This is a genomic window from Micropruina sp. (assembly GCF_047607385.1).
Classification (GTDB): Bacteria; Actinomycetota; Actinomycetes; order Propionibacteriales; family Propionibacteriaceae; genus Micropruina.
This window is the reverse complement of the sequence record NZ_JASGDE010000137.1, coordinates 1-46,229: the sequence shown is the minus strand read 5'-3', so window position 1 is coordinate 46,229 and position 46,229 is coordinate 1. Positions and strand designations below refer to the sequence as shown.

46 protein-coding genes, 1 other RNA gene and 1 pseudogene are annotated in these 46,229 nt (G+C 70.7%); 12 read left to right on the top strand and 36 right to left on the bottom strand.

The window, feature by feature from the left end:
• Positions 1-290: hypothetical protein (locus tag QM582_RS12400; protein WP_415084825.1), on the bottom strand; the 290-nt coding region annotated here is incomplete at its 3' end.
• Positions 291-361: 71 nt separating this feature from the next.
• Here QM582_RS12400 and QM582_RS12395 point away from each other — a divergent pair.
• The gene (locus QM582_RS12395; protein ID WP_415084823.1) at positions 362-1,609 is read left to right on the top strand and encodes an MFS transporter; all 1,248 of its coding nucleotides are present in this window, start codon (positions 362-364) and stop codon (positions 1,607-1,609) included.
• 121 nt (positions 1,610-1,730) lie between these two features.
• Here the strand turns inward: QM582_RS12395 and QM582_RS12390 are convergent, their stop codons facing one another.
• From QM582_RS12390 to QM582_RS12325, 14 genes are all read right to left on the bottom strand, one after another.
• Positions 1,731-2,123, bottom strand: a complete 393-nt coding sequence (locus QM582_RS12390) for a Fur family transcriptional regulator (RefSeq protein WP_415084821.1) — start codon at positions 2,121-2,123, stop codon at positions 1,731-1,733.
• A 23-nt stretch (positions 2,124-2,146) separates the two neighbouring features.
• Complete coding sequence (locus tag QM582_RS12385; protein WP_415084819.1) at positions 2,147-3,046, bottom strand: metal ABC transporter permease; 900 nt, start codon at positions 3,044-3,046, stop codon at positions 2,147-2,149.
• The gene (locus QM582_RS12380) at positions 3,046-3,882 is read right to left on the bottom strand and encodes a metal ABC transporter ATP-binding protein (RefSeq protein WP_415084827.1); all 837 of its coding nucleotides are present in this window, start codon (positions 3,880-3,882) and stop codon (positions 3,046-3,048) included. The genes QM582_RS12385 and QM582_RS12380 overlap by 1 nt, the downstream gene beginning before the upstream one ends.
• A gap of 53 nt (positions 3,883-3,935) precedes the next feature.
• Positions 3,936-4,880, bottom strand: coding sequence for a metal ABC transporter solute-binding protein, Zn/Mn family (locus tag QM582_RS12375; RefSeq protein ID WP_415084817.1), 945 nt, complete (start codon positions 4,878-4,880; stop codon positions 3,936-3,938).
• A 157-nt stretch (positions 4,881-5,037) separates the two neighbouring features.
• A complete protein-coding gene (locus tag QM582_RS12370; RefSeq protein WP_415084815.1) occupies positions 5,038-6,000 on the bottom strand; it encodes an ABC transporter substrate-binding protein in 963 nt (320 codons plus the stop codon).
• Positions 5,997-6,839 (bottom strand): ABC transporter ATP-binding protein, encoded by an 843-nt coding sequence (locus QM582_RS12365; protein WP_415084813.1) that lies wholly within the window; start codon positions 6,837-6,839, stop codon positions 5,997-5,999. The genes QM582_RS12370 and QM582_RS12365 overlap by 4 nt, the downstream gene beginning before the upstream one ends.
• Entirely contained in the window at positions 6,836-7,930 is a 1,095-nt protein-coding gene (locus tag QM582_RS12360) for a FecCD family ABC transporter permease (RefSeq protein WP_415084811.1), read from the bottom strand. Before QM582_RS12360 ends, QM582_RS12365 begins: the two co-directional genes overlap by 4 nt.
• The gene (locus tag QM582_RS12355; protein ID WP_415084809.1) at positions 7,927-8,220 is read right to left on the bottom strand and encodes a hypothetical protein; all 294 of its coding nucleotides are present in this window, start codon (positions 8,218-8,220) and stop codon (positions 7,927-7,929) included. The genes QM582_RS12360 and QM582_RS12355 overlap by 4 nt, the downstream gene beginning before the upstream one ends.
• Positions 8,221-8,233: 13 nt before the next feature.
• Complete coding sequence (locus tag QM582_RS12350) at positions 8,234-9,121, bottom strand: fructose bisphosphate aldolase (RefSeq protein ID WP_415084807.1); 888 nt, start codon at positions 9,119-9,121, stop codon at positions 8,234-8,236.
• Between the two features lie 59 nt (positions 9,122-9,180).
• The gene (locus QM582_RS12345; RefSeq protein ID WP_415084805.1) at positions 9,181-9,804 is read right to left on the bottom strand and encodes a helix-turn-helix domain-containing protein; all 624 of its coding nucleotides are present in this window, start codon (positions 9,802-9,804) and stop codon (positions 9,181-9,183) included.
• A gap of 33 nt (positions 9,805-9,837) precedes the next feature.
• Complete coding sequence (locus tag QM582_RS12340) at positions 9,838-10,494, bottom strand: SAM-dependent methyltransferase (protein WP_415084803.1); 657 nt, start codon at positions 10,492-10,494, stop codon at positions 9,838-9,840.
• A gap of 19 nt (positions 10,495-10,513) precedes the next feature.
• Positions 10,514-11,491 carry an ABC transporter substrate-binding protein gene (locus QM582_RS12335; RefSeq protein WP_415084801.1) on the bottom strand — a complete coding sequence of 326 codons (978 nt, stop codon included), beginning with the start codon at positions 11,489-11,491 and terminating at the stop codon, positions 10,514-10,516.
• Positions 11,492-11,668: 177 nt separating this feature from the next.
• On the bottom strand, positions 11,669-12,721 hold the full coding sequence (locus QM582_RS12330) for a DMT family transporter (RefSeq protein ID WP_415084799.1): 1,053 nt from the start codon (positions 12,719-12,721) through the stop codon (positions 11,669-11,671).
• 109 nt (positions 12,722-12,830) lie between these two features.
• Complete coding sequence (locus tag QM582_RS12325; RefSeq protein WP_415084797.1) at positions 12,831-13,463, bottom strand: TetR/AcrR family transcriptional regulator; 633 nt, start codon at positions 13,461-13,463, stop codon at positions 12,831-12,833.
• Positions 13,464-13,565: 102 nt separating this feature from the next.
• On the opposite strand from QM582_RS12325, the gene QM582_RS12320 reads away from it, so the two are divergent.
• Entirely contained in the window at positions 13,566-13,841 is a 276-nt protein-coding gene (locus QM582_RS12320) for a hypothetical protein (RefSeq protein WP_415084795.1), read from the top strand.
• 442 nt (positions 13,842-14,283) lie between these two features.
• On the opposite strand, the gene QM582_RS12315 is transcribed toward QM582_RS12320, so the two are convergent.
• From QM582_RS12315 to QM582_RS12290, 6 genes are read right to left on the bottom strand one after another with little or no spacing between them, the layout of a single operon-like run.
• Entirely contained in the window at positions 14,284-15,714 is a 1,431-nt protein-coding gene (locus QM582_RS12315; protein WP_415084793.1) for an ATP-binding cassette domain-containing protein, read from the bottom strand.
• Positions 15,711-16,496, bottom strand: a complete 786-nt coding sequence (locus QM582_RS12310) for an energy-coupling factor transporter transmembrane component T (RefSeq protein ID WP_415084792.1) — start codon at positions 16,494-16,496, stop codon at positions 15,711-15,713. The genes QM582_RS12315 and QM582_RS12310 overlap by 4 nt, the downstream gene beginning before the upstream one ends.
• Positions 16,474-17,097, bottom strand: a complete 624-nt coding sequence (locus QM582_RS12305) for an MptD family putative ECF transporter S component (RefSeq protein ID WP_415084791.1) — start codon at positions 17,095-17,097, stop codon at positions 16,474-16,476. The genes QM582_RS12310 and QM582_RS12305 overlap by 23 nt, the downstream gene beginning before the upstream one ends.
• On the bottom strand, positions 17,094-17,729 hold the full coding sequence (locus tag QM582_RS12300; RefSeq protein WP_415084789.1) for an MptD family putative ECF transporter S component: 636 nt from the start codon (positions 17,727-17,729) through the stop codon (positions 17,094-17,096). Before QM582_RS12300 ends, QM582_RS12305 begins: the two co-directional genes overlap by 4 nt.
• 29 nt (positions 17,730-17,758) lie before the next feature.
• Positions 17,759-19,492: an ABC transporter ATP-binding protein gene (locus tag QM582_RS12295; RefSeq protein ID WP_415084787.1), complete on the bottom strand. Its 1,734-nt coding sequence runs from the start codon at positions 19,490-19,492 to the stop codon at positions 17,759-17,761.
• A complete protein-coding gene (locus tag QM582_RS12290) occupies positions 19,489-21,249 on the bottom strand; it encodes an ABC transporter ATP-binding protein (RefSeq protein ID WP_415084785.1) in 1,761 nt (586 codons plus the stop codon). The genes QM582_RS12295 and QM582_RS12290 overlap by 4 nt, the downstream gene beginning before the upstream one ends.
• A gap of 122 nt (positions 21,250-21,371) precedes the next feature.
• On the opposite strand from QM582_RS12290, the gene QM582_RS12285 reads away from it, so the two are divergent.
• From QM582_RS12285 to QM582_RS12275, 3 genes are read left to right on the top strand one after another with little or no spacing between them, the layout of a single operon-like run.
• Positions 21,372-22,073: a TetR/AcrR family transcriptional regulator gene (locus QM582_RS12285; RefSeq protein WP_415084784.1), complete on the top strand. Its 702-nt coding sequence runs from the start codon at positions 21,372-21,374 to the stop codon at positions 22,071-22,073.
• Positions 22,070-23,284, top strand: a complete 1,215-nt coding sequence (locus tag QM582_RS12280; protein ID WP_415084782.1) for an MFS transporter — start codon at positions 22,070-22,072, stop codon at positions 23,282-23,284. The genes QM582_RS12285 and QM582_RS12280 overlap by 4 nt, the downstream gene beginning before the upstream one ends.
• The gene (locus QM582_RS12275) at positions 23,284-24,909 is read left to right on the top strand and encodes a class I SAM-dependent methyltransferase (RefSeq protein ID WP_415084781.1); all 1,626 of its coding nucleotides are present in this window, start codon (positions 23,284-23,286) and stop codon (positions 24,907-24,909) included. Before QM582_RS12280 ends, QM582_RS12275 begins: the two co-directional genes overlap by 1 nt.
• A 108-nt stretch (positions 24,910-25,017) precedes the next feature.
• On the opposite strand, the gene QM582_RS12270 is transcribed toward QM582_RS12275, so the two are convergent.
• From QM582_RS12270 to QM582_RS12255, 4 genes are all read right to left on the bottom strand, one after another.
• Positions 25,018-25,272, bottom strand: coding sequence for a hypothetical protein (locus QM582_RS12270; protein ID WP_415084779.1), 255 nt, complete (start codon positions 25,270-25,272; stop codon positions 25,018-25,020).
• A complete protein-coding gene (locus tag QM582_RS12265; protein ID WP_415084778.1) occupies positions 25,265-25,537 on the bottom strand; it encodes a ribbon-helix-helix protein, CopG family in 273 nt (90 codons plus the stop codon). The genes QM582_RS12270 and QM582_RS12265 overlap by 8 nt, the downstream gene beginning before the upstream one ends.
• Before the next feature lie 194 nt (positions 25,538-25,731).
• Positions 25,732-26,028, bottom strand: a complete 297-nt coding sequence (locus QM582_RS12260) for a hypothetical protein (RefSeq protein WP_415084776.1) — start codon at positions 26,026-26,028, stop codon at positions 25,732-25,734.
• Positions 26,025-26,369: an ArsR/SmtB family transcription factor gene (locus QM582_RS12255; protein WP_415084775.1), complete on the bottom strand. Its 345-nt coding sequence runs from the start codon at positions 26,367-26,369 to the stop codon at positions 26,025-26,027. Before QM582_RS12255 ends, QM582_RS12260 begins: the two co-directional genes overlap by 4 nt.
• A 187-nt stretch (positions 26,370-26,556) precedes the next feature.
• On the opposite strand from QM582_RS12255, the gene argE reads away from it, so the two are divergent.
• Together argE and QM582_RS12245 are read left to right on the top strand one after the other, a co-directional pair.
• On the top strand, positions 26,557-27,729 hold the full coding sequence (argE, locus tag QM582_RS12250; protein ID WP_415084773.1) for an acetylornithine deacetylase: 1,173 nt from the start codon (positions 26,557-26,559) through the stop codon (positions 27,727-27,729).
• A 42-nt stretch (positions 27,730-27,771) separates the two neighbouring features.
• Positions 27,772-29,058 carry an MFS transporter gene (locus tag QM582_RS12245; RefSeq protein WP_415084771.1) on the top strand — a complete coding sequence of 429 codons (1,287 nt, stop codon included), beginning with the start codon at positions 27,772-27,774 and terminating at the stop codon, positions 29,056-29,058.
• A gap of 235 nt (positions 29,059-29,293) precedes the next feature.
• On the opposite strand, the gene QM582_RS12240 is transcribed toward QM582_RS12245, so the two are convergent.
• From QM582_RS12240 to rnpB, 3 genes are all read right to left on the bottom strand, one after another.
• Positions 29,294-31,495 (bottom strand): IPT/TIG domain-containing protein, encoded by a 2,202-nt coding sequence (locus tag QM582_RS12240; protein ID WP_415084769.1) that lies wholly within the window; start codon positions 31,493-31,495, stop codon positions 29,294-29,296.
• 12 nt (positions 31,496-31,507) lie between these two features.
• Positions 31,508-31,903 (bottom strand): helix-turn-helix domain-containing protein, encoded by a 396-nt coding sequence (locus QM582_RS12235; protein WP_415084767.1) that lies wholly within the window; start codon positions 31,901-31,903, stop codon positions 31,508-31,510.
• A 60-nt stretch (positions 31,904-31,963) separates the two neighbouring features.
• Positions 31,964-32,347, bottom strand: an RNA gene (gene rnpB / locus QM582_RS12230) — RNase P RNA component class A.
• Between the two features lie 162 nt (positions 32,348-32,509).
• Between rnpB and QM582_RS12225 the strand changes: the two genes are divergently transcribed.
• Positions 32,510-33,070: a calcium-binding protein gene (locus QM582_RS12225; RefSeq protein ID WP_415084765.1), complete on the top strand. Its 561-nt coding sequence runs from the start codon at positions 32,510-32,512 to the stop codon at positions 33,068-33,070.
• 23 nt (positions 33,071-33,093) lie between these two features.
• On the opposite strand, the gene QM582_RS12220 is transcribed toward QM582_RS12225, so the two are convergent.
• Both QM582_RS12220 and QM582_RS12215 read right to left on the bottom strand, forming a co-directional pair.
• Positions 33,094-33,999 (bottom strand): acyltransferase domain-containing protein, encoded by a 906-nt coding sequence (locus QM582_RS12220; protein ID WP_415084763.1) that lies wholly within the window; start codon positions 33,997-33,999, stop codon positions 33,094-33,096.
• 25 nt (positions 34,000-34,024) lie between these two features.
• On the bottom strand, positions 34,025-34,798 hold the full coding sequence (locus QM582_RS12215) for a VOC family protein (RefSeq protein WP_415084762.1): 774 nt from the start codon (positions 34,796-34,798) through the stop codon (positions 34,025-34,027).
• Positions 34,799-34,862: 64 nt separating this feature from the next.
• Here QM582_RS12215 and QM582_RS12210 point away from each other — a divergent pair, with 64 nt between their 5' ends.
• Positions 34,863-35,522 (top strand): winged helix-turn-helix transcriptional regulator, encoded by a 660-nt coding sequence (locus tag QM582_RS12210; protein ID WP_415084760.1) that lies wholly within the window; start codon positions 34,863-34,865, stop codon positions 35,520-35,522.
• A gap of 30 nt (positions 35,523-35,552) precedes the next feature.
• On the opposite strand, the gene QM582_RS12205 is transcribed toward QM582_RS12210, so the two are convergent.
• Both QM582_RS12205 and QM582_RS12200 read right to left on the bottom strand, forming a co-directional pair.
• Entirely contained in the window at positions 35,553-36,986 is a 1,434-nt protein-coding gene (locus QM582_RS12205) for an RNB domain-containing ribonuclease (protein WP_415084758.1), read from the bottom strand.
• A gap of 183 nt (positions 36,987-37,169) precedes the next feature.
• Positions 37,170-38,867: an alpha/beta hydrolase gene (locus QM582_RS12200; RefSeq protein WP_415084756.1), complete on the bottom strand. Its 1,698-nt coding sequence runs from the start codon at positions 38,865-38,867 to the stop codon at positions 37,170-37,172.
• Between the two features lie 185 nt (positions 38,868-39,052).
• Between QM582_RS12200 and QM582_RS12195 the strand changes: the two genes are divergently transcribed.
• A complete protein-coding gene (locus QM582_RS12195; protein ID WP_415084754.1) occupies positions 39,053-39,364 on the top strand; it encodes a hypothetical protein in 312 nt (103 codons plus the stop codon).
• Positions 39,365-39,400: 36 nt separating this feature from the next.
• Here the strand turns inward: QM582_RS12195 and QM582_RS12190 are convergent, their stop codons facing one another.
• Entirely contained in the window at positions 39,401-41,134 is a 1,734-nt protein-coding gene (locus QM582_RS12190) for a phospholipase D-like domain-containing protein (protein ID WP_415084753.1), read from the bottom strand.
• A gap of 409 nt (positions 41,135-41,543) precedes the next feature.
• Positions 41,544-42,284 (bottom strand): zinc ribbon domain-containing protein, encoded by a 741-nt coding sequence (locus tag QM582_RS12185; protein ID WP_415084751.1) that lies wholly within the window; start codon positions 42,282-42,284, stop codon positions 41,544-41,546.
• A 187-nt stretch (positions 42,285-42,471) separates the two neighbouring features.
• Between QM582_RS12185 and QM582_RS12180 the strand changes: the two genes are divergently transcribed.
• On the top strand, positions 42,472-43,035 hold the full coding sequence (locus QM582_RS12180; protein WP_415084750.1) for a histidine phosphatase family protein: 564 nt from the start codon (positions 42,472-42,474) through the stop codon (positions 43,033-43,035).
• Between the two features lie 3 nt (positions 43,036-43,038).
• Positions 43,039-44,526, top strand: a complete 1,488-nt coding sequence (locus QM582_RS12175) for an aminopeptidase P family protein (protein WP_415084749.1) — start codon at positions 43,039-43,041, stop codon at positions 44,524-44,526.
• A 22-nt stretch (positions 44,527-44,548) separates the two neighbouring features.
• Here QM582_RS12175 and QM582_RS12170 read toward each other — a convergent pair whose 3' ends face one another.
• Positions 44,549-46,009 (bottom strand): xylulokinase, encoded by a 1,461-nt coding sequence (locus QM582_RS12170; protein ID WP_415084747.1) that lies wholly within the window; start codon positions 46,007-46,009, stop codon positions 44,549-44,551.
• 8 nt (positions 46,010-46,017) lie between these two features.
• Positions 46,018-46,229 (bottom strand): annotated as a pseudogene (locus QM582_RS12165) (hypothetical protein); the annotation flags it as partial.

The window sequence follows — 46,229 nt, the reverse complement described above, 5'->3', positions numbered from 1 at the left end:
TCGGCGGCCCGCGCGGCGCCCGCGGCGTCGCCGGCCCCCACCGCGCGGGCGACCAGGATCTGGGTGGGGGTGCCGACCAGGCCGGTCAGCAGCAGCGTGCCGACCGTGACGATCGCCCCCGCGGCCGCGGCCGATCCCAGCACGGCGGCGCCGGAACTGCCGAGCAGGAAGGCGTCGTTCATCGTCACCACCACGGTCACCACGCCGTGACCGACCAGCGGCGTCGCGATCCGGACCACGGCGCGAATCGCTTGACCGACTCCGGTGGACGCCGTCGCGAGTTGGGACACGTCTCAACATAAACGATAACGACAATCATTTGCTAGTCTCCGTCGGAGCGCAGGGAGCACCGAGGAGGGCCATGACCGACGCGCCACTCAGGCTGAGCTCGATTCCCGGCTATTCCCGCTACCTCACCGCCCGGGTCGCGGCCTGGATCGGCAACGTGATGAGCGTGGTGGCACTGCCGGTGCTGATCTACCAGCTGACCGGTAGCGCGGCGCTGACCGGCCTGCTGGCGGCGGCCGGCGCGCTGCCGTACCTGATCCTCGGGCTGCCGGCCGGGGCGCTGGCCGATCGCTGGGACGCCCGCCGCACCATGGCGGCCTGGAGCACGGTGGCCGGGGTCGCCATGCTGTCGGTGTCGCTCGCGCACGGCCTGGGGGTGCTGACCGCGGGCCACGTGATCGTCACCGCGTTCGTGGTGGGGGTGGCCTTCGTCTTCGCCGACGCGGCCGGCTTCGGGGCGCTGCCCCGGCTGGTCGGACGCGACAACGTCGGACGCGCCACGGCGTCCCAATCCGCCGTCTACACGGTGATCAGCATCGCTGGCCCGGGCGTCGCGGGCATGTTGATCACCCTGGTCGGCCCGGCCTGGGTGGTCGGCCTGGACGGCGTCGGCTACCTGGTGGAGGCGGCCCTGATCGCCCGGCTGCCGCTGCCCCGCGTCCGAGCCGAGGCGTCCGGACGCCCCACGCTGCTGGCGGACGTGATGGAGGGCCTGCGATTCGTCTGGGAGCAGCACGTCATCCGGGTGCTGACCATGGTCGGCCTGGGGCTGGCGGTGACCGGCGGCGGCGCGGTCTCGGCCCTGCTGGTGGTGGTCGGTGTGGAGGCGTTCGGCTTCACCGACGACGACAGCCGGCTGGGTGTGCTGTACATGGCGGCCTCGGTGGGCAGCTTCCTGGGCAGCGTGCTGGTCACCCGGCTGCAGCGCCGACTGCGGGTGGGCACGATCACGCTGGCGGGACTGGCCGCCACCGTCGCCCTGGTCGCCACCCTCGCCCTGACCACCGACTGGATCGTCGGCGTCGGGCTGATCGCCCTGCTCAACGCGACGATGATCGCGGTGACCCTGAACGCCATCGTGGTGCGGCAGACGGTGACCCCGATCCGGTTGCAGTCCCGGGTGAACACCACGGCGCGGATGATCTCCTGGGGCGGCTCCCCGATCGGCGCGACCCTGGGCGGCCTGATCGCCGGCGCCGGCGGCATCCGGCTGGCGCTGCTGCTCTGCGCCGCCGGAGTGCTGGTGAGCCTGGCGGCCGGCTTCGCGATGGGGACGCGCCGGATCGACCGGCTGGACCGGCTCACCCCCGTCGAGGACTGAGAGGTTCGGCACGGCGGGACGGTTCTTTCGCGATCGACCACAGCTGTCGGGACCATGCGCTGCTTTCGGGAAATATGCCGAAAGCAGTGGTGATTCCTGCGAGCAGTGACGGATCGCGCGATCAGGCCGAGCAGTCCGGGCAGACCGCGGTGACGTCGACCGTGACGACCACGTCGGTGAAGCCGCGCGCGGTGGCGACGACCGCGGCCCGGCTCCGCGTCGACTCGGTGCTGATCGGGACGGCGACCCCGCACGAACGGCAGACCAGGTAGCCGCCGTCGACGCGATCTCGCAGGTGGTACAACGTCTCGCCGGTGGCGCTGTGGACGCGATCGACCGTGCGGGCTTCGGTGAGTTCGCGCAGCGTCCGGTACACGGTGGCCAGGCTGACCGGTCGGTCCGACCCGGCCAGCTCGTCCCGGATCATCCGCGCGGACAGGAAGTGATCGGCGGCGGCGAGCAGGGCGATCACGGCGTCCTGCTGAGGGGTGCCCCTCCTCGTCGGGGTGACCATGGCGCTGTGCCGACCAGCCGGCGCTAACGCACCGCGAGCAGCCGGCGGGTCCGGCCGGCCCGGCCCGAGCCCCGGCCTCGAACGGCCCGGATCAGCTGGCAGACCAGGTAGATGGTGAACGAGATCGTGGTCACGTAGGGGCTGATCGGGATCGAACCGCCGAGAGCGAGCAGGATGCCGCCGACGGTCGAGGTGACCGCGAAGCAGACGCTGAGCAGCGGCACCAGCAGCGGCGAGGACGACACCCGCAGCGCCGCCGCGGCCGGCGTCACCAGCAGCGACAGCACCAGCAACGCGCCGACGATCTGCACCGAGACGGCCACCGCAAGGCCCAGCAGCAGCATGAACACGATCGACAACAGCCGGGTCGGGACGCCGCGGGCGGCCGCCACGTCGGCGTCCGTGCTGGCGAACAGCAACGGCCGCCAGATCAGCAGCAGCCCGGCCACCACGATCGCCGAGATGGTGATCAGCGCCCCGATCTGCGGGTCGTCGATGGCCACGATCTGCCCGGTGAGCAGGCCGAATTTGTTCGCCGAACGGCCCGGATAGAGCGTCAGGCAGAGAATGCCGAGGCCGAGACCGAACGGCATGATCACCGCGGTGATCGAATTGCGGTCCCGGGCCCGGGCGCCCAGGACGCCGAGCAGCAGCGCGGCCAGGACCGAGCCGGCCAGCGCGCCGGCGACCACCCCGATGCCCAGCAGCAGCCCCGCCGAGGCCCCGGCGAAGGAGAGCTCACTGATCCCGTGCACGGCGAACGGCATGTCCCGGGCGATCACGAACACCCCGATCAGGCCGCCGACCACGCCGAGCACGGCACCGGCCAGGATCGAGTTGTGCAGCAACGCCACCAGCTCGCCGTAGTTGTCGAAGACGAACAGCTGCGACCACCAGTCCTGGCCGATCTCGGCGAAAGTCATCATTGGCGTCCGGCTTCCGTGGTGGCGGCCGCAGGGTCGCCGTCGGGCACCTCGCCGTGGCCGTGATGATGGGTGGGATGGCTGTCCGGGGCGCCGACGATCACGATCCGGCCGTGGGTGCGCAGCACGTCCACCGGGGCGCCGTAGAGCTCGCTGAGCACGTCGGTGCGCATCACCTGCTCGGGCGTGCCGAGCCGGACCTGGCCACCGGCGATGTAGAGCACCCGGTCGACGAAGCCGAGCACCGGATTGATGTCATGGGTGACGAACAGGACGCCGAGCGGGTGGCTGCGCCGGCTGGCGTCGACCAGTTCGCTGACCGTGGCCTGATAGGCCAGATCGAGGGACAGCAGCGGCTCGTCGCAGAGCAGCAGCCGGGGATTGCCGGCGAGCGCCTGCCCGATCCGCAGCCGCTGCTGCTCACCGCCGGACAGGGTGGACAGCGGCGAGCGCCGATAGCGTTCGGCGTGCACGTCCCGGATCAGTGCGTCGACGGCGGCCCGACGCCGACGGCTGGGCAGCGGAATGCCCCAGCGGTGCCCGTCCAGGCCCAGGCCGATGAGGTCCTGGGCGCGCAGCGGGACGCCGTCGTCGGCCAGCTTCTGCTGCGGCACGTAGCCGATCCGGCGATTGCCGCGCCGGATCGGCTGCCCGAGGAACTCGGCGGTTCCCTCCGACAGCCGCAGCTGGCCCAGGATCGCCTTGAGCAGGCTGGACTTTCCGGAGCCGTTGGCGCCGAGGACGGCGATGAACTCGCCGACGTGCACGTCCAGGTCCAGCCCGCTCCACAGCAGCCGCTCACCGAAGCTCAGGCCGGCGCCGCGCAAGCGCAGCACCGCCTCGTCGCCGGACACTGGCGACGAGGCGGACCGGGTTGCGATGTCGGTCGTCACTTCGCGAGAGCGGCACCGATGGCGTCGAGGTTCTTCGTCATCCAGGAGACGTAGTCCTCGCCCTTGGGCAGGGTCTCGGTGACGCCGACGACCGGGATGTTGTTGTCCCTGGCGGCTTTGAGCACCGCTTCGGTCTGGGCGCCGGTGGTCTGCTCGTTGTAGGCGAGCAGCTTCACCGCGTGTCCGCTGTACAGCTTGAGCGTGGCCTGCAGCACGGCCGGCGCGACGTCGGTGTCCTCTTCGATGGCTTCGGAGAAGGCGTCCGGCGTCTTGTTCTTCAGCCCGATCGCCTCGAGCATGTACAGCGGCACCGGCTCGGTGATCGACGCGGGCTGCCCGTTGTAGGTCGCCTTCAGGTCGCCTTCCTTCTTCACCAGGGCGTCGATCGAGCCCTTGAGCTGCTTGGCGTTGTTGGCGAAGGTGTCGGCGCTGGCCGGATCGATGGTCGCGTAGGACGACTGGATCTGGTCGATCACCTTCTCGACGGTCGGGAAGTCGTACCAGACGTGCTCGTTCAGTTCCTCGCCCGCCGCGGCCTTCTTGCCGGAGATGGTGACGGCGTTGAGCACCGTGGCCGAGGTGTTCTTGGCCGAGGACAGCATGGTGTCGACGAAGTCGTCGTAGCCGCCGCCGTTCTCGATCACGACCTTCGCCTTGGACAGCGCCAGCTGGTTCTGGGCGCTCGCCTCGTACTCGTGCGGATCTTTGTCGGGGTCGTCGATGATCGAGGTGACGTTCACCTTGTCACCGCCGACCTTCGCGGCGATGTCGCCCCACACGTTGGTGGACGCGACGACGTCGATCGGGGCGGTTGCCGTGCTCGCGCTGGGACTGCCGGACGCACCGGGCGAGGTCGTCGCCGCGGTGGGCGACGAGCAACTGGCCAGCGCGAGCGCCGCCAACGACGCGGTGAGCGGCAGTGCGAATCGGGTGAGCTTCATGGTTGTCCAATCTGGTCGGGGCCGGCGGTCACCACCCGAGGGGGGGACGGCGCGGCTGGTGCTCGTGATTCCATCGGTAATGATAACTACTCTCATAACTTTCTTGGGCGGCTGCCCACCCGCTGACCCTCCGGCGTTCGTCGGCCGGGCCGGCCCGCTACAGCGTCGCCAGTTGGGCCGCGACCTCCTCCAGCTGCCGGATGACGCTGACCCCGCCGGCTTCAAAGTCGCCGCCGTCGATGCTGAGGACGTGGCCCGCCGCGACCGCCTTGGTGCCGGCCAGGGTCTTGCTGATCTCGGCGACGGCCGCCTCGGATTTGCCGTCGGAGACGTTCACGATCAGCACGTCCGGCTTGCGGCGCAGGGCGTCCTCACGGCTGATCTCGGCCCAACTCTGCTTGAGATCGTCGAACTCGTTGACCTGGCCGAGTGCCTCGATGATGGTGGCCGCGGGGTAGCCGCTGTTGGCGTAGAGCTTGCCGTTGTACGACTGCACGTACGCGATGCGCAGCTGCTTGCCGTTCAGTGACGCCTTGGCCCGCGCCACCCGGGTCTCGATCTCCTGGTTGAGGGCACGGACCTTGTCCTCGACACCGAAGATCCGGCCCAGACTGGTGACGTCGGCCTCGATGGTGGCCAGGGTGCGTCCGGCCGGCGCCTTCGCGCAGTAGCCGCCCATGATGTACACACCGGCGCCGATCCCGGCCAGGTCCTCGTAGCTGACCGTGCCCTCGCCGGTCAGCTGGCCCTCGTCGTTGCCGAGGAACAGGTCGGGCCGGGCGCCGACCATCGACTCCCGCGACGGGGTGTAGTCGGGCGAGACCTGGACGATGCCGTCCGGCGCGCCCGCCGGCAGCTTGCCGAGCGAACCGAGCACGTAGCCGTGCACGCTGTTCTGGACGCCGAGCGCGGTCAACGTGTCCAGGGTGCCGGGGTACCCGAGCACCACCCGGGACGGCGGTTTGGCGTAGCTGAAGTCGCGTCCGCAGCTGGCCACCGTGACCGGATAGCCGGCCGGAGCAGCCGACGGGGACGGGCCGACCGGTGCGGCGGGACCGCTGCAGGCCACCGTGGCGAGCGCCAGGGCGGTCGCGACCAGGGACCGGGTGATGACCTTCATCTGTTCTCCTTACGAGTTGGGGCACTGTGAGTTGGGACGCTGTCGGTCGGGGTGGGCCCTGCTGGGGCCGGCCCGGTCGCGGGTGCGTAGCTGAGGGTGGGACGTCCGGTCAGCGGGTTGAGACCGCGGTGCACGGCGACGCCGTAGACGGAGCCGATCAGCTCCGGGGTGAGCACGTCGTCGGTGGGGCCGTCGGCGACGACGCGTCCGGCGGCCAGGACGACGACGCGGTCGCAGTAGGCCGCGGCCAGGTTCAGGTCGTGCAGGGCGGCGAGCACGGTGACCGGCAGGGAATGGAGCAGTTCGAGCAGCTCCACCTGGGCGCGGATGTCGAGATGGTTGGTGGGTTCGTCGAGGACGATGACCGGGGTGGCCTGGGCCAGCGCGCGGGCCACGAACACCCGCTGCCGCTCACCGCCGGACAAGGTGCCGACGCCGCGGTCGGCCAGCTGGGACACCCCGGCGGTGGCCAGCGCCGCATCGACCGCGTCGTGGTCGTCGTCGCGCAACCGTTCCAGGCGTCCCAGGTGCGGCACCCGTCCGAGCTCGACCACCTCGCGGACGGAGAACTCGAAGTCCGGGACGTCGTCCTGCAGCACCGCGGCGGTGCGCCGGGCCGCCTCGCGGGCGGGCAGCTGCCACACCTCGTCGCCGCCCACCGCCACCGCGCCGGAGCTCGGCCGCAGCGCCCGGTAGACGCTGCGCAGCAGGGTGGTCTTGCCGGACCCGTTCGGCCCGACCAGTCCGACGAACTCGCCGTCGGCCACCGCCAGCCGGGCCTCGTGCAGGATGCGGCGTCCGGCCAGTTCGACCCGCAGCCCGGTGACGTCGACCCTCATCGCGTCCGCCCCGGACGGCGTCCGCTCGCCAGCAGCCAGACGAAGAACGGCGCGCCGATGGCGGCGGTGACCACCCCGACCGGGAGCTCGGCCGGGGCCAGCACCAGGCGGGCGATCAGGTCGGCGACCAGCAGCACCGCGGCCCCGATCAGCAGGGCGCAGGGCAGCACCCGGCGGTGGTCGGCGCCGACCAGTTGCCGGGCGATGTGCGGCACCATCAGGCCGACGAAGCCGATGCCGCCGGAGACGGTGACCACGCAGCCGGTGACCAACGCGGCCAGCAGCATCAGCTGCAACTGGAACCGTCCCACGTCGACGCCGAGCGAGCGGGCCAGGTCGGCACCGGAGACCAGGGCGTTGAGGCGTCCACCGGCGATCACCAGCCAGCCCGCGCCCAGCCCGACGACGACCGTCAACAGCGTCAGGTCGCTCCACTGGGCGCCGGAGACGCTGCCCAGCGACCAGTACAGCACCCGCTGCACCTGGGTCGGGGTGGCCAGGATCTGCAGGAAATAGGTGGCGGACGAGAACACGTAGCCGACCGCGACCCCGGCCAGCACCAGCCGGGCCGGCGGCCACTCGCCGCCGCGGCGTCCGAGCAGGAAGACGACGGCGAAGGCCAGTAGCGCACCGCCGAACGCGGCGCCGGCCAGCGGCGCGCCGCCGACCGCGTCGCTGCCCAGCACGATCACCAGCACGGCGCCGAAACCGGCACCCGGGGTGACCCCGATCAGCTGCGGGTCGCCCAGCGGGTTGCGCACCACCGCCTGGATGACGGTGCCGGCCACACCCAGCCCGGCGCCGACCAAGACGGCCAACAGGGTGCGCGGGATGCGGACCGTCCAGACGATCTGGTCGAAGACGGAGTCGCCGGACGCCCCGGCCAGCCCCAGGTGCGCGGCGACGATCTGCCACACCTCGCCGATCGAGATCGGCACCGACCCGATCGACACCGACACCAGGGCCAGCACCAACACGCCCCCGGACAGCCCGGCGAGCAACAGCGCGAAGGGCGACAACCGCGGCAGCACCGGCGGCGGCGCCTCGGCGTCCGCCACTCCGGTGAAGATGCGCGACCGGGCGGGGGTCACTCCGCGCCCGGATTCGCGGACGTGTACTGCAGCCGCTCGACGGTGGCGCCGGTCCGGGTCAGCACCTCCTGTTCGGTGCGTCCGGTGGCGGCGGCCAGCTCCATGGCGAGCAGCCGGGCCACGGTGGCCAGGCCGACCACGACCTGGCCACCGTCGGGTTCGTAGCGCAGCGCCCGGCCGAGCGCGGCGTCCGGGTCGCGGGACGGCCGCGTCCATGCCGACAGAACCCGCAGCCCGGCCCGGATGCAGCGATACTGGGCGTCGCTCACCCAACCCTGATCGATGCTCACGGACCGGAACCGATCAGGCGACCGAGGCCGCGTAGATCGCCGCGCTGGTCTCGGCCAGCACGGCGTCGAACTCCTCGTCGCTCTGCTGCGCGGTGAGCCCGTCCAGCAGCGCCCGGCTGAAGCTGGCGATCAGGCCCGGGTTGCGGGCCAGCCGCTCGTTGGCCTCGTCTCGGCTGTAGCCGCCGGACAAGGCCACCACCCGGGCCACCTTGGGGTGCTCGATCAGGTCGGTGTAGTAGCCGTCGACGCTCGGGATGGACAGCTTGAGAGCCACCTTGCGCTCCCCCAGCCCGTCCAGCCGGGCCAGGATCGCGGCCTTCAGCAGGGTTTCCGCCTCGGCCTTGTCGGGAGCGCCGATGCTCACCTCGGGCTCCAGGATCGGCATCAGCCCGGCGTTCAGGACGCGCTCCCCCAGCTCGAACTGCTGGGCGACGATCGCCTCGATGCCGGTCGGGTTGGCGGCGTGGACCACCGAGCGCTCCTTGGTGCCGAAGACGCCCAGGTCGCGGGCCTTGGCGAGCAGCTCGTCCAGGCCGGGGATGTCCTTCATCAGCTGGACGTCGTCGGCCTGGTCGGCCAGGCCCTTGTCGATCTTGACGAACGGGATGATGCCCTTGCGCTGCCACAGGTAGTCGGCGACCCCGAGGCCGTCGATCCGCCGGTCGAGGGTGGCCTCGAACAGGATCGCGCCGAGGATCTTCTCGCTGGTGAAGGCGGGGCTGGTGATGATCCGGGCCCGGGCGGCCTGGATCAGGTCGTACATCTCGGCATCGGTGGAGTACGCGGACTCGTCGATGCCGTACGACTTCAGCGCCTTGGGCGTGCTGCCACCGCTCTGGTCCAGGGCGGCGATGAAGCCGTCGCCGGTCTCGAAGCGGGTCAGCATCTGCTGGTCGGACATGAAGGGCCTCCTTGGCCGGCTCTTGCCGGATCGGTTCGTGGGATCGGACCCAGCCTAACCTAATTGCGAGTGATTCTCATTCTCTTATGGATCTCGGGGACGACTCCTCCGGGCAGGTGGATCCGCTCGCCGCTGCGGTTGAAGATGGCGAGGATCTCCAGCGGCTCGCGACCCAGGGCGGCCACCCCGTGCGGCAGCCGGGTGTCGAACTCGGCCGCCTGGCCGGCCTCCAGCACGAGTTCCCGGTCGCCCAGGACGACGCGGGCCCGGCCGCGCAGCACGTAGCACCACTCGTAGCCGTCGTGGGAGCGGGTCCGAATAGGTTCATCGGACGGGACGAACGTCATCTTGAAGGTCTGGACCGGAGCGTTCTCCGGGGAGAGGTACTCCACGGACAGGTTGCCGAACCGCCTGATCCGGGCCCGGACGCGCGGGTCGGGCGCGGTCCACATCAGCAGGTCGTCGAGGCTGAGCCGCAGCGCTCGGGTGACCGGGAGGAGCAGTTCGAGGTTCGGAGCCCGCTTGCCGGCCTCGAGCCGGGACAGCGTGGAGGCGGAGATTCCAGTGGCCTCCGCGAGCGCCTCCAGGGTGAGGTCACGTTTCAGCCGGGCGGCACGCAGCCGCGGCCCGACCTCGCGCAGCACCGCGCGGGTCAGGTCGGGTCGATCCTCCGGGCCGGCCATGCCGCTACCGGGGCCGGCCGCGGACGGCCGTCGTCATCGTCCGGTCCGGCGGACGTGCAGGACGTGGTCCTCGCGAGTGCCCGGCTGTCCGTCGGGACCGGTCAGTTCGACCACGTCGAGCTCGTCGCGCACGGTCTGCCACCGCCCGTCCGCAAGCTGCAGCGCGGCCCGATTCTGCTCCGGCGACTGCAGAGTCAGGTTGACCGGGTGGTCGACCGGCGGCATGCCCTGGTGCCAGGGCGGCACGCCCCAGTGCGAGACCACCAAGAGGTGCCCACCCGGCGCGACGGCGGCGGCGGCGCGGTTCAGGATGCGCTCCCGTTCGCCGGGGGCGGCGACCGGTGAGTGCAGGAACTGGGCCGACACCAGGTCGAACTCCCCCGCCGGGAAGGACGTCGCCAGGTCGTGCTGCGCGAACGTCACCCGTCCGGCCAGCCCGAGTCGTTCGGCGTGCGCGCGGGCCCGGTCGAGGGCCGTGGCGGAGGCGTCGACGCCGAGCACCGTCCAGCCGCGCTCGGCCAGCCAGAGCACGTCCGCACCCTCACCGCAGCCGAGGTCGAGCGCGCCGCCCGGTTCCAGGCCGTCCACCTCGGCGATCAGGTTCCGGTTGACCGGTCCGCGCTCGGCGTGGGTGTGGTCGGCGTAGAAGCCGTCCCAGAACTCGGGGGCGCTGGGCATCGGGTTGCTCATGATGACGTCCTCCTTCGGGTCAGCGTCGGACGCTCTTGACGTCGGCGGCAAGTGCCTCGAGGGCGTCGACGACCCCGACGCCGCTGCCCTGGGCCAGGTTCTCGTCGGCGCCGCGGACGCGCCCCTCCTTCACGGCAGGCAGGTCGGGCAGCACCTTGCCAAGTGCGGCGATGGCGGCCCGTTCGTCGCCGACGTAGTTCACGAAGACGAGGTCAGGCTTCATCGCGAGGGCCTGCTCGGCGCTCAGCTCGGCGAAGGGCGTGGGCAGGTCGGCGAACTGGTTGGTCAGGCCGAGCGCACCGAGCATCGCCGAGGCCGGGTAGCCGCCGATCGCGTACACCTTGCCGCCGAGCACCTTGAGGAAGGCCACGGTGCCGGTGCTGCCAGCCAGCGACTGCTTCGCCGCAGCCACCCGGTCCTTCAGTTGCTTGTTCAGCCGTTCGGCGCGGTCGGGGACGCCGAACATCGTGCCCAGGTTGGCGATGTCGGCATAGACGGTGTCGATGGTGCGATTGTTGGGGGCGGTGGCGCAGTAGCCGCCCATCACGTAGGCGTTCGCACCGATGTCGGCGAGGTCGTCGTAGGAGAGGGTGCCGCGGCCGACGAGTTGGGCCTCGTTGAAGGACAGGAACAGATCCGGCTTGGCGGCGATCACCGGTTCGCGGGCGGGGATGGCGTCCGGGGAGACCAGTTCGAGGTTCGCCGGCAGCGTGGTCGGACGGATACCGCGGTCGTCCGGCCCGAGCAGGTAGCCGGTCACCGAGCCGGCGACGCCCAAGGCGTCCAGGGTCTTCAGGGTGCGATAGTTGCCGAGCACCACCCGGGACGGCGCCTGGGCGTAGCTGAAGTCACGCCCACAGGAGGCCATCGTCGCCGGATAGCCGGACGCCGGCGCGCCCGCCGACGGCGTGCTGGTCGAGGCCGGCGAGCAACCGGCGAAGACGAGGCCGGCCAGCACCAACGCCGGTATCCCGAGACGGGTTCGGAGAGTCTTCATGGTGCACCTTTCGAGCCTGGCCGGGCTTACCCCAGCCAGTGACAACGGTTCTCAATAGCTGTTGTCGACGGTACGAGACCGGAGCGGGTTGGTGAAAATCCTCATGCCGAATCGGCAAGGGCGTCCTGCCGGAGCGGGACGCCGGAGACACACCCGGCGCTGCGGCGCTCCGGCCGATCAGTGACCGTGCCGGTGATGCGAGTCCGGGAAGTGCGGATGCGTGTGGGTGACGGCCTCGTGGACGTGCTCGTGACGGTGCCAGGTTCCGCGCGCCACCGGCTCGGCATGCGGATGATCGTGGTGGCCGTCGTCATGGCGGTGCCAGTGGTCGTGCCGCACCGGCTGATGGGCGTGTTCGTGCTCGTGCCGTTCGCTCAGGTGGAGCCACACGCCGAGCGCCATCAACGCGGCGGCCACCAGGAGCGGCGCAGTCAGCGGTTCTCCGAGGGTGAGCGCCACGATTGCGCCGAAGAACGGGGCGACCGAGAAATGGGCGCCGGCGCGAGCCGTCCCCACCTGCCGCAGCGCCACGATGAACAACACCAGGCTGACGCCGTAGGCCAACAGACCGACACCCATGGCGGCGACCACGCTCGTCGCCTGCGGGACGGTGGCCCCGAGCAGGAAGGCCAGCACCAGGTTGACCGGACCGGCCACGGCACCCTTGACCGCCGCCAGCCAGGTCGCGTCGGTGAGTGCGACCTTGCGGGTCAGGTTGTTGTCGACACCCCAGCTCAGGCAGGCGCCGAGCACGGCCAGCGACGACCAGCCCGAACCGAACTCGACCCCGCCCGTAGGGACGGCGAGCACGACGGCGCCGCCGACAATGGCCACCATGCCGATCGCGATCCGCCGGTCGACGTTCTCCCGGAACACGAACCAGGCCAGCAGCGCGGTGAACACCCCTTCGGCGTTCAGCAGCAGCGAAGCACCCGAAGCGGGCATCCCGGACAGCCCGGCCATCAGCAGCACGGGCCCGAGCAGCCCGCCGAACAGCACGGCACCCGCGAGCGGCAGCCGCTCCTCCGGCGCGAGCCGGACTCGCGGCAACCGCCGAACCATCCGATAGAGGCCGAGACCGAGGCCCGATCCGACGTACAACAGCCCCGCCAGCAGCCAGGGCGACACCTCGCCCAGCAGCAGCTTCGCGGCCGGCGTCCCGGCGCCGAACAGGACGGCGGAGGCGATCCCCGCCTGGACGCCCGCGTTGCGAATGATGCCGGAACTCACTCCCCGATGCTCTCCCCCGTCCAGCCGCTTGGCAAGCGCGGGGAGCGCGGATCGTGCGATAACGGGTCCGGCCGACCATGGTTGTCGGCCCACAACCCCGGGTATTGCTCTAGGCGCCCGGTGCAGCGCGTTCGGCCGAGGGGGTCTCTGCCGGGAGCGCCGCTTTCGCGAGGCCTGCGACCTTCTCCAGATCCTGCCGTGTGGCACCGTCGCGCGCTTGCAGCACCATGCCGTTGAGTATCGCCAGGACGTAGCCGGCCAGCCCGGCGGCATCGGTGCCGTCCAGGAGGAGTCCTGCGGCGACGTCTGCTTCGATCTTGCGTCGGAGCTGGTGTGCGTTCTCCTGACGCATCCGGGACAACGACGCCCGCACCTGCGCGTCCTCGGTGCCGACGTCGCCGCAGCGGACCAGACATCCCCGCGGCAGCCCTCGCCGCGTGTACCTCGCCGGGGCTTCGGCGAGGATGCGGCGCATCGCCACGACGGCGGTGGCCTCCTGGTCGAGAGCAGCCCGGATGAAGCCGCCGTATCTGCGGTCGTACACCGCGACGGCCTCGTCGAACAGGGTGCGCTTGTCGCCGAAAGCGGCGTACAGGCTGGGCTGGCCGATCCCGAGTTCCTCGCTGAGATCGCGCACCGACGTCGCCTCGTAGCCTTTGCGCCAGAACAGCCGGATCGCGCGGTCGAGTGCCGCATCGCGGTCGAAGGAGCGCGGACGCCCTCGCGTCACAGTGGCGGCCATCCCATCATTTTATATCGATCGCTAGCTAATGCGCTACGGTGCATATATCTAGCGATCGCTACATAAGGAGCGAACCATGACGGCACCGGTCACCAGCTGGACGTGCTGCAGCTGATCCGCGAGCTGGCCGGTACCGGACTGTCGGTTGTCGTGGTGCTGCACGACCTGGCGACGGCCGCCCGGTTCGCCGACCGGATCGCCCTGATGGACGCTGGACGACTACGCGTCATCGGGCCACCGGAGGCGATTCTCGCCGGCGACGAACTCCCCCGCGCGTTCGGCGTCGATGTCCGGCTGCTGCCCAACCCCGGGTTGGGGTATCCGGCTCCGGTGTTCGACCGCGACGCTTCCGCCGGACGCCCGAAGAGCGAGCTGTGACGGGCGTCGCAATCGAACTGGGACGTGCCAGACTCGCCCGGTCAACCGAGGCAAAGACAGCACCACAGTCGGGCGAGATCCCGATCGCGTCCGGGATCGAGCCGCATTGATCCGCGCTTCCATCGAGGAAAAGGTCGCTACTGCCAGGTTTTGGTGGTTATCCGGGCGGTGTCGCCGCTCCACCGGAGCTCGAACCACTTTCTAGTGGATACGAATACCCCCAGGGGGTAACCCATACCCACCAAGAAGTGGTTCGAGCTCGCATCGGCCTGTTTCTCGGGCGTGATAACCACCAGGATCCGGTTCGAAGGGGTGGCCGGGTGTGGACACGCCACGATCCACCGATGAGGAAGCGCCGATGATCCGCTTCATCGCGGGCTACGACCCCACATCATCGGCGGGAGATCCGGATCACGTCAGGGATGACGAGGGAGCGGGTTGATCAGCGCTCGGTAGGACGTAGCGTGAGCTGGCGATCCGCGGCCAGCGCCAGCAGGTCGTCGTCGTGGCTGATCAGCAGCACCACCGCGCCGTCCGCGGCGACCTGGCGGATCTGGTCGGAGATCGATTGCAGATGCCGCCGGTCCACCCCGGAACTGGGTTCGTCGAAGACCACGATGCGCCGCCCGGAGACCCGGACCGAGGCGACCACCAGGCGCTGCTGCTGACCGCCGGACAGCGACAGCGGATGCCGATCGGCGAGCTGGGCGAGGTCGAGCGCGTCCAGGACGTCGCCCGTCGCGGGGACCCGGACGGCGTCCGAGGCAGCCAGCTCGATCTCGGCCTCGACGCTGTCGGTGAACAGCTGGCGCTGGACGTCCTGCATCACGATCGCACTGGCCCGTTGCCGCGCCCGGGTGCCGAGCGTCACGCCGCCGAGCCGGATCCGGCCGGTGCTGCGCTGCAGGCCGGTGACGACCCGGGCCAAGGTGGTCTTGCCGGCGCCGTTGACGCCACGGATCGCGGTCACCTCGCCGGCCGGGAAGACGGCCTGCTCCAGATCGAGGACTACCCGTCCGCCGAGCCGGCAGCGCACCCCGTCCAGTTCCAGCCCGCCGGTGTCCACCGCGAACTCGGCGCGGCCGGCGGCGACGCTGTCCCCGATGGCCGGCAGCGTGGGCAGCTCGACCGAACGGACCCGTCCGCGCAGCCCTTCGCGGGCCAGGTCGGCGTCGGTGACGGCGCGGAACTCGTCGGCCGTCCATTCGGCGTCGATGGTGCCGTCGCGCATCACGATCACCCGGTCGACGAGCTCGCTCAGGTAACTCAGCCGGTGTTCGGCGACCACGATCGTCACCCCTTGGGCCTTGAGTGCGGCGAGGGTGGCGGTGAGCCGATCGACGGCGTCCGCGGAGAGATTGGAGCTGGGTTCGTCGAGCAGCAGGACGCCGGGGCCGTGGGCGGACGCCGCGGCGATGGCGACCTGCTGCTGCTGGCCGCCGGAGAGCTCCCGCAGCCGCTGTTCGACCGGGACGTGGTCGGCCAGCTCGGCGAGCACCCCGGCCACCCGGTGCCGGATCAGGTCGGGCGGCAGCCCGAAGTTCTCCATCGCGAAGGCGGTCTCCTCGCGGGCGGTGTCGGTGAAGAACTGCCGGCGCGGGTGCTGCAGCACCGTGCCGGTGACCAGGCCGATCGCGTCCAGTTCGGCGTCGACGGTGACGATGCCGTCCACGGTGACGGTGCCGGTCAGCACGCCGTCGTTGTGGAAGTGCGGGATGAGGCCGTTCATCAGCCGTAGTGCGGTGGATTTGCCGGAGCCGGACGCGCCGCACAGGATGACGAACTCGCCCGGCTTGATCTGCAGGTCGAGCGTGCGCAGGCTGGGTTGTTCGGCGTGCGGGTAGCTCCAGCTGACCTGGTCGACGCCGATCATGCCAGCGGCCCCGGAAGGTTCAGGGCGGCGACCGTGAGCGCGGCGACGGCCAGGACGAGGAGGCCGTCGGCCGGCCCGAACCGTGGCGGCCGGATCGTGGTGGGCTTCCGGTGCGAGCCGAGGCCGCGCAGGATCGCGGATGCGGAGAGGTCCTCGCTGGCCCGCAGGCTGGCGGCGATCATCGGCACGGTGAACCGTTCCAGGGTGAGGACGGGGTGGCGCAGCACCCCGGCGGCTCCGGCCAGTCCCCGCAGCCGCAGGGCGTCCAGCACCGCGGCGGACTCGGCGCTGACCACCGGGAAGAAGCGGAGCATCACCGCGAGGGTGACCGAGATCGGACGCGGCAGCCGCCAGGCCCGCAGCGCCGCCGCCAGCTGGGTCGGCGAGGTGGTGGCGATCAGGTGCGTCCCGACCCCGACCGCGGCGACGAAGCGGATCAGGTAGCCGCAGGCGATCGCCAGGATCGCGGTGACCGGGTTCGGCCAGCACACCGGCAGCACCCAGCCCAACCACCACATGGCGACCGTGGTGGCCACGATCCCGACGGCGCGGGCCCAGGCGCGTTCGGTGACGGCCAGTAGGACGGCCAGCGCCAGCACCGCGGGCACGAACCGCAACCCGCCGGCGCTCATCACCGCGATGCTGCAGGCCAGCACCAACAGCACCTTGGACCGCGGATCCAGGCCTCGCTCCGGCCCGGCCGCGACCTCAGCGGGCAGGCCGTCGGTGGTGCGAGGGGTCTGTCCCCACGTCCCGCGATCAGGCGAGGCCGGCGCGGACAAAGTGCTTCCGGAGCAGTGCCGAACCGAGCAGGGCGCCGAGGAATCCGGCCACGGCGATGGCCGCCGCGAGCGATCCGATCACCTCCGGGCTGAGCAGGGCATCGGCCGCCTGCACGTATTCGGTGCCCATCTCGGTCCAGCTGAGGCTGGCGAAGTACGCCTGCCGGTCGGTGAGCAGCGGCAGCAGCGGGGTGAAGAAGCTCAGCGCGAAGACGGTATACGCCCAGATCGCCGCCCACTTCGAGCGATACCCGCCGGCCCGGAGCAGCACCTCGGCGGCCAGGCCGAGCCCGACGATGGCCAGCGAACTGAGCGGCGTGTTCCCGCTGATCAGGTAGAACAGGGCGACGACGGTGGCGAACAGGGCCACCATGCCGGCGTGCCGGACCCGGGTGAAGAACAGCATCACCACGATGCCGCCGGCGACCACCTGCAGCGGCACCGCGGCCAGCCAGACCACCGGGGAGACGACGCCGAGCATGCCGATGGCGTAGACGACCACGATGAAGATCACCGCGAAGACGGCGGTGTTGAGCAGGTCGCGGGCGCTGAACCGCAGCGCCGGGCTCGGCCGGGTGGGCGCCGGCGTGGGTGCGCTCATGCCAGGCCCGCCTTCCGGAAGTGCTTGCGGAGCAGCACGGTGCCGAGCAGCGCGCCGAGGAAGCCGCAGGCCAACGTCGCAGCGAACATGATCAGCAGGGCCGGGACGGAGACGACCTGGTTGAACGCCGCGACATAGTCCGCACCCATCGCGGTCAGGCCCTGGGAGCGCAGGTAGGCCTCGCGGTCCAGGAACAGCGGGATCCACGGACCGATGAACCACGCCGAGAACAGCGTGTAGGTCCCGACCGCGGCCCAGGTCGAGCGATACCCGCCGGCGCGCAGCACCAGCTCGGCCAGCACCCCGAGCAGGATGGTCAGCGCCGTGCTCTGCCAGGGATGCCCGATCATCAGGTAGAGCAGGGCGAGCACGACGTCGAACAGGGCGACCATGCCGGCGTGCCGGACCCGGGTCAGGAACAGCAGGTACGGCACGCCGGCGGCGACCGCGGACAGCGGCAGGGTGATCAGCATCACCAGCGGGCCGATGATGCCGAGCATCGCGATGGCGAACACGATGACGAAATAGATCACCGCGAAGATCGCCACGTTGAGCAGGTCGCGGGCGCTGAACCGCACGGCGGACGGCGACCGGGACGCCGCGGCAGCCGCCGACGGGGTCAGTTCGGTCATGGGCGCTTCCTTCCAGCGGACGGGCGGGTTCAGTGCTGCGGGGCGAGCTGCCAGCCGGCGGCGTCGACGCGTTCGCGCCAGTAGCGCGCGTAGGCGCCATCCGCGGCGAGCAGTTCTGCGTGGGTTCCGGACTCCCGGATGCCGCCGACGCCGTCCAGCATCACGATCCGGTCGGCGGTCATGATCGTCTGCAGCCGGTGCGCGACCACGATCAGCGTCCGGTCCGAGCGGATCGCGTCGATGGCCTCGCCGATGGCGATCTCGTTGCCGATGTCGAGGGCCGCGGTGGCCTCGTCGAGCAGCACCACCGGGGCGTCCTTGAGCAGTGCCCGGGCGATCGAGACCCGCTGCCGTTCGCCGCCGGACAGGTTGGAGCCGCCTTCGCCGACCCGGGCGTCCCAGCCGCCGGGGAGGCGTCCGGCGATCTCGTCCACCCGGGCCCGGGTGGCGGCGGCGATCACCTCGTCCCGGGACAGGTCGGGGTTGCCGATCCAGACGTTGTTCAGGATGGTGTCGTCGAACAGGTAGACGTCCTGGAACACCGGGGCGACCGCGGCCTCGACGACGTCGGTGCCGAGTTTCGGCAATGGCACTCCGCCGAGCCGGACGGTGCCGTCCTCGGGATCGTAGAACCGGGCGATCAGCTTGGTGATGGTCGTCTTGCCGGAGCCGGACGGTCCGACGATGGCGGTCATCCGGCCCGAGGGGGCGGCGAAGGAGAGGTTCCGCAGCACCGGGTCGCCGCCGTAGCCGAAGCTGACCTCGTCGAACTCGATGCCCCAGCCGTCCGGCTTCCCGGGTGTCGCCGGTTCGGGCAGCGCCGCCACCGCGGCGAGTTCGTCCAGCTGGTCGATGGTGGTGCGGGCCACTGCGACACCGCCGCCGAGATCGCCGGCCTGCACGATCGGCTCGTTGAACCGGACGCCCAGCACCAGCAGCCCGATCAGGGTGGCGACGTCGATGCCGCCGCCGAGGGCGAGGAAGGCGCCGAGGATCAGCACCACGGTGAGCGAGAGCTGGACGATGCCGGCGAAGGTGGCGATGCCGGCGCCGCCACTGACCAGCATCCCGTGGTAGGCGCGGTGCTGGCGTTGCAGCGCCTGCTCCACCAGGTGGTCGGCGACCGAGGCGTCCCCGGCGGTGCGCAGCGCCGGCTGCGCCCGGGCGAACTCGATCACCCGGCTGGACGCGTCCGCGACGGCCTCGGCGTGCGCGGCGTCGCCCTGGCCGATCCGGTGGCTCAGCCAGCGGTAGGCGACGACCAGCACCGGCACCATCAGCGTCATCGCGAGGGCGAGGCGCCAGTCGAAGAACCACATGCCGACCAGCACCACCCCCGGGGTGATGAAGCCGGCCAGGATCTGCCGCAGGATCGCGTAGGGCATGGTCGAGACGAACATCGCGCCCTGGGTCGCGATGCCGGTGACCAGGCCGGTGCGGTCGGGGCCGAACCAGGCCACCGGCAGCTCGACCAGGCGGTCGCCGAGCCGGTTGATCAGCGAGTCGAGCACGGCACCGCTGGCCTTCATGCCGAGTTGGCTGGCGCACCAGGCGGCGAGCGCGTAGAGGACGGCGACGACCGCGGTGCCGATCAGCCAGCGTCCGGCCGCGTCGTGGTCGCCGGCGAAGAAGGCGCGCAGCAGTGGCACCAGGATCAGGAAGGCGACGCCCTGCAGCACGGCGGTGGCGACCACGAAGGCGAGCTCGGCGACGACCAGGCGGCGCGCCTCGGGCGTGCAGTAGCGCAGCATCCGGCCGATCACGATGCGGCTCCTTCCGGGAGGGAACGGGCGTGGTTGCGCTGGTAGTCGGCCCACATCCCGGCATACCGGCCGCCGGCGGCGACCAGTTCGTCATGGCTGCCGCGCTCGACGAGGCGTCCGTGGTCGAGGACGAGGATCTGGTCGGCCCCGGTGATGGTGTGCAGCCGGTGCGCGATGACCAGCACGGTGCGGTCCGCGGCCAGGGTGGACAGCGCCCGCTGGATCGCCGCCTCGGAATCCGGATCGGCGAAGGCGGTGGCCTCGTCCAGCACCAGGATCGGGGTGTCGGCGAGCAGGGCGCGGGCGATGGTGACCCGCTGCGCCTCGCCGCCGGAGAGGTTGGCGTCCTCGCCGACGACGGCGTCGTAGCCGCGCGGGAAGCGCAGGATCCGGTCGTGGATCTGGGCTGCCTTGGCTGCCGCTTCGACCTCGGCGTCGGTGGCGTCCGGACGGGTCAGCCGGATGTTGTCGCGCAGGCTGGTCCGCAGCAGCTGGACGTCCTGGAAGACGAAACCGACCGTCCGGTACAGCTCCGACCCGGCGATCTGCCGGACGTCGGCCGCACCGATGGCGACCCGCCCGGCGTCCACGTCGTAGAACCGCGGCAACAGCCTGGCCAGCGTCGACTTGCCCGAGCCGGAGGCACCGACCAGCGCGGTCACCGTGCCCGGCGCGCAGGCCGCGGCGATCTCGTGCAGCACGCGGTGGTCTGGGTCGTAGCCGAAGGACACCTCCGCCAAGGAGATGTCGTGCCCGGCCGGGCTGATCGGCCGGTCCGGCTGCGACACCGGCGGCAGGGCGAAGAAGGCCGCCAGCGACTGCTGCGCCTTGGTCGCGTTGCGCAGGAACTGGCCCGACGACCCGAGTTTCATCAGCGGCGCGGTCAGCCCGAGACCAAGCAGCAGCCCGGGCAGCACGTCGATCGGGGTCGCGGCGCCGGAGGACACCAGCCAGTAGCCGGCGGCGAGCAGCCACACCAGCACCACCACCGGCGAGGTGAGCACCTCGATGATCGTGAAGGCGACGGCGGTCTCGGCCGTCCACTCGCCGACGAAGCGGACGTAGCGGGTGGTGGCGTCCCGGTAGCGGCGATGGCTGCGGCCGAGCTGCCCGAACCGCTTGACCACCGCGATGCCCTGGACGAACTCGACGGTGGCCCCGGCCAGCGCCGCGGTCGCCGCGTCGTACTGCCGGTACTTCTCCTCACTGCCCCGCATCAGCACCGGGAACAGGATCATCGCGACCACCAGCGGCAGCAGTGCCGCCAGGGCCATCTGCCACTGCACGGCGAACAGGTAGGCCAGGCCGATCACCGGCACGGCGAGGGCCGTCAGCAGCTCCTGGATGGTGTGCGCGACCAGCTGGTGCAGAGCGGTCACGTCGCTCTCGACCAGCTTGCGGACGGTGCCCGACGAGCGCTGGTCGAACCATCCCAGCGGCAGCCGCTGCAGGTGCCGGACGATCCGCTGCCGCAGCGACAGCTGGAGCCGGGCGTCCGCGAAGTGCCCCACCGCACCGGCCCCGAAGGCGGTTCCGGCGCTGACGAACAGGGCGATCACCGCCACCAGCACGATCACCCAGACCCGACCCGCGTCCACGGACGCCCCGGACAGCGCCGGCAGCAGCGTCCGGGCCAACTCGACGATGGCGACGAACGGCACCACGCTGCTCACCGCGCCGATCAGGCTCAGCACGACGATCGCGGCGAGGCTGCCGCGCACCGGCGCGAAGAACGACTCGCGCGCTTCTTGGCTCATCCCGTCCGCCCCTCCCACGACTGAATTGAGAACCATTATCTTCGCGTAGTGTGAACACTGTTCTAATCTGTCCGCGAGACGAGACGACCCGGTGGTCGAGCTACCAACGAAAGGAAACGCCGATGAGCGAAACCGTCGCCACGCCGTTCCACGTCGGCCTGACCCCGGACCGGGTGATCGACGCGGCCGTGGAACTGACCGCGGAGTCGCATCTGATGAGCTGGTCGATCCGCGACCTGGCCGCCCGGCTGGGCGTGGCGCCGTCGGTGATCTACCACCACGTCGGCGGCAAGGACCTGCTCTGCCGGCGGGTCGTCGAGCGCGTCCTGGCCGGGATCGAGCTGCCCCCGGCGACGCCGGCCTGGCAGGACTGGTTCCGGACCCTGCTGCACGCCGCCGGCCCGCTGGCGGTCGGCTATCCGGGCGTGGCGAAGTGGATGCTGATGCACGGCCCGACCATCCCGGCGATGCTTCCCGTGCTGGAAGCCGGGATCGCGATCCTGCGCGCCGCCGGGTTCGGCGAGCGCACCGATTTCGCCTACGCGGCGCTGCTCAACAACGCCATGCTGACCATCTCGATGGGTGACGACCGGCTGCAGCACGAGGAGGACGGGCCGCGCGACCACGCCACGATGATGGCCGAGTTCCGCCAGCTGCCCACCGCATCGGACGACGTCCGGACCATGGGCCGCTTCATCCGCCCGTTCGCCGAAGGCGGGGAGACGGCGGCCCGGATGCGCACCGACTACTACCGGTTCGTCGTCGACGTCACCATCGCCGGGCTGGCCTCGACCCTCGACCGGACGGAGGATTCCGCGCCATGAGCACCCCGCACCCGGACGCCGGCCCGCGGCCGCAGATCGGCCTGCTGCTCGGCTCCGTCTTCCTGGCCTACCTCGGCCAGATGACCCTCAACCCGATCATCGCGCCGCTGTCCCGCGAGGTCGGCCTCGCGGAGTGGCAGATCGGCGTCACGATCAGCGCCGCCGCGGTCATGCTCGTGGTGACCAGCCAGTTCTGGGGACGCCGATCGCAGTCCTGGGGCCGCAAGCCGGTGCTGGTGGCGGCGTTCGGGCTCGCCACCGCGACGATGGCGGCGTTCGCGCTGGTGGCCTGGCTGGGCATGGCCGGGGTGCTCACCGGCACCGCCCTGTTCGTGCTGTTCGTGCTGCTCCGCGGCATCGGCTTCGGGTCGGCGATCGCCGCCGTCCCACCGACCGCGCAGGCCTACATCGCCGACGTCACCGACGACGAACCGACCCGGGTGAAGGGCATGGCCGGCATCGGCGCGGTGCAGGGCGTTGCGATGGTCGGCGGTTCGGTGCTCGGCGGGCTGCTGGCGGCCGTCGGGCTGCTCGTCCCGCTGATCGCCGTCCCGGCGCTGCTGGCCGCCGGGCTGTTGCTGATCGCCGTCCGGCTGCGTCGCGAAACGCACACCGAACTCGTCGAGCAGCCACCCCGGATCAGCCCGCTCGACACCCGGGTCTGGCCGTTCCTGGTCGCCGGCTTCGGCATGTTCACCGCGCTCGGCTTCATCCAGGTGATCACCGGTTTCGTGGTGCAGGACCGGCTCGGCCTGGACGCCCGGGCCACCGGCCTGGTCACCGGCGGAGCGCTGCTGGCGGCCGGGGTGGGCATGGTGCTGGCGCAGGGCGTGATCGTGCCGCGCAGCGGCTGGGCGCCGCCGAGGCTGCTGCGGGTCGGCGGCATGATCGCGCTGGCCGGCTTCGTCGCCCTCATCCCGGACGCCGGCGCCACCCTGCTGTTCGTGGCCATCCTGCTGATCGGACTGGGGCTGGGCATCGCCACCCCGGGCTATACCGCGGGCCCCTCACTGCTGATGCGGCGCGAGGAGCAGGGCGGCCTGGCCGGCCTGATCGGCGCCACCAACGGACTCACCTTCGTGATCGCACCCACCCTGGGTACCGCGCTGTACGGGGCCTGGCCGCCGCTGCCGATCGTCCTGGGAACGATCATCATGGCGATCGTGGTGGCGTTCGTGCTGCTGCACCCACGGCTGCGGGAGGCTCGCTGATGACCGACCACTACCACGAGCTCGGCGAGCTCCACGACCTGTTCATGCCCGGCGCCTGGGACGCCCTGGTCGGCCCGTTGGCGACCACCTTCGGCCACCTCGGCGCGGACGCCACGATCGTCGATCTGGGCGCCGGCAGCGGACTCGGCACCGTTCGGCTGGCCCGGGCCACCCGGGCCCGGATCGTGGCGATCGAGCCGTCGCTGACCATGCGGTCGATGCTGCTGGCCCGGGTCAGCGACGACCCTGAGTTGTCCGAGCGGGTCAGCGTCTACGCCGGCGCCGCGCCGGCGATCCTCGACCAGATCGACGGGCCGGTGGACGGCTTCCTCTGCGCGCACATGCTGGGCCACCTCAGCGTCGGCGAACGCCGGGCCACCTTCCAGCGGCTGTCCGCCCTGCTCGCCACGAACGGGGTCGGCCTGATCACGGTCTCTCCGCAGTCCGCGCCCGAAACCGAAGTCGTCGAGGAACGCCGGATCGGCCGGCACCGCTACATCGAGCGCCAACTGCCGACAGACCTCGCTGGCACCTCGGTCTCCGAGTACCAGGTGTTCGACGGCAATCGGCTGCTCCGCTCGGCAACGTTCACCTCGTCCTGGGCGATGCCGTCACCGGACGAGCTGCGCGACGAACTGCACGCCGCGGGACTGACATTGGGGCCGTCGGACCGAGGCCTGGCGCCGGTGCGGCACGCGTCGGTGCGGCACGCGTCGGTGGCGGTGGCGTCCGCGGTTCCCGGTCTCGACCAGCTCAGGGCCGCGCTGCCCTTCGTCCCGCGGGACGAGGTGCTCGCCCACGCCGGCTCGGCGCGGCACAACGGGCCGGCTGCCGAGGAGGCCACCCGCAGCGCCACCTACCCGACCCGGCTGGCGCTGCACACCCTGGCCTGCGTCGAGCCGCTGCGGGCCTGCGCGGTCCGCGCCGGCGTGGACGGCGCCCGGGTGCTCGATCTGGGCTGCGGCCCGGCGATGGTGAGTCGGGTGCTGCTGGCCGCCGGCGCCCGGCGGGTGGACGCCGTCGACGCGTCCCCGGCGATGATCGCGGCGGCGCTCGCCCTGCCCACACATCCAGGGCTCACCCTGACGGCCACCGATGCGACTGGTCCGCTGCCCTTCCCCGACGCGGCCTTCGACGTGGTGTGGGTCGGCGACTTCTGGCGGGACGAGATCCTGCCAGAGATCCGTCGCGTGCTGCGACCGGACGGACGCCTGGTGTTACGCGCCACCACCGGAGTGGACTGGCTACCGCCCGACGTCGATCCCGGATTCGCGGAGCGGGTGCGGGTCGCGACACTCGCCGGACTGGACGGCTGGGTCGCCTCGCGCGGCGGCCCCGGGTTCGTCGCTCCACCCACCGGGGACGTCCCGGGCTGGTCGGACCAGGACGCCTGGCAGGAGACCGTCGAGTTCCACTGCCCCGTCCCAGAGGTGGTCGAGGAGTACCTGCTGCAAGACTTCGCCAGCTTCCACGGCAACCTGGCCGCGCCCGAACTGTCGGTACAGGACTGGCACCGACTCTGCACGCTCGTCGATCCGACCTCGCCGCAACGGGCTCTCGCCCAACCCGGCGGGCGGCTGGTCTGGACGTCGTCCTACCGGGTGCTCCGTCCGGCGATCCGATAGCTATACATACATCGCACGTAGGATGCATAGGATGAGCGATCCATCGGCTCCCGAGCCCGCCCGAGTAGATCGCTCCTGAACCGGCCACCGCGACCGGCGACGATGGGGTCAGATCTCGTCGAGATACTTCGAGCGGGCCTTCATGGCATGAATGACCAGTTCGTAGCCGTCATCGAAGACCAGGGCAACGAGTTCGAGCAGCCGGCCCGCGCGGTCGGTCCCAACCATGAGCCAACGGCGAGGATCATCCTCGTCGTCCAGCGGGCGGGAATGCAGAACGTGCGCGGCCGCATAGAGGACGACGTCGTCATCGAGCCGGTCGCGTCCGTAGTGCTTGCGCGCGGACTGGTGCAGCTCAGGCAACGTGGGCTGCCCACTCGCGCACCGCGGCCCGGATCGCGTCCGAGCGGGTGGCGATACCTTCCGCCTCGGCCCGCGCGGTCAGCGCCGCGAGGGTAGCCGCGTCGAGCCTCACCGGCACGACCACGCCGGGGCCCTCACCCACCGGCGGACGCCCGCGACGCGGCTTGGGAAGCTTCGCCAGGTCATAGCCGGCCTCGGCCTCATCAGCCCACGCCCGAATCTGCTCGTCGGTCACGGGCTTGCCGCGCAGAAGATGCTCACTCATAGCTTTATCGTATACGAAACAGCTCGCTCTGATATAGGTCCGGCGTCAGCCTCGACCCACACCCATGGGCCCATGGGCGGGGCCCGCGACCCGTCGGGGCACGTCCGGCATTACTGAAGGACGACCACCTCATCGCCGGGGGAGCTTGCCGCCCCCTCATCGGGTTCGACAAGCTCGACCGACGATGGCGAGACTCAGTGCTCGTCGTAGTGATCGCCGTGGACGGCGTGGCGGTGGCCGTCGTGCACGTAGTCGACGTGGTCGCCGTGCCGCACCGCCTCGGGCCCGCAGTCGTCGCCATGGGCGTGCTCGGCCGCGGTGTGCTCGGCCTTGGCCTCGTGCTCGTCGTAGTGGTCGCCGTGCGCGGCGTGCCGGTGGCCGTCGTGCAGGTAGTCGACGTGATCGCCGTGCTGCACGGCCTGGTGGCCGCAGTCCTGGCCGTGGGCATGCTCGGCCGTGGTGTGCTCGGCGGCGATGTGATCGGTGGTCATGATGGGGTCCCTCCCTGGGTCGAATCGTCCACATCCGGGTCGGATGCGGGCTCCTGGACGTGGGCGAGGGCGTCCGCGATGACGTGGGTGACGTGCCGGTCGGCAAGCCGGTAGGTGACCTCCTTGCCGGAACGGCTGGCGGTCACCAGCCCGCCCTGGCGCAGCGTCCGCAGATGCTGGGAGACCAGCGGCTGCGACAGCCCGGTTGCGGCGGTCAACGCCCCCACGGTTCGCGGCTCCTCTCCGATCAACCTGAGCAACGCCAACCGGGACTCGTTGCCGAGCACCTTGAACAGTTGCGCTGCCGCGGCCAGACCGGATTCCGCGTCCATGGGTTCCATGTCACCACACTTATTAGTAGATTGCAATATGTTTATATTTGACAACGGTTCTCATCGTCAACGCCGATGTCATCGCCCATCATCGCCGAGCCGCCCGGTCGGGTCACGGACCGAACCGGCCCATATTCGTAGCACCAATGTGGGATGATCGCGCCGACCCAACAACCCCCCGCTAGGAGCATGCCCCGTGTCCCGCCTGCCTACCGACGCCGCGCTGAACGAGGTCGTCCGGTTGATCTCGATGGATACCACCAGCCGCAACAGCAACCTGCCGCTGATCGATCATGTCGTCGCGTTGCTGAAGGGCGTCGGGATCGAGTCGGCGCTGGTGCCGAACGCGGACGGCACCAAGACGAACCTGTTGGCCAGCTTTCCGGCCGCGGACGGCAGCGTCACCGGTGGCATCGTGCTCTCGGCGCACACCGACGTGGTCCCGGTGGACGGCCAGCCGTGGAGCAGCGACCCGTTCACCGCAGAGGTGCGCGACCAGCGGCTCTACGGACGCGGCAGCACCGACATGAAGTCGTTCCTGGCAGTCATCCTCAGCAAGCTGAGCGACTTCGTCGCCCAGCCGCTCGCCGAGCCGATCCACCTCGCGCTGTCCTACGACGAGGAGGTCGGCTGCGTCGGCGCGGTCTCGCTGGTCGACCGGATCATCGAACTCGGCCTGAAGCCGCGCGGCTGCATCGTGGGCGAACCCACCAGCATGCAGATCATCCGCGGGCACAAGTCGATGAACACCATGTCGGCGCACTTCCGCGGCGTCGCGGCCCACTCGTCCCTGACCCCACAGGGCGTCAACGCGATCGCCTACGCCGCCCGATTCGTCGACTTCGTCGAAGAGGTCGCCGCGGACTTCCGCACCAACGGCCCGTTCGACGACGCCTTCCCGGTGCCGTTCACCACCACCACCGCCAACATGATCAGCGGCGGCATCGCGATCAACACGATCCCAGCCGACTGCACCGTCGACTTCGAGTTCCGCGGCCTGGTCGCGGTCGACCCGGACGAGCTGATCGCCCGCTACCGGGCCGAAGCCGACCGTCTCGACGGACTGATGAAACAGGCCAACCCGGCCGCCGGCGTCGACTTCCAGGTGAACTCGTCGTCCCCGGGACTGGACGGCGAACTCGACTCCGAGATCGTCCGGCTGGCCACCGCCTGGGGCGGCGAGCCGAGCGAGGGCAAGGTCACCTACGGGACGGAGGCCGGCCTGTTCTTCCGGGCCGGCATTCCCACCGTGGTCTGCGGACCGGGTGACATCGCCCAGGCCCACACGCCGGACGAGTTCATCGACCTGGAGCAGATCGCCCGCTGCGAGGACTTCATCGACCAGGTGATCGCCCACGCCCGCGGCTGACGCCCCGTCCGATCCAAACGCACAACCCAGTTGAGGAAACCTGTGACCGCAACGACCACCCCCGACGTCACCCCCGAACGCCTGCTGGCGGCCAAGAAGGCGGTGATCAGCAGTTCGATCGGTGCCGCGCTGGAGTGGTTCGACGTGATCGTCTACGCGTCCTTCGCGACGGTGATCGCCAAGAACTTCTTCACCTTCGCGGACGCCCCGCCGGCCATCGGCCTGATCCTGACCTTCGCGACCTTCGCGGTCACCTACCTGATCCGGCCCATCGGCGGCATGGTGCTGGGCAGCTACGCCGACCGCAGCGGACGCAAGAAGGCGTTGACCCTGACCCTGACGCTGATGATGGTCGGCACCCTGATCATGGCGCTCGCCCCGACCTACGCCGCGGTGGGCTTCGCCGCGCCGGTGATCATCCTGATCTCGCGGCTGATCCAGGGCTTCAGCGCCGGCGGCGAGTTCGGCACCGCCACCACCTTCCTGGTCGAGACCGCGCCGCACAAGAAGAACTTCTACGCCTCGTGGCAGATCGTCAGCCAGGGCGCTTCGATGTTCCTGGCGTCCGCCTTCGGATTCGGGCTGAACACCTGGCTGACGCCTGAGGCGCTGAACGCCTGGGGCTGGCGGATCCCGTTCTTCGTCGGCCTGCTGGTCGGCCCGGTCGGCCTGTACATCCGCGCCCGGCTCGAGGAGACCGAGGAGTTCGTCTCGTCGGCCAAGGAGCACTCGCCGCTGAAGACCCTGCTGGCCCAGCACTACGGACGGGTGCTGGCCGGCAGCGCGGTGATCGGGGTCGCCACCATCACCACCTACATGATCCTGTACATGCCCACCTTCGCCGTGACCAACCTGCACATCCCGCCGACGGCCGCCTACCTGGGCGGCGTGGTCGCGGGCGTGATCAACATGGTCGCCGTGCCGTTCATCGGCAATCTGGCCGACCGGGTGGGCCCGGCCAAGGTGATGACCTGGGCGGCCGTCGCCGCGCTGGTGCTGGCCTGGCCGCTGTTCCAGCTGATGGTGACGAACCCGTCCGTGCCGGTGCTGGTGCTGGTCATCGCCGTGCTGGGCACCCTGATGGCGTTCTACTTCGGCCCGCTGCCCGGCATGATGTCGTCGCTGTTCCCGGCCGCGGTGCGCGGCTCCGGACTGTCGGTCGCCTACAACGTCGGGGTCACCCTGCTGGGCGGCATCGCGCCCCTGGTGCTCACCTGGCTGCTGGACGCCACCGGCTGGCTGCAGGTGCCCAGCCTCTACTACATGGCGATCTGCGTGATCTCACTGGTCGGCCTGTACGCGGCGCGGGTGCGGTACCGGCAGGCCTGAGCCGGCCGCCCGACAAGCCCTTCCCTCCGCCGGTGGGAGCTCACGGCAATCGCCACACTCTCACCGACGCCGAAATGGCTCAACTGCGAGACGAGTGGCCAGCGTGGCCACCGTCATCGACACCAGCATCCTGCGTCGAGTCCTGCGATGGACCGGGGTGACCGTTGTGCAACGCATCGATGTCCGCGCCAGGTGCATGACGCGGACATCGATGGGGTGGTTGGCCGATCCGCTACTACCAGCGGATGCCGTAGCGGATGACCAGGCCGTCGGTGTTGAGGGTTCCATTGGGGCCAGTAGCGAGGTACCAGGTGGGACTTGCCGGGGTGTCCGAACCCGGGAGGGTCGCGTCGCCGTCGCCGTTGGTGTCCCCGCCGACCTCATCGTCGTAGACGCTGGTGAAGATGACCGGGTTGGCGGCGGTTCCCGTGGTGACCAGGGTCCCGTCGACCGTGAGGATGCCGCGGATCTTGAAAATGCCTCCGGCAGGAACGGTGAGGGTGGCACCCTCGGCGACCTCGAGGTTGTCCTCATCCGGCCCATCCGGCGTCCACACCACGTAGGGGAGTCCGGTCGTGGGCATCGTCCAGTCCTCCACGATCCTTCCGGAGATATCGATCGCGTTGAACCGGTTGTTGCTGCCCGTGTTGCCGGTCAGGTCCGAGGGCCGGAGCCGGGGATCGTGGATCGCGTACGCCGGTGCCTCGCTCACGCTGCCGGTGACCGTGTTCCCCGAAACCCGGATCGGGACGTCCGGGATCTCCTCCGCAGAGCCACGGGACTGGACGGAGATGGTGCCGGACGAGGTGAGCGTATTGCCGGTGATGACGATCTCGCTGGGGCCCTGGTGGTCCCACCAGACGCCCCGCCCAGCGCCGATCCCGCCGAGCGGGGCGCCGGTGTGGTGCAGGAGCGTGGAGTCGATCACGTGGAACACCGCTGCGCCGTACCCGGTGATGGACGTGCCGTAGCGGAGGTTGAGCCGGTGCGCTTTGAGTGTGGCGCCGGGTTCGGCGTGGACGAGTCCCCACTGGCCCGCAGCCGGGGTGGTCTGGCTGCCGTCCTTGTTGGTGTCGCCGCCCACGGTGTCGTCAGTGATGCTGGTGAATGAGACCGGGTTGGACGCGGTGCCGTCGACGAGCAGTGAGCCGCCGTCGCGCACATGCAGTCCCGCTGCCGGGTCGAATTTGACGATGGCACCCGCCGGCACCCGTAGCGTGGCGCCCGCGCCGATGATGACGACGCCCTTGACGTGGTAGACGGTCCCGCAGTCGGCGCGCCAGGTGACATCGCCGTCGATGGTCGGGGGCAGCAACGGATCGATCGGCCGCAGCAGATCGGAGGGGATGTCGATGCCGTTCACCACGACCACCGAGGAGGTGCAGGGGGTGGTGCCGGTGTAGGTGTAGCGAGCGTTCTTCCCAGGCGTGCTGGTGCCGTAGTGGCCGGCGACCACGACGCCGATGGTGCCCGGCTTGCCGGCGGGCGTGTTCACGGTGAGTCGGGTGCTGGAGTGAACCTTCAGGTCGCTGCCGGGCACCCCACCGAAGCGGACGTGGACGAGGTCGGTGAATCCGGTTCCGATGATGGTGACCTTGGTGCCGCCGGTCGCCGGGCCGCTCTTCGGCCAGATGCCGTGGACCTTCGGGGGAGCGATGTAGCTGAAGCGCCCCTTCGTGGTGGAGATCCCGTGAGCGGTGATGACCCGTACGTTGACGGTGCCGGCGGTGTGGGCAGGGGCGGTGACGACGAGCTTGTTCTCCGAGATGACCTCCAGGCGGGTGCCGGGTTTGTTGCCGAAGAGGACCTTGGCCACGTCGACCAAGTTCTTACCGTGGATGGTCACCGTGGTGCCGCCGCCGGCTCCCCCGGCGGTGGGCGTCACCTTGGTGATGATGGGTGCGGCCACATAGCGGTATCTGGTTTGGTTGGTGGTGGGTGAGGCGGTGCCGTCTTTGGTGGCGACGCGGACGGGGACGGTTCCCCATCCGGCGGGTGTGGTGACGGTGAGTTTCGTGTTGGAGATGATCTTGAGGTTGGTTCCCCTGTTGCCGCCGAACCATATCTTGTTGGCGCGGGCGAAGCCGGTGCCGGTGAGGGTTATCGTGGTGTTGCCGGCGACTGGTCCGCGGTTGGGTGTGACGGCGGTGAGGGTCGGGACGACGGCGGGTGGTGGGGTCGGCGCGGCGGTCGGTGGATACCGTGCCGGTGTAGGTGCGGCCGACGCCGCTGGGATGCTGGATATCGTGGTGAGCGACATGGTTGCGGCGACGATTCCGCAAATCCACGTGCGTATTCTTGGTGACTGCATTGCTGTTCCCCCGGGGTAGCGTGACGGTCCAGAAATTCTCCGGACCAGGAATTCCACGTCTGTGTGGTGTCCTTGGCTCGCAAGCTTAGTGGCTCTTCCCAGATCAAAACTACAGAATAGGAGCACTCGAGTGTGGGGTCATCGCTCTTCGTCACCATCGGGCCGCACGACCTTGACGTCGCCGAAAACCGTAGCCCCGGCGATGTTCACCGACTGATCATCCGCGCTGGCGTCGCCGACCGTGCTCGACAGGCCGGTCACCTGGTTGTTCCCCTCCCCCAGGATCGCCTGCGTCACCGGACCGCGCGTCCAACCCATGATCTGCTCCTGCCGACCGATCAAGTAGCCGACCGTGCAGTTGAGCGCGGTGGCGAAGACCCGCAGCCTCCCCAGTGATGGCTCGACCTCGCCGCGGAGGTACTTGCCCAGGCTGTCGGCGGACACACCCATCACGTCGGCCAACTCCTTGCGTGTCAACCCATTGGCGACCATCTCGGACTCGATTGCTCGTCCAAGCGCTTCTGCGTCGTTCATCACGATCTCCTATCGACGACGGCTGATTCTTCCATGACGCTCCGACAACCATCTTCAGAAGGGACGAGTCGGCCTGTAAGCCGGATTCTGTGGCCCGAAGGCCGGTGATCATCCATCTGCGACCGCCGTTGCCGGCGGCCTTCGCCCGAAGGCGTGCAACCTACCCGGACGCCTCGCGCGGGCAGCGCTCGAACGGCGTCCGCGAGCCCGTCCGAAGATGGGCCCTTCTTGGTCTTGCTCCAGGTGGGGTTTGCCGAGCCACCCCAGTCACCTGGGGTGCTGGTGGTCTCTTACACCGCCGTTTCACCCTTACCGCCGTCGCCGGCGGCGGTCTGTTCTCTGTGGCACTTTCCCGCGGGTCACCCCGGGTGGGCGTTACCCACCACCCTGCCCTGTGGAGTCCGGACTTTCCTCAGCTTGCGCCGCGATCACCCGGCCGACTCGTCCGGAGCCATCGTAGTACCGCGCATCGATCGGACGCCGCCGCGCACCACGCCATTGGATGAGCCGATCCTCATCGAAGCGTCACGCCGGTCTCATCGGCGCTCGATTCACTGGCGTCAACAGGCGGGCAGCCGGCCCGCCGTCCGACCAGAGGAGCACCTGATGTCCGACGCCACCACCCCCCAGCGCATCGGTCGCTGGGCCGTCCTGCCCATCGCGATCGGGATGGGCCTCAGCCTGAGTGCGTTCACCGCCCCCACCGCCCAGGCGGCCACCTACTACTGCAACGGCTACCAGGCCACCATCGTCGGCACCAACGGCGATGACGACATCGAGGGCACCAGCGGCCGGGACGTCATCGTCGGCTTGGCCGGCGACGACGAGATCGACGGCAACGGCGGCGACGACATCATCTGCGCCGGATCGGGCAACGACGAGGTGGACGGTGGCTCCGGCAACGACTACATCGACGGCGGCTCCGGGCACGACGAACTCGAGGGCGGTCGCGGCAACGACGAGATCCACGGTCGTTCCGGCAACGACCACCTCGAAGGCGAGAGCGGAAACGACAAGCTCTACGGCAACTCCGGCCACGATCTGGTCGAGGGTGGACCGGGCTCCGACAAGGTCAGCGGCGGTTCCGGCAACGACACCGTCAAGCAGCGCTACGCCAGCGAGCGCGAGGAGGACCGCTGGGAGGACCGCTACGGCCACGACGACTGATCGGACCTCGTCCTCTCGGGCGGTCAGCGCAGCGGCTGATCGCCCGAGAAGTCTGCCCGAGGGATCCGGCCGCGCCGCAGCGTCCAGTGAAGCCCTCGTCCCAGGCGGGCCACTACCGCCCGCTCCAGGCTGGTCGTCTGCGGCAGTCGGTCCACCTGGTAGGGCGCCTGACGGGCGAAGGTGAAGTAGACCGCGTCGTCGTCACCGTCCTGGACGTGCTCGTCGAGCGCCCAGCGTTGCTGGAACGCCGCGATGTTGGAGCCGGGCAGCGCGGCGGCGAGTTCGGGCGCCAACAGCCAGCTGTGGCACCAGAAGTCCGTCGTGGGCAGGTCGGAGAAGTGGTCGGCATAGAAGCGGGCGGCCCAGGCGAAGGAGTCGTCCACCGCCGCCGGGGTCAGCGCACCCGACCCCTCGGGACTGCGGCGCGGAATGTGCGTCGACAGCACCCATTCGTCGCCGGGCAGCCACTGCAGGTTGAACTGCAGGCGCCCCAGCCAGGCGAATCCCCCGGCCCAGACGATCCGCAGCCAGTCCTGGTTGTGCAGCCCGAACCGTCCGTAGACCAGCCGGTGCACCCAGACCTGCTGCCCCAGATCGGACAGGTTGCGCCAGGCCTCACCCTCCGGGACGCCGCGCCCGACCTGGAAGGCGACGGCCTCGGGAGCCACGACGAGCAACGCCAGCACGGACAGCCGCCCGTCGTCGCGGGCGTCGCTGCGATCCGCCCACGGGTCCGGGCCGTCCACCGCGAGCCGACCGATCCCGGCCCGCAACCGGTCCAGATATCCGGCCAGTTCGGTTCGCCACCCGCCGCCGGCCGGGAGTTCGTCCAGGAAGACCCGGAGATCGTCCAGGTCTCGCTCGTGAAACCCGAGCCGACCCGCCCGCTCCACGATCACGGCCGGATCGATTGAGCCCTCGGTACGCACCCCGTCACCCTAGGGTCTGTTGCGATCAGCCCAGCAGCTGGCTGACCGAGAAGACCGCACCGCCCGGATCGGCCAGCGTCGCCGACCGGAACGGCAGCCCCGGCACCTCGGACGGCCCGGCCAGCACCGAGCCGCCGGCGTCCGTCGCCTCGGCGACCGCAGCCTCGACGTCCGCGATCCAGAAGTCGACGTCCCAGCGGGCCGGACCGGGTCCTTCGACGCCGACGGCGACCACGTCGCGAGGCACCGGCTGGGTCGGCTCCCCGCCCACATAGCCGGGCAGCCGCCACAGGCTGCTGGTGCCGTACGACTCGCGCTGCCAGCCGAACAACTCGCCGTAGAAGCCCTCCACCGCGCCCAGATCGGGGACGACCAGCGTGCTCATCGACCAGGCGCTCGGCTCGTTGACCAGCTCGGCACCCTGCCGTCCGACCGGCTGGGTGGCGCACAGCACCGCCCCGGACGGGTCGGCCAGCACCACCAGCAAGGACGCCGGGGACAGGTCCATCGGACCGGCCAGCACGCGGCCGCCGGCACGCTCCGCGCGGCGTGCCGTCTCGGCCGCGTCGTCCACCCGGACCTCGGTGATCCAGGACGGGTGCGCGCCGTCGGACGCCTCGGCGACGGGTCCGATGCCGGCCACCTCGCGGTCGCGCAGCCGCGCCAGGGTGTAGCCGCCGCCATCCTCGAAGGTCCAGCCGAAGACGCGGCGGTAGAAGTCGGTCGCCTGCGCGACGTCCGTCGCCAGGCAGGTCACCCAGTTGGGCACGCCGTGGGGATAGCTCGATCGTTCGCTCATAGCCCCACGCTAGACCCTGTTGCTAGGTTTTTCCAAGTACTAGCTAGGATTGTACGATCAAACCGTGGCGAGACGGACCTACGACGACTCCTGCGGCATCGCCCGCGCCCTCGACCTGATCGGCGACCGGTGGACGCTGCTGGTGGTGCGCGAACTGCTGCTCGGGCCGAAGCGCTACACCGACCTGCAGACCGCACTGCGCCGGATCGCGCCGGACGTGCTGGCGCAACGGCTGCGCGACCTGGAGGCCGGCGGCCTGGCCGAGCGCACCGAACTCACCGGACCCGGCCGGGCCCGGGTCTACCGGCTCACCGACCGGGGCCGCGAGCTGCAGCCGGTGCTCGTCGCGCTGGGCCGGTTCGGCAGCCGGCTGCCGCTGCCCGAGCATCCCGAGGAGCTCACCCCGGACGCCTTCGCCGTCGCCCTGCTCACCGTGTTCCGGCCCGAGCGGGCGGCCAGGGTGTCGATCCGAGTCGGGCTGGCGCTGGGCGTGGAGCGGTTCATGGTGTCGTTGGACGACGGACGCCTGGCGATCGGACGCGAGACCGGCGACCAGCCGTCCGCCCTGATCGAGACCACCCCAGGGGTGCTCACCCGGCTGCTCTGGCACGGTCTGCCGCTGCCGGACGCCGAGGCGTCCGGAACCCTGCGGATCACCGGCGACCGTTCCGCGGCCGAGACCTTCCTGCGGGTCTTCACCACCCGGCTCGAACCGACCGCATAGCACCGCCGCCGGCAAGGAGCTGCGACCGGGTCAGACGAAGGCCCGGAAGTCGACCTTTCCGGCCACCAGGTCGGCCGCCACCAGGGTCGCGGTGATCTCGGTGCCGAGCTGCAGCCGGCGTCCACCCTTGACCCGGGCCTCGACCGCCGGATCACGCAACTGCAGCCGTCCGGCCTCGCGGTCGGGGTCGACATCGATCAGCAGGCCGGTGAACTCCTGCCCGATCCGCGGCGCCAGCACCATGGCCTCGACCAGGTCGACGATGCCGCGCTCGTACCTGCTCGACCGCCGTCCGGAGACCTCCATCTCGGTGGGCAGGTTCTCCAGCGCGGCCAGCACCCAGGCGGGCACCGGCTCGCCGGCGCAGAGTGCGACGCAGATCTCACCGGCATAGCGGTCGACGAGCCGGCGCAGCGGCGCGGTGACATGGGCGTACGGGGCAGCGATCGCAGCGTGCTCGGCGTTGGCCGGCGCACCGTCGGTGAACGCGTCGTAGCCGGCGCCGCGGAACAGCGTGGTGCAGGCGTTCAGCATCGCGGCCTGCCGGGGCACCGCGGCGTCCAGGCCCCGGACGAAGTCCGGATAGCCGACCCGGCGCGGCCAGGAGATGCCCAACCCCTGCGCGGTCCGGCGCAGCCGTTCGATGGCGTGGTCCTCGGCCGGCGGCAGGGTGCGCAGAATGCCGACGCCCGCGTCCAGCATCAGCCGCGCCGCCGCCATCCCGGTGAGCAGCGAGATCTGGGCGTTCCAGCCCTCACATGGCAAGGTGGTGCGGTAGTACAGCGTCCAGGCGCTGCCCTGCACCCGGATCTCCTGTTCGGGCACCCCGAGGTTGATCCCGCCGCGCTCGCGTTCCGACGCCTCGCGCAGCGGCCCCACCTCGGCGAGCAGGGTCAGCACCTCGTCGGCCGCGCCGGCGTCCAGCAGCCGTTGCGCCTCGTCGTAGGAGTACTTGCGCCGGCTCCGGATCCGGGCCCGGGCCACCGAGGTCGCGGTGAGCGCGCCGGCGGCGTCCAGGCTCAACTCCCAGACCAGTGCGGGACGGACCACGTCGGGCAGCAGGCTGGCGGCGTTCTCGCTGAGCAGTTCGGGGTGCAGCGGCGTCCGCCGGTTCGGGGCGTAGAGGGTCTCCACCCGCTGGTGGCATTCGGCGTCGATGGCGCCGCCGGGCGTGACGAAGGCGGCCACGTCGGCGATGGCGTAGCGAATCAGGTAGCCGGCGCCGTCCCGGGCGATGTGCAGGGCCTGGTCCAGGTCCATCGAGCCCTCCGGATCGATGGTGACGAACGGCACGTCGGTCAGGTCGCGATCGGGCATCCGGACGCCGGCCGCGGCCCGTTCGGCCTCCGCCAGCACCCGCTCGTCGAACCCGTTGGGCACCCCGAGCGCTTCGCGCAGCTGGGCGAGTCCCTGCCGCAGCGGCGCGGGCACCCGTTCCCGAAGAGCAACATGGCGGCTGGGCATCGGCGACCTCCGTTCGACGTCGGGCTCACCCTAGACGACCTCCGCACCCACCGCGTCCGGCCCAGCCCCCACTCAGCGCTCGCCTAACTATTTGGGGCTCGCTGAATTCAGCGAGCCCCAAATAGTTAGGCGAGCGCTGGATGGGACGGGAGCGCGGGATGGGTGGGGCCCAGAAACCGCGAGTCAGGACCCCGAGTTGCCCGAGCCGGACAGCGACAGCGGGCGCTTCAACACGTCCACCGAGGACCGGATGGCGGCGGTGATCGCGGTCACCGGGGCGTCGGTGCGGCCCAGCACGGCGGCCCACAGCGGCACCAGCTCGTCCTCGTAGATGTGGCCGTGACCGGCCGGGGTGTCCATGCTGGTCAGCATGTCGGTGGAGATCTGGAACCAGGTCACCAGCGGCCACCAGCGCAGCGACCCGTTGACGTCGCTGCCGGCCCGCTCGCGCATCCAGTCCGGCTCCCGCCAGGCCAGGTCGCCGGTGAACCGGCACATCGGGTCGGAGGCGTGCTGGATGTAGACCACCCGCGGCGCCTCCCACTCCCCCAGCGGACGCCCGAACGCGTCGGCGACCAGCTCGGTCGGCGTGGTGACGAACCGGATGTGCCGTCCGTTGTCGATCACCGGGGTGATCTCGGGCGAGCCGCGCATCCGGGACCGGGTCAGGTCGCGGCAGATCTCGGTGAACCCGGGGGTGCCGATCCACAGCGCCCCGTCCACCTGGGCGAGCATGTCGTCGGCGTCCACGAAGGCGCCGTGCCCGCCGTAGGAGCCCAGCGACTCGCCGCTGGTGTACACCTTGGGACGCCGCTCGGGCGGCAGGTCGGCGATGGCCTCATCGAGTGCCGCGAAGAGCGCCCGGGCACAGGCCCGCGGGGTCTCCGGATCGGCCAGGAAGACGAACGCGCTGGCCAGCTTCGAGTACTGCACCGAGACCGTCGCGCAGTCGCCGGCGGTCAGGTATTCGACGGCCTGGACGGAGAACTCGTCCACCCAGCCGCGGCCGGCGGGGGTGTCCAACACCAGGGTGCCGCGCTCCAGCGCCCCGGTGCGGCGCACCTCGGCCATCGCCAGTTCGACGGCCTCCTCGACGCCGCCGTCGCCGAGCGAGGCGTAGATCCGGATCGGTTCGACGGCCGGCCACCCGATCACCGCCGTGATGTCGTCGGCGCCCGGCCCGCAGGAGGTGAAGATCTGGCCGCGCCGGCCCAACTCGTCCCAGGACTGGACGGCGCCCGGCGAGCCGCTGCGGGTGGACAGCTGCGGCGCCCGCAGGCCGCGCGGACGCCGCCGGTCCAGCTTGTCGGCCTGCCGGGACACCCGCTCCAGGGCCTGGTTGAAGACCATCTTGTTGACCATCCGGACGACGATGATCGCCACCACCAGCGCGCCGACGATCGACAGCACCGAGGGCAGGAACAGATCCAGACCCTGAGTGACCCAGGTGGTGAACAGCGCGATGCCCCGGATCAGCAGCATCAGCACCACCATGGTGGCCAGGGCGACGGCGGTGGCGGCGATGTCGTGCCAGGCCGGCCGCTGCGGCATGCCGACCAGCCGGGCGGTCTCGCGGTGCTCGCGCACCGACCACCACCAGCCGATGGCCAGCGCGGCGGCGCCCAGCACGACCAGGATCCAGAAGCCGCCGGTCTGGTGCCAACTGACCTGCACCTCGATGCCGAGCAGCCGCATGATGGCGTCCGCGGTCATCTCCAGCAGGTAGCCGACCAGGTAGCCGGTGGCTGCGCTGAAACCGCCCACCAGCCCCTGCCACAACCACTGCCGGGGCAGCAGGCTGGGCGCGAAGGAGACCAGGAACATCGCCAGCCCCAAGACCAGGCCGACCCCTGACCAGGCGCCCACACGGACTCCTCTCACCGGTTGCGCTCACCTTAACGCCGTCCCTCGGACGCCGCTCGCAGATCGCCTGCGTACGGGCACATCGCCTGCGGTAGAACGCAGGCGATGTGCCTTTGGGCAGGCGATGTGGGGCACGGACGCCGACGCGACAGGCCCGGCTTCCCGGTTCGGAGGCCTCCGTCCGCACAACCTAGGCTGGGGCCATGAAGCCCGCCAAGGACGTGAACACCGCAGCAGTCACCACCGTCGGCCTGATCGGCGGCTGGCTGACCGCCCGGGAGACCGGGATCCGCCCGCTCGGCGGCGTCCTGCTCGGTCTCGCCGGCGGTTGGGCCTTCCGGACCTGGCAGGCCCGGCACGGCGTCGCGGCCGCCGCCGGGCTGTCGGCCCTGTACGTCGCCGCCTTCGGCGCCTCCCATCCCCTGGCCAAGAAGATCGGCGCCTGGCCGTCGGTGCTCGCGGTCACCGCCGTCGTGGCCGGCACCGCCCACCTGGTCTCGGACGCCGAGAAGTAGTCGCCCTCGCCCGGTCGAGGAACTCGACCGGAGGGCTCAGCCGGGCTGCGCGTCCGCCATCTCGGCCAGCTTCGCCACCCGCTTGGCGCGCAGCGTCCCGGGTGCGTATTTGGCCGTCCAGGAGTCGTCCTCGACCATGTCGAGCGCGTGCTGATCGGACGCCGCGGCGTCCGGCCCGGCGGACACCCGCTGCACCACCGAGCGGAAGTAGTAGTGGAAGAACAGCCGGTTGAACTCGGTGAAGTAGATGTCGGCGGTCCGCCGGTCGCCGCGGACGATGACCATGTTCTCGTCGTTCTCGGTGGTGGACGCCCGGGAGAAGTTCGCCGAGCCGGTGACCACCACCGGGTCGGGGCCGAGCGGGTCGCAGAGCAGGAATTTGTCGTGGATGAATGCCACATGGCGGTTCAGCCCGAGCTCACGGGTGGTGGTCTCGGCCACCCACCGACCCAGCGGATGGTTCAGCTCCGAGCCCCAGGCCTGGTACACGTTGCGGCTGGCGTCCAACCGGACGGTGGCCGTGCCGCGGGTCTCCAGCAGGAAGAACCGCAGCGGCCCGTCCGGGGTGCCGGCGGCCGCGGCGTCCGCGATCTCCTGCGCGATGCCGAAGGCGAAGGTGGCGCAGACCAGCGAGGTGGCGTCGCCGCCGATCAGCCGGGCGTACAGCTGCAGCGCGCCGAGATCGGGACGCGGGCTGAACACCGGGGTGATCCCGGACGCCACACCGGCCCGGTCCGCCGGTGCCGGGCTGAGCGTCGCCACGTCGGCCTTGAAGGCGGCGTTGCGGCTGCGTTTCAGTGCCGCCGAGTCGTCCCGGCGTCCGCCCGGATCAGTCGCCAGCAGTTCCCAGTAGCTGGTGAAAACCCTAGCCGTGGCCGCATCGGTGATCAGATGCCCGACATTCGACTGGCCGTGCACGCCGCCCATGGTCAGGTTGGTGGAGCCGGTCCAGACCTGCTCCGGGACGTCGGCCCGGGCCAGCACCAGGAATTTGTTGTGCGCGATCGCCGAGACCCGGGCCGTCCGCTCGACGATCGTCCCGGGCGGGAAGCCGGCGGCGGCGATCGCGGCGGCGTTGGACGTCCGCGGCCCGCCCTCGACCTCCTTGAAGTCGACCACCAGCCGGACCTCGACCCCGCGCCCCGTCGCGGCCACCAGTTCGTCCAGCACCGGACGGTAGTTGAACTCGTAGAAGGCGCCGCGCAGCGAGTCACCCGGCCCGGCGGAGCGGATCACGCCGAGCAGTACGTCGTCCAGGTCGCGGCTCAGCCAGTCGAGCGCCTCCTGGCGTCGTTGCGGCGTGGGCTGCTGGTCGGGCGGCTTGCCGCCGAACCGGCGCTGATAGGCCTGGCTGGACGCGACGCCGCGGTTGAACACCACGTCGTGGACGCCGCCGAGCAGCGGCTCGGTGCGGATCGTGATGGTGATCGGCTGGTTGCGCCGCGGCTTCGCCGGCGTGCCGCGCATCGGGTGGAAGCGGTAGGTGTAGCTGGTGTCGGGGCGCAGCGTGAAGTCGTCCCAGACCAGCGCCTGGATCGGGTGGGTGTAGGTGGACACCTCGTCGTCCGGCTGCGGATCGGGCACCAGCGAGCGGAACACCTTGAAGCCCCGCAACCACAGGAACGGCCCGCCGTCGGCGGCCCGTTCGACACAGAATCCGAGCAGCCCCTTACGGGCGAACTCGGTCGCCGTCAGCGCGAACGAGACGGTGTTGACGCCGCAGACGGCGTGGGCCCGGATACCCCGGACCGAACGGGACCGGTATCGCATATCCCAAGGTAGTGCCCCGCGGCACCGGTGATACCTGCGCCTGCCGCGGTGACGTCGTCGCGACCGCTCGTCGCCGACTGCCGACAACCCGCCAACCGCACCGTTCGGGAGATCCCGGCATCCGCCGGGATGACGAGGGGGAACACAGACGGCCAAGCCCGGGGAGGTTGACGAAGGCCACACCGTCATCCCGGGCTTGCCCCGGGATCTCCCAACGACCCACGATCACGGCCGGATGGGAGATCCCGGCATCCGCCGGGATGACGAGGAGGGTCGGACTGACGAGGAGGGTCGGACTGACGAGGAGGGCCGGGATCCGACTCCTCGGTGAGCTGCTCGGCGTCCTGGGTGTCGGAATCCGGGTCTCGATCGGACGCCGCACCCTGCGGCAGGCGGGGCGCCCGGGCCATCACAGCCCCGATTCGGCGGTGCGGACCAGGATCCGGTTGCACTCCTCGCAGCGCAGCACCTCGTCCGGCGGTGCGGCCCGGTACCGGGTCAGGTCGGACGCGTTGGCCTCCAGTTGGCAGCCGGAGCAGCGCCGGCGGACCAGCGCCGCCGCCCCGGTGCCGCTCTTGGCCCGGATCCGGTCGTACAGGTCGAGCAGTTCCCCGGGGATCTCGGCGGCGACCGCGGCCCGCTCGGTGTTCCGCTCGGCGAGTTCGGCGTCCAGGACGGCCAGCTGCTCGTCGCGGACCGCCAGCAGGGCACGCAACTCGACCTCGCCCTCGGCGCGGGCGGCGTTCACCTCGTCCCGGGTGGCGGTGGCCTGCTCGAGCTGCTCCATCAGTTCCAGTTCGACGTCCTCCAGGTCGCCGATCCGGCGCTTCAGGTGCTCGATCTCGTCCAGCAGGGCGTTCAACTGCTTGGGGTCGGTGACCGCCCCGGAGTTCACCCGCTGCTGGTCGCGTTCCAGCCGCTCCCGGACCGGCACCAGGTCGGCCTCGGCCTTGGCGACGTCGAGTTCCAGGTCGCTGACCGCGGTGTTGGCGGCGATCAACTGCTCACCCTGCCGGCGCCGCAGCTGTTGCTTCTCGGCGATCTGGGCGAGTTCGGGCAACGAGCGCCGGCGGTGCTCCAGCTGGGCGATCGCGGTGTCGATCGACTGCAGCCCCAGCAGCCTCGATTGAGCGGTGGCAGCAGCCTGCATGGAGACCTCCTGGAGTTGTGGCCTCCGACTCTACTCATGAGTCCGCCCCGACGTTGCCCTGGTTCGGCTTCATTTCCCCGGTTTGAACCAAGTGAAGGACGCCGAAGCAGGGCAACGTGCCCCCGGCGGACAGGCAACGCGCCTGCCGGGCTGCACAATCGGCGGCGGACACGGTTAGATGGGCGGCATGACGCTGCTGTACCTCGTCCGCCACGGACAGACCGAATGGAGCAAGTCCGGTCAGCACACCTCCTACACCGACATCGATCTCACCCCCGACGGCGTAGCCCAAGCCCAAGCCCTCCGACCCCGCCTCAACCCCGACGAATTCGGCCTGGTCCTCTCCAGCCCGCGCCTCCGCGCCCGCCGCACCGCCGAACTCGCCGGCTTCAGCGACTACGAAATCACCGACGACCTCCAGGAATGGAACTACGGCGATTACGAGGGCATCACCTCGGCCGACATCCGCGCCCACCACCATCCCGGCTGGCGGCTCTGGTTCAACGGCGTCCCCAACGGCGAGACCGCCGACCAGGTTCGCGAACGCCTCACCCGCGTCGTCCACCGGGTCCGCGCCAGCGGCGTCGACAAGGCCATCTGCTTCGGGCACGGCCACGCCTCCCGCGTCCTCGCCCTGTGCTGGCTCGACTTCCCGCTCATCTTCGGCCAGGCCTTCCCGGTCGAGACCGCCAGCATCTCCATCCTCGGCCGCGAGAAGGAATCCTGGGCGGTCCTGCGCTGGAACAGCTGAACCATGACCGACGACACCACCCCGTCCGACGGCCCGGATCAACTGCCGAACCGACAGACCCCGTTCTCGGAGGCGTTCAAGGAGTTCATCCCGCAGGGGTGGGCGCCGTACCCCGACGAGTTGCCGGACGCCCTGCCGGCGACCGCCTTCACCGCCGCTCGCCGGGCCGCGATCAGCACGCAGTTCCCCGGCGATCGGCTGGTGATCCCGGCCGGTGAGTTGAAGGTGCGCTCCAACGACACCGACTACCGCTACCGGCCGCATTCGGCGTTCGCCCACCTGACCGGGCTGGGCACCGACCGCGAGCCGGGCGCGGTGCTGGTGTTGGAGCCCACCGACGACGGTCACGACGCCACGCTGTACTTCAAGCCGCGGGCGCCGCGCACCGATCCGGAGTTCTACGCCGACTCCCGCTACGGCGAGATGTGGGTCGGACAACGCGAGTCGCTGGCCGAGATGGAGGCGTTGACCGGCCTGTCCTGCGCGGCGATCGGGCAACTGCCGGACGCGCTGGCCAAGAACGCCGGGAGCACCCGGGTGCTGATCGTGGCGGACGCCGACCCGGCCGTCACCGCCGCGCTGCAGGCGCAGCGGGCGTCCGTCGGGGCGGAGGCGGACGCAGCGTCCGACGAACGGCTGAGCGTGGCGCTCAGCGAGCTGCGGCTGGTCAAGGACGCCTTCGAGGCGGACGAGTTGCGGGCCGCCTGCGACGCCACCGCGGACGGTTTCGAGGCGGTGGTCGCCTCGCTGCCGGAGGCGGTGCGGCGGGGTCGCGGCGAACGCTGGGTGGAGGGCGTCTTCGGGCTGTACGCCCGGCACGCCGGCAACGCGGTCGGCTACGACACCATCGCGGCGTCCGGCGACCACGCCAACACGCTGCACTGGATCGACAACGACGGCGACCTGCGACCGGGCGACCTGCTGCTGCTGGACGCCGGGGTCGAACGGGACAGCCTGTACACCGCCGACATCACCCGCACCCTGCCGGTCTCCGGACGGTTCTCACCCGCCCAGCGGAAGGTGTACCAAGCCGTGCTGGCCGCCCAGCAGGCCGGGATCGAGGCGGCCCGTCCGGGAGCGAAGTTCTCCGACGTGCACGCGGCGGCGATCCGGGTGATCGCCGAGCACCTGCACGACTGGGGGCTGCTGCCGGTCAGCGTCGAGGAGTCGTTGGACCCGTCCACCGGCGGCCACCACCGGCGCTGGATGGTGCACGGCACGTCCCACCATCTCGGCATCGACGTGCACGACTGCGCGCAGGCCCGCAACGAGCAGTACCGCGAGGGGGTGCTGCGGCCGGGCATGGTGATCACCGTCGAGCCGGGGCTGTACTTCAAGTCCACCGACCTGCTGGTGCCGGAGGAACTGCGCGGCATCGGCGTCCGGATCGAGGACGACGTGCTGATCACCGCCGACGGCTGCGAGATCCTCTCCGCGCGACTGCCGCGCGACCCGGACGCCGTCGAGGCCTGGATGGCCGGCCTGCTCTGACCGGCCACCCGGGACGCGGACCTCAGATCGGCGCGATCGGCGCCTGACCGGTGACCTGGCTCCAGGCTCCGGTCCAGCCGTCCCAACGCCGGTCGTCCAGATCGGAACGGTCGTCGCGAGGCAGCACCCGGGTCGAGTTGGGTGCCGGCAGCCTGGTTCCGGCGACCGCTTCGGCACAGATGCCGGCGGCGCCCAGGCTGGGCAGGTCGGTCTCCACCACCAGGTCGAAGCTCCGGCGGGTGGCGTCGGCCAGCAGTTGCGGGATCACCTGATCGACGCCGAACGCGCCGGTGAGGTAGATCGGCTCGTCGCCGACCGGGATCGTCGATTCCAGCACCATCCGGTCGGCGAAGATGACGCCCTCCAGCAGTGCCCGCGCGACCTGTCCCCGGGTGGTGTTCCGGTTCATCCCGGTCATCCCGCTGCGTGCCGCGTCGAACCAGAACGGCCCTCGTTCGGCCATCACGTGCGGGACGAAGAAAGGCGCACCCTCGGCCTCCGCCGGACCCACCTGCGCGGCGGTCCGGATCAGTTCCCGGACGGCTGTCTCGGCGTCCCCGAATCCGTAGCAGCGGGCGGCGGTGGCCAGCGCGTCGCCGCCGTTGGTGACACCGTTGATCAGCCACTCCCCCGGTCGGAGCCCGCGGCGTTGCAGGGCGAGCGAGCGCCGGTCGGGCCCCTCCAGGCAGCTGTTCACCACGTGCGTGGTGCCGATGATCAGGAACGGCTGGGTGCCGGGTGCGGTGCCCAGCACGTAGGAGGCGGCCGGGGTGTCGGCGCAGCCCACGGCCACCGGCAGGTCGGTCGGGACGCCGAGCAGTTGCGCCGCGCCGGGGGTGACCGTGCCCAGGATCGAGATCGGCTCGCGCAGCGGCGGCAGCACCGCCGGGTCGATCTGCATCGCCTCCAGGGCGCCGGGAAGCCAGTCCAACCCGTCGCCGGTGGTGTCGTAGACGCCGGTGTAGGACGCCTGGGTCGGATCGATCGCCGAGGTGCCGGTCAGCAGCTGCCCGAGCCAGGTGCCGGCGAGCCCGAGCGTGGTCATCGCGGCGAAGGTCTCCGGCTCCTCCTCCTTCAGGAAGGAGTGGGCGATCGCCATGAAGGTGGACGGCGACGGACGGTTGCCCGTCGCCGCTATCTCGGCCGCCGACCGGTCGTCGCCGTGACGGCGGAAGTACCTGGTCAGCTGGGGGTTGTCCCAGGTGATGCCCAAACCGGCCGGGGTGCCCTGGCGGCCCAGCGGGATCACCGTCGGGCAGTGGGTGTCGATGCCGACCCCGGCCACGCCGGCCAGGGCGGGCCCCAGCTGACGGCAGGCGTCGTGCACCGACTGGGCCCACGCCTGGGAGTCGACCCGGCCGACCAGGCCGCGCCGGGACTCGGGATGGGTGGCGCGGGCTCGCGCCACCACTTCCCCCGAGTCGCTGACGATGATCGCTTTGGTAGCCGAGGTACCTAGGTCAAGACCGAGATAGGTGCCCATGCCGGGTCTCAGTCCAACAGCTTGGCGGCCGCGTCGACGGTGGCGCCCTCGTGCACGATCGCCTTGAGCGCACGGACCATCTTGGCGGGATCCTCGGCGCCCCAGATGTTGCGGCCGGTGGTCATCCCGGCGGCGCCGGCGTCCATCACGGCGGCGGCCTGGTTGAGCACGTCGATCGGCTGGGGTGCCGGGGCACCACCCGCGGCGACCACGATGGTCG

Excerpts from the sequence above, each read along its gene's own strand:
- QM582_RS12205 (WP_415084758.1), bottom strand. The coding sequence starts at position 36,986 with ATGCCCAGCCGCCATGTTGCTCTTCGGGAACGGGTGCCCGCGCCGCTG.
- QM582_RS12265 (WP_415084778.1), bottom strand. The coding sequence starts at position 25,537 with ATGAGTGAGCATCTTCTGCGCGGCAAGCCCGTGACCGACGAGCAGATT.
- QM582_RS12190 (WP_415084753.1), bottom strand. The coding sequence starts at position 41,134 with ATGCGATACCGGTCCCGTTCGGTCCGGGGTATCCGGGCCCACGCCGTC.
- QM582_RS12375 (WP_415084817.1), bottom strand. The coding sequence starts at position 4,880 with ATGAAGCTCACCCGATTCGCACTGCCGCTCACCGCGTCGTTGGCGGCG.
- QM582_RS12370 (WP_415084815.1), bottom strand. The coding sequence starts at position 6,000 with ATGAAGGTCATCACCCGGTCCCTGGTCGCGACCGCCCTGGCGCTCGCC.
- QM582_RS12235 (WP_415084767.1), bottom strand. The coding sequence starts at position 31,903 with ATGAACGACGCAGAAGCGCTTGGACGAGCAATCGAGTCCGAGATGGTC.
- QM582_RS12260 (WP_415084776.1), bottom strand. The coding sequence starts at position 26,028 with ATGACCACCGATCACATCGCCGCCGAGCACACCACGGCCGAGCATGCC.
- QM582_RS12325 (WP_415084797.1), bottom strand. The coding sequence starts at position 13,463 with ATGGCCGCCACTGTGACGCGAGGGCGTCCGCGCTCCTTCGACCGCGAT.
- QM582_RS12335 (WP_415084801.1), bottom strand. The coding sequence starts at position 11,491 with ATGAAGACTCTCCGAACCCGTCTCGGGATACCGGCGTTGGTGCTGGCC.
- QM582_RS12275 (WP_415084781.1), top strand. The coding sequence starts at position 23,284 with ATGACCGACCACTACCACGAGCTCGGCGAGCTCCACGACCTGTTCATG.
- QM582_RS12185 (WP_415084751.1), bottom strand. The coding sequence starts at position 42,284 with ATGCAGGCTGCTGCCACCGCTCAATCGAGGCTGCTGGGGCTGCAGTCG.
- QM582_RS12175 (WP_415084749.1), top strand. The coding sequence starts at position 43,039 with ATGACCGACGACACCACCCCGTCCGACGGCCCGGATCAACTGCCGAAC.
- QM582_RS12225 (WP_415084765.1), top strand. The coding sequence starts at position 32,510 with ATGTCCGACGCCACCACCCCCCAGCGCATCGGTCGCTGGGCCGTCCTG.
- QM582_RS12365 (WP_415084813.1), bottom strand. The coding sequence starts at position 6,839 with ATGAGGGTCGACGTCACCGGGCTGCGGGTCGAACTGGCCGGACGCCGC.
- QM582_RS12215 (WP_415084762.1), bottom strand. The coding sequence starts at position 34,798 with ATGAGCGAACGATCGAGCTATCCCCACGGCGTGCCCAACTGGGTGACC.
- QM582_RS12195 (WP_415084754.1), top strand. The coding sequence starts at position 39,053 with ATGAAGCCCGCCAAGGACGTGAACACCGCAGCAGTCACCACCGTCGGC.
- QM582_RS12305 (WP_415084791.1), bottom strand. The coding sequence starts at position 17,097 with ATGAGCGCACCCACGCCGGCGCCCACCCGGCCGAGCCCGGCGCTGCGG.
- QM582_RS12170 (WP_415084747.1), bottom strand. The coding sequence starts at position 46,009 with ATGGGCACCTATCTCGGTCTTGACCTAGGTACCTCGGCTACCAAAGCG.
- QM582_RS12285 (WP_415084784.1), top strand. The coding sequence starts at position 21,372 with ATGAGCGAAACCGTCGCCACGCCGTTCCACGTCGGCCTGACCCCGGAC.
- QM582_RS12345 (WP_415084805.1), bottom strand. The coding sequence starts at position 9,804 with ATGGCCGGCCCGGAGGATCGACCCGACCTGACCCGCGCGGTGCTGCGC.
- QM582_RS12280 (WP_415084782.1), top strand. The coding sequence starts at position 22,070 with ATGAGCACCCCGCACCCGGACGCCGGCCCGCGGCCGCAGATCGGCCTG.
- QM582_RS12255 (WP_415084775.1), bottom strand. The coding sequence starts at position 26,369 with ATGGAACCCATGGACGCGGAATCCGGTCTGGCCGCGGCAGCGCAACTG.
- QM582_RS12390 (WP_415084821.1), bottom strand. The coding sequence starts at position 2,123 with ATGGTCACCCCGACGAGGAGGGGCACCCCTCAGCAGGACGCCGTGATC.
- QM582_RS12350 (WP_415084807.1), bottom strand. The coding sequence starts at position 9,121 with ATGTCCGACCAGCAGATGCTGACCCGCTTCGAGACCGGCGACGGCTTC.
- QM582_RS12300 (WP_415084789.1), bottom strand. The coding sequence starts at position 17,729 with ATGACCGAACTGACCCCGTCGGCGGCTGCCGCGGCGTCCCGGTCGCCG.
- QM582_RS12290 (WP_415084785.1), bottom strand. The coding sequence starts at position 21,249 with ATGAGCCAAGAAGCGCGCGAGTCGTTCTTCGCGCCGGTGCGCGGCAGC.
- QM582_RS12180 (WP_415084750.1), top strand. The coding sequence starts at position 42,472 with ATGACGCTGCTGTACCTCGTCCGCCACGGACAGACCGAATGGAGCAAG.
- QM582_RS12315 (WP_415084793.1), bottom strand. The coding sequence starts at position 15,714 with ATGATCGGCGTCGACCAGGTCAGCTGGAGCTACCCGCACGCCGAACAA.
- QM582_RS12340 (WP_415084803.1), bottom strand. The coding sequence starts at position 10,494 with ATGAGCAACCCGATGCCCAGCGCCCCCGAGTTCTGGGACGGCTTCTAC.
- QM582_RS12385 (WP_415084819.1), bottom strand. The coding sequence starts at position 3,046 with ATGACTTTCGCCGAGATCGGCCAGGACTGGTGGTCGCAGCTGTTCGTC.
- QM582_RS12395 (WP_415084823.1), top strand. The coding sequence starts at position 362 with ATGACCGACGCGCCACTCAGGCTGAGCTCGATTCCCGGCTATTCCCGC.